The organism is Curtobacterium sp. MCBD17_032 (assembly GCF_003234855.1).
Taxonomy (GTDB): domain Bacteria; phylum Actinomycetota; class Actinomycetes; order Actinomycetales; family Microbacteriaceae; genus Curtobacterium.
In genome coordinates, this window is the sequence record NZ_QKTO01000008.1 from 57,672 (window position 1) to 110,364 (window position 52,693).

Annotated in this window: 54 protein-coding genes, 2 tRNA genes, 1 pseudogene and 1 riboswitch (1 of these 58 running past the window's edge); of the genes and pseudogenes, 27 read left to right on the forward strand and 30 right to left on the reverse strand. The window is 72.0% G+C overall.

The features are described 5' to 3' along the window. On the forward strand, positions 1-486 hold the 3' portion of the coding sequence (locus DEI91_RS11535) for a spermidine/putrescine ABC transporter substrate-binding protein (RefSeq protein ID WP_111052433.1). 168 nt of this gene lie to the left of the window's left edge; the window shows 486 of its 654 coding nt (coding positions 169-654); the start codon falls outside the window, past its left edge; it ends in the stop codon at positions 484-486. Between the two features lie 2 nt (positions 487-488). Here DEI91_RS11535 and DEI91_RS11540 read toward each other — a convergent pair whose 3' ends face one another. Next, entirely contained in the window at positions 489-911 is a 423-nt protein-coding gene (locus DEI91_RS11540) for a DUF3054 domain-containing protein (RefSeq protein WP_111052434.1), read from the reverse strand. A gap of 93 nt (positions 912-1,004) precedes the next feature. Here DEI91_RS11540 and DEI91_RS11545 point away from each other — a divergent pair, with 93 nt between their 5' ends. The 4 genes from DEI91_RS11545 to DEI91_RS11560 all read left to right on the forward strand — a co-directional run bounded on the left by DEI91_RS11545 (position 1,005) and on the right by DEI91_RS11560 (position 5,453). Further along, the gene (locus DEI91_RS11545; protein ID WP_181439584.1) at positions 1,005-2,579 is read left to right on the forward strand and encodes an inositol monophosphatase family protein; all 1,575 of its coding nucleotides are present in this window, start codon (positions 1,005-1,007) and stop codon (positions 2,577-2,579) included. Between the two features lie 99 nt (positions 2,580-2,678). Continuing rightward, entirely contained in the window at positions 2,679-3,422 is a 744-nt protein-coding gene (locus DEI91_RS11550) for a hypothetical protein (RefSeq protein WP_111052487.1), read from the forward strand. Between the two features lie 55 nt (positions 3,423-3,477). Then, complete coding sequence (locus DEI91_RS11555) at positions 3,478-4,602, forward strand: ATP-binding cassette domain-containing protein (RefSeq protein WP_111052436.1); 1,125 nt, start codon at positions 3,478-3,480, stop codon at positions 4,600-4,602. Further along, on the forward strand, positions 4,599-5,453 hold the full coding sequence (locus DEI91_RS11560) for an ABC transporter permease (protein WP_375537684.1): 855 nt from the start codon (positions 4,599-4,601) through the stop codon (positions 5,451-5,453). Before DEI91_RS11555 ends, DEI91_RS11560 begins: the two co-directional genes overlap by 4 nt. Before the next feature lie 42 nt (positions 5,454-5,495). Here the strand turns inward: DEI91_RS11560 and DEI91_RS11565 are convergent, their stop codons facing one another. Then, on the reverse strand, positions 5,496-7,226 hold the full coding sequence (locus DEI91_RS11565; RefSeq protein WP_111052437.1) for a long-chain-fatty-acid--CoA ligase: 1,731 nt from the start codon (positions 7,224-7,226) through the stop codon (positions 5,496-5,498). Between the two features lie 54 nt (positions 7,227-7,280). Between DEI91_RS11565 and DEI91_RS11570 the strand changes: the two genes are divergently transcribed. Then, on the forward strand, positions 7,281-8,219 hold the full coding sequence (locus DEI91_RS11570) for an oxygenase MpaB family protein (protein WP_111052438.1): 939 nt from the start codon (positions 7,281-7,283) through the stop codon (positions 8,217-8,219). Between the two features lie 247 nt (positions 8,220-8,466). Here DEI91_RS11570 and DEI91_RS11575 read toward each other — a convergent pair whose 3' ends face one another. The 3 genes from DEI91_RS11575 to DEI91_RS11585 all read right to left on the reverse strand — a co-directional run bounded on the left by DEI91_RS11575 (position 8,467) and on the right by DEI91_RS11585 (position 10,759). After that, the gene (locus tag DEI91_RS11575) at positions 8,467-9,468 is read right to left on the reverse strand and encodes an aldo/keto reductase (protein WP_111052439.1); all 1,002 of its coding nucleotides are present in this window, start codon (positions 9,466-9,468) and stop codon (positions 8,467-8,469) included. A gap of 44 nt (positions 9,469-9,512) precedes the next feature. Continuing rightward, the gene (locus DEI91_RS11580) at positions 9,513-10,079 is read right to left on the reverse strand and encodes a TIGR03086 family metal-binding protein (RefSeq protein WP_111052440.1); all 567 of its coding nucleotides are present in this window, start codon (positions 10,077-10,079) and stop codon (positions 9,513-9,515) included. A gap of 119 nt (positions 10,080-10,198) precedes the next feature. Further along, on the reverse strand, positions 10,199-10,759 hold the full coding sequence (locus DEI91_RS11585) for a YceI family protein (protein WP_111052441.1): 561 nt from the start codon (positions 10,757-10,759) through the stop codon (positions 10,199-10,201). A 199-nt stretch (positions 10,760-10,958) separates the two neighbouring features. Between DEI91_RS11585 and DEI91_RS11590 the strand changes: the two genes are divergently transcribed. Then, positions 10,959-11,963: an aldo/keto reductase family protein gene (locus DEI91_RS11590; protein WP_111052442.1), complete on the forward strand. Its 1,005-nt coding sequence runs from the start codon at positions 10,959-10,961 to the stop codon at positions 11,961-11,963. Between the two features lie 94 nt (positions 11,964-12,057). Here DEI91_RS11590 and treZ read toward each other — a convergent pair whose 3' ends face one another. Genes treZ through glgX form a run of 3 tightly spaced genes read right to left on the reverse strand, consistent with a single transcriptional unit; the run spans position 12,058 to position 18,661 of the window. Then, entirely contained in the window at positions 12,058-13,812 is a 1,755-nt protein-coding gene (gene treZ / locus DEI91_RS11595) for a malto-oligosyltrehalose trehalohydrolase (protein ID WP_111052443.1), read from the reverse strand. Beyond that, on the reverse strand, positions 13,809-16,292 hold the full coding sequence (treY, locus tag DEI91_RS11600) for a malto-oligosyltrehalose synthase (RefSeq protein ID WP_111052444.1): 2,484 nt from the start codon (positions 16,290-16,292) through the stop codon (positions 13,809-13,811). The genes treZ and treY overlap by 4 nt, the downstream gene beginning before the upstream one ends. Then, positions 16,289-18,661: a glycogen debranching protein GlgX gene (glgX, locus tag DEI91_RS11605; protein ID WP_111052445.1), complete on the reverse strand. Its 2,373-nt coding sequence runs from the start codon at positions 18,659-18,661 to the stop codon at positions 16,289-16,291. Before glgX ends, treY begins: the two co-directional genes overlap by 4 nt. 84 nt (positions 18,662-18,745) lie before the next feature. On the opposite strand from glgX, the gene DEI91_RS11610 reads away from it, so the two are divergent. From DEI91_RS11610 to DEI91_RS11625, 4 genes are all read left to right on the forward strand, one after another. Beyond that, positions 18,746-19,075, forward strand: a complete 330-nt coding sequence (locus DEI91_RS11610) for a hypothetical protein (protein ID WP_110824005.1) — start codon at positions 18,746-18,748, stop codon at positions 19,073-19,075. Positions 19,076-19,175: 100 nt separating this feature from the next. Then, a riboswitch (TPP riboswitch) is annotated at positions 19,176-19,287 on the forward strand. Continuing rightward, on the forward strand, positions 19,282-19,923 hold the full coding sequence (locus tag DEI91_RS11615; RefSeq protein ID WP_258374403.1) for an ECF transporter S component: 642 nt from the start codon (positions 19,282-19,284) through the stop codon (positions 19,921-19,923). It overlaps the preceding riboswitch by 6 nt. Further along, entirely contained in the window at positions 19,920-22,472 is a 2,553-nt protein-coding gene (locus tag DEI91_RS11620) for an ATP-binding cassette domain-containing protein (protein ID WP_181439585.1), read from the forward strand. Before DEI91_RS11615 ends, DEI91_RS11620 begins: the two co-directional genes overlap by 4 nt. Beyond that, on the forward strand, positions 22,465-23,076 hold the full coding sequence (locus tag DEI91_RS11625; RefSeq protein WP_258374404.1) for an ATP-binding protein: 612 nt from the start codon (positions 22,465-22,467) through the stop codon (positions 23,074-23,076). The genes DEI91_RS11620 and DEI91_RS11625 overlap by 8 nt, the downstream gene beginning before the upstream one ends. 22 nt (positions 23,077-23,098) lie before the next feature. On the opposite strand, the gene DEI91_RS11630 is transcribed toward DEI91_RS11625, so the two are convergent. The 5 genes from DEI91_RS11630 to DEI91_RS11650 all read right to left on the reverse strand — a co-directional run bounded on the left by DEI91_RS11630 (position 23,099) and on the right by DEI91_RS11650 (position 26,065). Next, the gene (locus DEI91_RS11630; protein ID WP_111052447.1) at positions 23,099-23,443 is read right to left on the reverse strand and encodes a metallopeptidase family protein; all 345 of its coding nucleotides are present in this window, start codon (positions 23,441-23,443) and stop codon (positions 23,099-23,101) included. A 114-nt stretch (positions 23,444-23,557) separates the two neighbouring features. Further along, a tRNA-His gene (locus DEI91_RS11635) sits at positions 23,558-23,633 on the reverse strand. 73 nt (positions 23,634-23,706) lie between these two features. Then, positions 23,707-24,357, reverse strand: a complete 651-nt coding sequence (orn, locus tag DEI91_RS11640) for an oligoribonuclease (protein ID WP_111052448.1) — start codon at positions 24,355-24,357, stop codon at positions 23,707-23,709. Positions 24,358-24,392: 35 nt separating this feature from the next. After that, positions 24,393-25,634: an MFS transporter gene (locus DEI91_RS11645; RefSeq protein WP_111052449.1), complete on the reverse strand. Its 1,242-nt coding sequence runs from the start codon at positions 25,632-25,634 to the stop codon at positions 24,393-24,395. Further along, complete coding sequence (locus tag DEI91_RS11650; RefSeq protein WP_181439586.1) at positions 25,631-26,065, reverse strand: MarR family winged helix-turn-helix transcriptional regulator; 435 nt, start codon at positions 26,063-26,065, stop codon at positions 25,631-25,633. Before DEI91_RS11650 ends, DEI91_RS11645 begins: the two co-directional genes overlap by 4 nt. An 89-nt stretch (positions 26,066-26,154) precedes the next feature. Here DEI91_RS11650 and DEI91_RS11655 point away from each other — a divergent pair, with 89 nt between their 5' ends. After that, the gene (locus DEI91_RS11655; protein ID WP_111052451.1) at positions 26,155-26,445 is read left to right on the forward strand and encodes a hypothetical protein; all 291 of its coding nucleotides are present in this window, start codon (positions 26,155-26,157) and stop codon (positions 26,443-26,445) included. A gap of 144 nt (positions 26,446-26,589) precedes the next feature. Next, entirely contained in the window at positions 26,590-26,853 is a 264-nt protein-coding gene (locus tag DEI91_RS11660; RefSeq protein WP_110824008.1) for a thioredoxin family protein, read from the forward strand. Here DEI91_RS11660 and DEI91_RS11665 read toward each other — a convergent pair. From DEI91_RS11665 to DEI91_RS16475, 4 genes and pseudogenes are all read right to left on the reverse strand, one after another. Continuing rightward, entirely contained in the window at positions 26,794-28,206 is a 1,413-nt protein-coding gene (locus tag DEI91_RS11665; RefSeq protein WP_111052452.1) for a DUF6716 putative glycosyltransferase, read from the reverse strand. The two genes, DEI91_RS11660 and DEI91_RS11665, sit on opposite strands and share 60 nt — an antisense overlap. After that, a pseudogene (locus tag DEI91_RS11670) lies at positions 28,203-29,081 on the reverse strand (N-acetylneuraminate synthase family protein). The gene DEI91_RS11665 and the pseudogene DEI91_RS11670 overlap by 4 nt, the downstream one beginning before the upstream one ends. Then, positions 29,078-29,449, reverse strand: coding sequence for a hypothetical protein (locus tag DEI91_RS16470; RefSeq protein ID WP_220038082.1), 372 nt, complete (start codon positions 29,447-29,449; stop codon positions 29,078-29,080). The pseudogene DEI91_RS11670 and the gene DEI91_RS16470 overlap by 4 nt, the downstream one beginning before the upstream one ends. Before the next feature lie 30 nt (positions 29,450-29,479). Further along, a complete protein-coding gene (locus tag DEI91_RS16475; RefSeq protein ID WP_220038083.1) occupies positions 29,480-29,905 on the reverse strand; it encodes a cytidylyltransferase domain-containing protein in 426 nt (141 codons plus the stop codon). Positions 29,906-30,049: 144 nt separating this feature from the next. On the opposite strand from DEI91_RS16475, the gene DEI91_RS11680 reads away from it, so the two are divergent. Both DEI91_RS11680 and DEI91_RS11685 read left to right on the forward strand, forming a co-directional pair. Next, entirely contained in the window at positions 30,050-30,634 is a 585-nt protein-coding gene (locus tag DEI91_RS11680) for an AAA family ATPase (protein WP_111052453.1), read from the forward strand. Further along, positions 30,625-30,697, forward strand: a tRNA-Arg gene (locus DEI91_RS11685). The genes DEI91_RS11680 and DEI91_RS11685 overlap by 10 nt, the downstream gene beginning before the upstream one ends. A 74-nt stretch (positions 30,698-30,771) precedes the next feature. Here the strand turns inward: DEI91_RS11685 and DEI91_RS11690 are convergent. Then, positions 30,772-31,836 carry a hypothetical protein gene (locus DEI91_RS11690; protein WP_111052454.1) on the reverse strand — a complete coding sequence of 355 codons (1,065 nt, stop codon included), beginning with the start codon at positions 31,834-31,836 and terminating at the stop codon, positions 30,772-30,774. A 135-nt stretch (positions 31,837-31,971) separates the two neighbouring features. Continuing rightward, on the reverse strand, positions 31,972-32,238 hold the full coding sequence (locus DEI91_RS11695) for a hypothetical protein (RefSeq protein WP_111052455.1): 267 nt from the start codon (positions 32,236-32,238) through the stop codon (positions 31,972-31,974). A gap of 154 nt (positions 32,239-32,392) precedes the next feature. Between DEI91_RS11695 and msrA the strand changes: the two genes are divergently transcribed. The 3 genes from msrA to DEI91_RS11710 all read left to right on the forward strand — a co-directional run bounded on the left by msrA (position 32,393) and on the right by DEI91_RS11710 (position 34,034). Then, a complete protein-coding gene (msrA, locus tag DEI91_RS11700) occupies positions 32,393-32,920 on the forward strand; it encodes a peptide-methionine (S)-S-oxide reductase MsrA (protein ID WP_111052456.1) in 528 nt (175 codons plus the stop codon). Between the two features lie 37 nt (positions 32,921-32,957). After that, positions 32,958-33,179, forward strand: coding sequence for a methyltransferase (locus DEI91_RS11705; protein ID WP_258374405.1), 222 nt, complete (start codon positions 32,958-32,960; stop codon positions 33,177-33,179). Positions 33,180-33,317: 138 nt separating this feature from the next. Beyond that, positions 33,318-34,034, forward strand: a complete 717-nt coding sequence (locus tag DEI91_RS11710; protein ID WP_111052457.1) for a single-stranded DNA-binding protein — start codon at positions 33,318-33,320, stop codon at positions 34,032-34,034. 224 nt (positions 34,035-34,258) lie between these two features. Here the strand turns inward: DEI91_RS11710 and DEI91_RS11720 are convergent, their stop codons facing one another. Continuing rightward, positions 34,259-34,975 (reverse strand): hypothetical protein, encoded by a 717-nt coding sequence (locus DEI91_RS11720; protein WP_111052459.1) that lies wholly within the window; start codon positions 34,973-34,975, stop codon positions 34,259-34,261. Positions 34,976-35,161: 186 nt separating this feature from the next. On the opposite strand from DEI91_RS11720, the gene ettA reads away from it, so the two are divergent. After that, the gene (gene ettA / locus DEI91_RS11725) at positions 35,162-36,847 is read left to right on the forward strand and encodes an energy-dependent translational throttle protein EttA (RefSeq protein ID WP_111052460.1); all 1,686 of its coding nucleotides are present in this window, start codon (positions 35,162-35,164) and stop codon (positions 36,845-36,847) included. A 5-nt stretch (positions 36,848-36,852) separates the two neighbouring features. Then, positions 36,853-37,335, forward strand: coding sequence for a thioesterase family protein (locus DEI91_RS11730; RefSeq protein WP_111052461.1), 483 nt, complete (start codon positions 36,853-36,855; stop codon positions 37,333-37,335). Between the two features lie 73 nt (positions 37,336-37,408). Here DEI91_RS11730 and DEI91_RS11735 read toward each other — a convergent pair whose 3' ends face one another. Genes DEI91_RS11735 through DEI91_RS11745 form a run of 3 tightly spaced genes read right to left on the reverse strand, consistent with a single transcriptional unit; the run spans position 37,409 to position 39,205 of the window. After that, positions 37,409-38,266: an acyl-CoA thioesterase gene (locus DEI91_RS11735; RefSeq protein ID WP_375537686.1), complete on the reverse strand. Its 858-nt coding sequence runs from the start codon at positions 38,264-38,266 to the stop codon at positions 37,409-37,411. Next, the gene (locus DEI91_RS11740) at positions 38,266-38,709 is read right to left on the reverse strand and encodes a hypothetical protein (RefSeq protein WP_146244282.1); all 444 of its coding nucleotides are present in this window, start codon (positions 38,707-38,709) and stop codon (positions 38,266-38,268) included. The genes DEI91_RS11735 and DEI91_RS11740 overlap by 1 nt, the downstream gene beginning before the upstream one ends. A 28-nt stretch (positions 38,710-38,737) precedes the next feature. Continuing rightward, the gene (locus tag DEI91_RS11745; protein ID WP_111052464.1) at positions 38,738-39,205 is read right to left on the reverse strand and encodes an Hsp20/alpha crystallin family protein; all 468 of its coding nucleotides are present in this window, start codon (positions 39,203-39,205) and stop codon (positions 38,738-38,740) included. A gap of 161 nt (positions 39,206-39,366) precedes the next feature. Between DEI91_RS11745 and DEI91_RS11750 the strand changes: the two genes are divergently transcribed. Next, the gene (locus DEI91_RS11750) at positions 39,367-40,068 is read left to right on the forward strand and encodes a hypothetical protein (protein WP_111052465.1); all 702 of its coding nucleotides are present in this window, start codon (positions 39,367-39,369) and stop codon (positions 40,066-40,068) included. A gap of 63 nt (positions 40,069-40,131) precedes the next feature. Here DEI91_RS11750 and DEI91_RS11755 read toward each other — a convergent pair whose 3' ends face one another. The 3 genes from DEI91_RS11755 to pepN all read right to left on the reverse strand — a co-directional run bounded on the left by DEI91_RS11755 (position 40,132) and on the right by pepN (position 44,334). Then, on the reverse strand, positions 40,132-40,611 hold the full coding sequence (locus tag DEI91_RS11755) for a globin (protein ID WP_111052466.1): 480 nt from the start codon (positions 40,609-40,611) through the stop codon (positions 40,132-40,134). Then, positions 40,608-41,678: a mechanosensitive ion channel family protein gene (locus DEI91_RS11760; protein ID WP_111052467.1), complete on the reverse strand. Its 1,071-nt coding sequence runs from the start codon at positions 41,676-41,678 to the stop codon at positions 40,608-40,610. The genes DEI91_RS11755 and DEI91_RS11760 overlap by 4 nt, the downstream gene beginning before the upstream one ends. 76 nt (positions 41,679-41,754) lie before the next feature. After that, positions 41,755-44,334: an aminopeptidase N gene (pepN, locus tag DEI91_RS11765; RefSeq protein ID WP_111052492.1), complete on the reverse strand. Its 2,580-nt coding sequence runs from the start codon at positions 44,332-44,334 to the stop codon at positions 41,755-41,757. A gap of 123 nt (positions 44,335-44,457) precedes the next feature. Here pepN and DEI91_RS11770 point away from each other — a divergent pair, with 123 nt between their 5' ends. Continuing rightward, positions 44,458-45,108: a DsbA family protein gene (locus DEI91_RS11770; protein WP_258374406.1), complete on the forward strand. Its 651-nt coding sequence runs from the start codon at positions 44,458-44,460 to the stop codon at positions 45,106-45,108. A gap of 38 nt (positions 45,109-45,146) precedes the next feature. On the opposite strand, the gene DEI91_RS11775 is transcribed toward DEI91_RS11770, so the two are convergent. After that, the gene (locus DEI91_RS11775; protein WP_111052469.1) at positions 45,147-45,665 is read right to left on the reverse strand and encodes a GNAT family N-acetyltransferase; all 519 of its coding nucleotides are present in this window, start codon (positions 45,663-45,665) and stop codon (positions 45,147-45,149) included. On the opposite strand from DEI91_RS11775, the gene DEI91_RS11780 reads away from it, so the two are divergent. From DEI91_RS11780 to DEI91_RS11790, 3 genes are all read left to right on the forward strand, one after another. Continuing rightward, positions 45,664-46,305 (forward strand): XRE family transcriptional regulator, encoded by a 642-nt coding sequence (locus DEI91_RS11780; protein ID WP_111052470.1) that lies wholly within the window; start codon positions 45,664-45,666, stop codon positions 46,303-46,305. The genes DEI91_RS11775 and DEI91_RS11780 overlap by 2 nt on opposite strands. A gap of 68 nt (positions 46,306-46,373) precedes the next feature. Then, positions 46,374-46,862 (forward strand): ribose-5-phosphate isomerase, encoded by a 489-nt coding sequence (locus DEI91_RS11785; RefSeq protein WP_111052471.1) that lies wholly within the window; start codon positions 46,374-46,376, stop codon positions 46,860-46,862. Between the two features lie 19 nt (positions 46,863-46,881). After that, the gene (locus DEI91_RS11790; RefSeq protein ID WP_111052472.1) at positions 46,882-47,898 is read left to right on the forward strand and encodes an Fpg/Nei family DNA glycosylase; all 1,017 of its coding nucleotides are present in this window, start codon (positions 46,882-46,884) and stop codon (positions 47,896-47,898) included. A gap of 9 nt (positions 47,899-47,907) precedes the next feature. On the opposite strand, the gene DEI91_RS11795 is transcribed toward DEI91_RS11790, so the two are convergent. After that, a complete protein-coding gene (locus tag DEI91_RS11795) occupies positions 47,908-49,407 on the reverse strand; it encodes an amidohydrolase (protein WP_111052473.1) in 1,500 nt (499 codons plus the stop codon). Continuing rightward, complete coding sequence (locus DEI91_RS11800; RefSeq protein WP_111052474.1) at positions 49,407-50,054, reverse strand: FMN-binding negative transcriptional regulator; 648 nt, start codon at positions 50,052-50,054, stop codon at positions 49,407-49,409. Before DEI91_RS11800 ends, DEI91_RS11795 begins: the two co-directional genes overlap by 1 nt. Positions 50,055-50,087: 33 nt before the next feature. On the opposite strand from DEI91_RS11800, the gene DEI91_RS11805 reads away from it, so the two are divergent. After that, positions 50,088-51,494, forward strand: coding sequence for a serine hydrolase (locus DEI91_RS11805; RefSeq protein WP_111052475.1), 1,407 nt, complete (start codon positions 50,088-50,090; stop codon positions 51,492-51,494). A 183-nt stretch (positions 51,495-51,677) separates the two neighbouring features. Here the strand turns inward: DEI91_RS11805 and DEI91_RS11810 are convergent, their stop codons facing one another. Then, entirely contained in the window at positions 51,678-52,274 is a 597-nt protein-coding gene (locus DEI91_RS11810; protein ID WP_111052476.1) for a hypothetical protein, read from the reverse strand. Positions 52,275-52,426: 152 nt separating this feature from the next. On the opposite strand from DEI91_RS11810, the gene DEI91_RS11815 reads away from it, so the two are divergent. Further along, on the forward strand, positions 52,427-52,693 hold a 267-nt coding region (locus DEI91_RS11815; protein ID WP_146244283.1), incomplete at its 3' end, for a hypothetical protein.

Here is a 52,693-nt window from a genome sequence, read left to right on the forward strand (position 1 = left end):
CAGCACGCGCTGATCGGCCGGATGTCCGCCATCGTCGAGGACGCGGTCGACGAGTACACCGCACGGAACCTGCCGCTCCTGCAGCGGGAACTCGAACGCGCCGCCGCCCGGAAGCGTCGGGCCGGGTACCAGCCGGCGGAGGGACTCGAACCCGAGTTCCAGGGGCTGGACGTCGACCCGCAGCCGCAGCCCGGGGAGCCGTTCCTGTTCACGCTCGGCGAGCTGACCGGCACCGGGGCGAGCGAGCAGGAACCGCGCGAGCCGCTGTCGGACGAGGCGAAGGCCGCGCTCCGGCACGAGATCGAGCTGTCCGACGAGTGTGCGCGGTCGACCGGCACCGCCGTCTGCCTGGCACTGACGGACCACCGGGAGCGCATCGCCGAGGCCGTCGACCGGCTGGTCGAACCGCAGATCGCCGCGCTCGTCTCGGACATGTTCCGCGGACTGGACGGTCCCGACGAGCGCCCGCGCGGCGGACTCTTCTAGCCCTACGGCGTCGGTGCGGCTGCGCGGGCGTCCGTCCGACGCGTCCGGGCGCGCAGCACCAGTCGGGCGAGCAGCCGCCAGCCGACCAGGAACACCCCGAGGACGATCGTCGTGACGACCACGAACGAGACCGGCAGCGGGTTGCCGTCCACCACACCCTGCCCGGTGGCGACGCGGATCGCCAGGCCGACGAACACCGTCAGGACCCAGACCACGACCGCGGTCGGCCAGGTGACGAGCGGCCGCGCCCACGCCCCGGAGGTCACGTACGCGATCGCCCACCCCGCCAGGAACGGGTACACGGTCGTCCACAGCCCGAGCGGCGCGAACGGTTCGCCGTGGGACCCGCGGCCGATGACCGCGAACGTCACGATGAGCACGACGTCGACGACCGCCGCGAGCCAACCCCAGGTACGAGTGTCCACCGCCCCATCCTCGCAGGCGCCGGGATGCGGCGGGCACCCAGGAGTTCACCGTCCCGACACGTGCCGTTGGGACGGCCCGCCGACGATGGAGCGGTGACGACGCTCGAGGGCACGGCCCCCGCACCGACCGGGAGGCCCGGCCTCCGTCCGCCGCGGATCGTCGCCTCCCGGGGGGCCCCGCGTGTCCGTCGGGAGAACACGCTGCCCGCCGTCGCGGTCGCCGAGGCGCTCGGCGCGGACGTCGTCGCGGTCGACGTCCGACGCACCGCCGACGACGTCGCGGTGCTGCTGCACGACGAGACCCTCGGCCGGATGTGGGGCGACGGCCGCCGGGTGTCCGACGTGTCCTGGTGCGACGTCGCCCGGCTCGGCAACGGGCTCGACCGCATCCCGCGGCTCGACGCCGTGCTCGAGCGGCTGGAGGGCTGCTCGGCGTCCCTGCTGGTCTCGCTCGCCGACCCTGCCGACGCCGCGGTCGCGGTCCGCACCGTGCAGGGCGCGGCGGGCACGGTGCCCGTCGCCTGGCGGGGGACCGCCGACGCGATGACGGCCGTGCGGGCGCTGCTGCCCGCCGCCGACGTGTGGCTGCCGTGGGACACGCTCGCGCCCCCGACGGCTGCGCACCTCGAGGCGGTGCGGCCATCGACGCTCGATCTCGACGTCGCCTTCCTCACCCCGGCGACGGTGCGGGCCGCCCACGCCCTGGGCCTCGGCGTCGCGGTGTGGACCGTCGACGAGCCCGAGCCGACGCGGTGGGCGACCCGGCTCGGAGCGGACGTGCTGGTCACCGAGGACGTGGCCACGGTGCAGGCCGCGCTCGCCGCCGCGGAGCGGGACGGCTGGACGGTCCCGCGCCGGAAGCCGACCGAGCCCGAGGTCGCCGGACGAGCGCAGGCCCTGGCACACCGCATCGCGCACGAGGTGATCGCGTTCACGCGGGAGCACCGGATCAGCACGGACGCCGGCGACGCCGCCGCCCGGGTCGTCGACGTGGACCGGGCCATCGAGCAGCACGTCCGCGGCCGGGTGCGGGCGGTGTTCCCGGAGCACGGCTTCACGGGCGAGGAGTACGGGGCAGCACCCGGCGACGAGCACCGCTGGTACCTGGACCCCGTGGACGGCAGCACGAACCTGGCGAACGGCGTGCCGTGGACGAGCACCTCGCTGTGCCTGACGCGTTCCGGGCGGCCCGTCGTCGGCGTGGTCGCGGACCCGTGGCGCGGCGAGGTCCTCGAGGCACGCCGAGGCCGCGGTGCCACCGAGCGGGACCGGGTCCTGCGCCTCGACGACAGCCCGCGCGCCCTCGCGGGGGCGGTGGTCGGCACCGAGCTCGACGGACACCGCCCGTGGCCCGGGTTCGCCGCGTTCGTCGCGGCGCTCGCCGCACGGTCGTGCTCGGTGCGGGTGACCGGTTCCGGCACGCTGACCATCGCGCAGGTCGCGGCGGGGCGGGGGATCGGTGCCTGCACGCCGGCGTTCGACCCGGTCGACCACGGTGCCGCGGTCCTGCTCGTGCACGAGGCCGGCGGGGTCGTCCTGACCCTGGACGGCCCGGTGTCCGAGTTCCCGCCGCTCGGGGCTCCGTTCCTCGTGGTGCACCCGGGGGCCGCGGACGAACTGTCGACGGTCTGGTCCGCCGCACTGCTCGGTGCGAAGGAGGAGCGGTGACGCTCTGCGGCTGCTTCTGAGCGCACACCCAGTCAGTCCAAGCCGACGGTGCCTACCGTGGGCGCCAGTGGACACGGTGTCCGCACGAAGGAGCACGTCATGGGATTCCTCGACCGTCTGCTCGGCCGCGAGGAGCGTCCGGCACAGCCTCGCCCAGGCGGTGGACAGCAGCAGGGGTACCAGTACGGCCAGCAGTCCTACCAGCAGCCGTACGGAGCGCCGCAGCAGCCGTACGGCGCTCCGCAGCAGGGCGGCGAGGACGAGCGCGCCGTCGCGCGCTACCGCTACCTGCTCCGCACCGCTCCGCCCGAGCGCATCGAGGAGGTGCACGCGGAGGCCTTCGCGCAGCTCACCCCCGAGCAGCGCCGTATGGTCTACGAGGAGTTCACGCGCACCGCACCGGCCGGTGAGGCCCCGCGCGGCGACGACCCCCGCTCCCTGGCCCAGTCGGCGACCCGCTCCGAGCTCCGCCAGCCCGGGTACATGGAGCGCTCGCTCGGCGGCATCGGCGGCGGGTTCGGCGGACGGCAGGGATCCGGCTTCGGCAGCATGCTCGGCGCCTCCCTGCTCGGCACGGTCGGCGGCTACGTGATCGGGTCCGCCCTGATGAGCGCCTTCCTGCCGGACCCCGGGTCGTTCGACGGTGGAACCGATGCAGGGGCTGCGGACGACGGCGGTCAGGGGGACACTGGTGACGGATCCGGTGACGGCGGTGCGTCCGACGGCGGCGGGTACGAGAACGCCTCCTGGGGCGATGGCGGATCCGACTTCGGCGGTTCGAACGACGGCGGCGGGTTCGACCAGGACTTCGGCGGCGACTTCGGTGGTGGCTTCGACGTCTGAGTGACGCCAGCGCTCCCACCGGCCCCTCCTGTCCAGCCGGTCACGAAGGAGCGACATGGCGATCATCGAGGCCACCGGCCTCACCAAGACGTACACGTCGAAGTCGGGGCCCGTCCACGCGTTGGCGGGCCTCGACCTCTCGGTGCCGGAGGGCACCGTCACCGCACTGCTCGGCCCGAACGGCGCCGGGAAGACCACGACCGTGAAGGTCCTCACGACCCTGGTGGTCCCGGACTCCGGCACCGCGACGGTCGCCGGGACGGACGTCGTCGCCGACCCGCAGGCCGCCCGCCGGGCGATCGGCGTCTCCGGACAGTACGCCGCCGTCGACGAGAACCTCACCGGGGCCGAGAACCTCGAGATGGTCGGTCGGCTGTACCACCTGGGCCGCCGGGCAGCCCGGGCCCGAGCCCGGGAGCTCATCGACGTGTTCGGGCTCGCCGAAGCAGGGGACCGACCCGTCAAGGGCTTCTCGGGCGGCATGCGCCGACGGATCGACCTGGCCGGGGCGCTCGTGATGAACCCACGCGTGTTGTTCCTCGACGAACCGACGACCGGTCTCGACCCGCGCAGCCGTCTCGCGCTCTGGGGGATCATCGAGGACCTCGTCGCCGACGGCGCGACGGTGCTCCTCACGACGCAGTACCTGGAGGAGGCCGACCAGCTCGCCGACGACATCGCGGTGATCGACGACGGGCGGGTGATCGCCGAGGGCACCTCCGACGAACTCAAGGCGCAGGTGGGCGGGCACCGGGTCGCGGTGACCCTGGTGGACGCCGCCGACGGCGACACCGCGACCGCCGTCCTCCGCCGACGCGGCACCGGGGAGGTCGAGACGAGCGGTGACGGCCGGTCCCTCGCGGTCGCGGTCGACGCCGGGCCGGCGGCACTGCAACGGGTCCTGGCCGACCTCGGTGCGGCCGGCGTCGCCTTGCACGACGCGGGCATGCGCCGGCCGACCCTGGACGACGTGTTCCTCCGGTTGACCGGACACGCGGCGACGGCCGACGAGGCGGAGGCGGGCGACGGGTCGGGCGCGGACCGGGCCTCCCGGCGGGGCAGCGGAGCACCACCGCCGGACGACGGCACCGCCGGGGCCGGGGCAGCATCGCCCGGTGCCCCGGACGCCGGCGCCGACCCACACCTGGCGGCGGGTGCCGGACGGGAGCGGAGCCGGTGACCGCGACGCCCACCGGGTCGGCCCTCGGCCGGCAGCTGCCCGTCGTCGTGACGTCCCCGCTCGCGGTGTGGATCGAGGACGGATGGGTCGTCACGAAGCGGAACCTCACGAAGCTCAAGCGCTCGCCGGACATGCTCGTGTTCGCCGTGCTCCAGCCGATCATGTTCGTGCTGCTGTTCAGCCAGGTCTACGGCGGGGCGATCAGCGTGCAGGGGACCGACTACACGCAGTTCCTGATGGCGGGGATCTTCGCGCAGACCGTCGTGTTCGGGGCCACCTTCTCCGGGTCCGCGATGGCACAGGACCTGAAGGAAGGGCTCATCGACCGGTTCCGCACGTTGCCGATGTCGGCGTCCGCGGTGCTCGTCGGCCGGACGGCGTCGGACCTCGTGCTCAACGCCATCTCGATGGTCATCATGATGGCGACCGGCCTCGCCGTGGGGTGGCGGGTCACCTCGTCGCCGCTCGAGTTCCTGGCCGGCGTCGGGCTCCTGTTGCTGTTCAGCTACGCGTTCAGCTGGGTGATGGCGCTGCTCGGGATGAGCGTGGGGACGCCGGAGGTCATCAACAACGCGTCGTTCATGATCCTGTTCCCGCTGACGTTCATCTCGAACGCGTTCGTCCCGAGCGAGACCATGCCGCTCGTGCTCCGGGTCTTCGCGGAGTGGAACCCGGTGTCGTCGCTCGTGCAGGCCGCCCGCCAGCTGTTCGGCAATGCGGGGTCCGCGCCGGTGCCGGACATCTGGACGATGCAGCACCCGATCGCCACCGTGCTCATCGGGATCGTTGTGATGCTCGCGGTGTTCGTGCCGTGGGCGGTGCGCAAGTACACCCGGATCAGCAGCACCTGACGCAGGGCTCCGGGCGGCCGTGGTGGGCCGCCCGGAGTGCTGCTAGTCGCGGTCGGTGATCGCGTCGCGCACCTTGCGGCGCAGGACCTTGCCGATCATCGAGCGGGGGAGGTCCTCGACGACGACCACGCGCCGCGGCACCTTGTACGCGGCGAGCTGGTCGCGGCACCAGGCGCGCAGGGCGTCCGCGTCGAACGAGGACGGGTCGGCGGGCACCACCGCGGCGACGACCTGTTCGTTGCCGGCCTGCGTGATGCCGACGACCGCGACCTCCTTGACGCTCGGGTGCTTCATCAGGGTGTCCTCGACCTCGGACGGCGAGACGTTGAAGCCGCCCGTGATGATGAGCTCCTTGAGCCGGTCGACGATCCGCACGAAGCCGTCGGCGTCGATCGCCACGATGTCGCCGGTCCGGAACCAGCCGTCGGGGGTGAACACCTCGTCGGTGGCGTCCGCCTTGCCCCAGTAGCCGCTGAAGACCTGCGGGCCGCGGACCTGCAGTTCGCCGGCCTCACCGGTGCCGAGGACCTTCGTCTCGTCGTCGGGGTCCACCACGCGGCACTCGGTCGAGGGCAGCGGGAGGCCGATCGCGCCGAGTCGACGGGCGTCGGACACCGGGTTGGCCATGAGCACCGGAGAGCACTCGGACAGGCCGTAGCCCTCGACCAGGAAGCCGCCGGTGCGGGCCTCCCACGGTTCGATGACGTCCTGGGAGAGCGGCATCGCGCCGGAGATGCCGATGTCGATGCCCTGCAGCGACACCCCGGCCGAGTCGGCGGCGTGCTGCAGCCGCGCGTAGATCGGCGGCACGGCCGGCAGGAACGTCGGCGGGCGCTTCTTGATCGCCGCCAGCACGAGGGCCGGGTCGAACGCCGGGAAGAGCACGAGGCGCCCGGCGATGCTCATCGCGAAGGTCAGGCAGAGCGTCAGGCCGTAGGCGTGGAACATCGGCAGCACGGCGTGCACGACGCTGCCGTCGCCGGCGCTGATCTGGGGGATCCAGGCGCGGGCCTGTGCGGCGTTGGCGAGCAGGTTGCGGTGGGTCAGGACGGCGCCCTTCGGGGTGCCGGTCGTGCCCGAGGTGTACTGGATGAGCGCGACGTCGTCGGTCTCCGGGCGCGGGTGCCGCTTCGACAGCTTCCGGCTCGACACCAGGTCGTCCCAACGGGTCGTGCCGGTGACCGGTGCGGTGAGCTTCGCGCGCGACTCGCGGGCCTTCGCGACCGGCAGCGAGAGCGCCAGGCGGGTGCGGCGCGGCATGGCGCGCGTGAGGTCGACCGAGACGATCGCGTCGAGGGCGAGGTCCGAGGGGAAGTCCTGCAGCGTGGCGACCGACTTGTCCCAGGCGATCGCGACCTTCGCGCCGTGGTCCTCGAACTGGTGCCGGAGCTCGCGCGGTGTGTAGAGCGGGTTGTGCTCGACCACGATCGCGCCGAGCCGCAGCACCGCGTAGAACGCGACGACGTGCTGCGGGCAGTTCGGCAGCACCAGCGCCACGCGGTCGCCCTTGGTGACGCCGAGCTTGCGCAGGCCGTTCGCCGCGCGGGCGATCTGCTCCTCGAGCTCGGCGTACGTCGTCGTCCGCCGGAAGAACTCGAGTGCCACCGCCTTCGGCCAGCGCGCCGCCGACTGCTCGACCAGGTCCAGGAGCGACCCGGTCATCGGCTCGATGTCGTGCGGCACCCCTGACGCGTAGGAGGCAAGCCAGGGACGAGGCGTGTCGATGCTCACGCGGACCAACCTAGCGGGCGGACCCGAGTCCTTGTCAGGCATGCTCCCCGGACCCTCGGAGGGCGCATTGTCAGGGGCGCGACGGACCATTGCGTCATGTCGTTCGTCTCCGATGCCTTCCGCACCCGCCTGCAGGCCACGTTCACGGGCAGCACCTCCGGCAGTCCCGAGTGGGTGGACGCCCTCGAGCAGGGCACCGACGCGGGCTTCTTCGGTCCGGGTTCGGCCACGTGGTCGGTGCACGGCGGCAACCAGACCATCGTCGCCGGTGTGCGGGCGTTGCTCGTCCAGGCGCTGCACCCGGGAGCGCTCGCCGGCGTCGCGGACCACTCCCGGTACAAGGAGGACCCGTTCGGTCGGCTCGCCGGCACGATCCGGTGGATCTACACCGTCACGCACGGCGACACCGCGACCGCCCGGGCGGGGAGCGAGTGGGTGCTGCGGCTGCACGAGCGGGTCCGCGGCGTGTACGTCGACGGGCACGGGGTCGGGCGCCCGTACACCGCGAACGACCCCGACCTGGCGCGCTGGGTGCACCTGGCGTTCACGGACGCGTTCCTCCGCACGGCACAGCGCTGGGGGCAGCCGATCCCCGGCGGGGCCGACGCCTACGTCAGGGAGTGGGCGATCGCCGGGCGGCTCATGCGGGTCGCGGACGCCCCCGAGTCCGAGGCCGAACTCCGGGCGCAGATGGACGGGTACCTCGACCGCGGGGAGCTCGCGGTGACGCCCAGGACCCGGGAGGTCCTGCGCTTCATCAAGAACCCGCCGCTGGCCCAGCTGCTGCGACCCGGCTACCGGGCGGTGTACCAGGGCGCGGTCTCGACCCTCGACCCCCGGCACCGGTCGCTGCTCGGCATCCGGACACCCGCGATCGGCCCGATCGAGCTGCCCGTGGACCGGGCGACCGGGGTCGTCCTCGACGGCATCGGCAGCGTGCTGGGCACCCAGTCCGGCACCGAGCGTGCGGCGCTCGCCCGCATCGCCCGCCTCGAGCGCGAGGCAACGACGGAGCGGGGCCTGGACGGCGCCTGACGGCCTGGTCGAGGTCGCACGATCGGCCGTTCGGACACGTCCCGGGCCTCCGCGCGACTCCGGCGTCGCGGAGGGCGTGTCGTGCGACCCCGTGGGCGCGTCCGCCGGGCGCGTGCTGACGGCGCTGGCGCGGACGAGGGGCGGCACGGACGAGGAGCGGTACGGGCGAGGGGCGGTACGGACGAGGGGCGGCACGGACGGGAGGCGCGGCACCAGCTGGTGCCGCGCCTCCCGTCCGCCGGTCGGCTCAGAAGCCGGACGGCACCCGCGGGGTGTACGCCTGCTCGAGTCGCGCGACCTCGTCCTCGGTGAGCGTGATCCCGGTCGCCGCGACCGCGTCGTCGATGTGGTGCTCCTTCGTCGCGCCGATGATCGGCGCCGAGACGGCCGGCTTGCCGGCGACCCAGGCGAGGGCGACCTGCGCCATGCTCGCGCCGCGCTCCTCGGCGACCTGCCCGACCGCGTCGACGATCGCGCGGTTCGCGTCCTCGTCCTGGCGGTACAGCGTCTTGCCGAACTCGTCGGTGTCGGCTCGCGAGCCGGAGCCCTGCGCGTCCCAGGGGCGGGTGACCTTGCCGCGGGCGAGCGGGCTCCACGGGATGACGCCGACGCCGGTGTGCTCGCAGAAGGGGTGCATCTCGCGCTCCTCCTCGCGCTCGAGCAGGTTGTACTGGTCCTGCATCGCGACGAACTTCGTCCAGCCGTGCAGCTCGGCGACGTGCTGCATCTCGGCGAACTGCCACGCCCACATGCTCGAGGCGCCGATGTAGCGGGCCTTGCCGGACTTGACGACGTCGTGCAGCGCCTCCATCGTCTCCTCGACCGGGGTGTGCGGGTCGAACCGGTGGATCTGGTACAGGTCGACGTAGTCGGTGCCGAGGCGGGTCAGGGAGGCGTCGATCTCGTGCATGACCGCAGCGCGCGACAGCCCGGCTCCGTTCCGACCGGGGCGCATGCGGTTGTAGACCTTCGTGAAGACCTGGACGTCCTCGCGCGGGGCGAGTTCGGCGAGGAGCTTCCCGGTGATCTCCTCGCTGCTGCCCGCGGAGTAGACGTTCGCGGTGTCGAACGTGGTGATGCCGGCCTCGAAGGCACGACGGACGAAGGGCCGGGCGTCGTCGAGCCCGACGCTCCACGCGTGCGAGCCGGCGGCCGGGTCGCCGTAGGACATCATCCCGAGGACGATGCTCGATATCTCGAGGCCGGTGCTGCCGAGCCGGGTGGTGGGGACGGTCGTGGTGTCGGACATGCGGGTCCTTCCGGGACGTGACGGGGCAGGCACCGACCGGTCGGTCAGGCGGCCGTGCGGGCGTCGCGCCCGGTGACCGCGAGGAGCTTCACCTGCAGCGGAGCATCGTCGTCCACCTGCACTGGAGCCGCGTACAGGCCGGTCCCGGCGAGGGACTGGATCTGCGGTTCGAAGTGCGTCCACACCGCCTCGACGAGTTCGTCCGGCAGCTGCTCGTCGCTGCCGGTGGCCCGCGCGAGGTCCCACGTGTGGATCGCGATGTCGCTCGTCTGCTCCGCCAGGTACTCGCCGGCGCTCACCACGTCGGTGGCCAGGTGCACCGGGGTGTCCTGCGGCGCGCGCTGCCACGCCTCGATCGCCGCGCTCGAGTGGCGCTCCCACTCCGCGACGAGGTCGTCGCCGATCGGTTCGAGGTCGGCCGCGGCCTGCTCGTGGTCGCAGCCCGTGAGCAGCTTCGGGATCCACCGCTGTTCGTCGACCACGTGGGCGACGAGGTCCCGGGTCGTCCACTCCGAGTCGGGCGTGGGTGCGTCCCAGTCGGCGACCGCGGCGACGCGGCGGCCGAACTCCGCGGCCGCGAGGGTCTGCAGGGCGATCCAGTCGGTGGGCATCGGGGTGACTCCTGTTCGTCGACGGTGCTGCTCACGCTACCGCTCGGTACGTCGTCCGTCGGGATGCGGGACGAGCCCCGACGCCGATGGCGCCGGGGCTCGTCGTGGTGGGACCGAGGTCAGGCCGCCTGGAGGACGAACTGCACGTCGAGGTTGATGGTGACGTCGTTGCCGAGCGTGAAGCCACCGGCCTCGAGCGCGGCGTTCCAGTTCACGCCGAACTCGGTGCGGTCGATCTTGGTCGTCGCCTCGGCGCCGAGCTTGGTCTGGCCGTAGCCGTCGGTGGTGACACCGCCGAACTCGGTCTTCAGGGTGACGTTCTTGGTGACGCCGCGGAGCGAGAGCTCGCCGTCGATGAGCATGTCGTCGCCGTCCTCGCGGATGCCCGTCGAGCGGAACGTCATCTGCGGGTGCTCCTCGGTGAGGAAGAAGTCGCCGGTGGCGAGGTGCTGGTCGCGCTGCGCCTGGTTGGTGTTGATGCTGGCGACGTCGATCGAGGCCTCGAGGGTGGTGTCGAGGGGGTTCTCGGCGGTGACGAGCGTCGCGTCGAACTGCTCGAACTTCCCCTTGACCTTGCTGATCGCGAGGTGGCGGACCGAGAAGCTGACCTCCGAGTGGGTCGGGTCGAGCTTCCAGGTGCCGGTGACGTAGCCGGGGATGGCGGAGGCGGTGAGAGCCATGGTGTGTCCTTCTTCGAGCGAGGTGTCTTCGAGCGGTGAGTCGGGGGGCCGGCGCGGTGGTGCATGCGCCTGCATCGACCTTGATGCTACCCCATCCTGCACCCGTTTGGTTGAAGCGTCAACCATTGTTCACCGAGGAGCCGTCCCGGGTACTGCGGAGACCCCTCACGGGAGCGCTCACTCCAGTAGCGTCGGCACCATGGAATTCAGGTACCTGGGCAACTCCGGACTCAAGATCTCCGAGATCACCTACGGCAACTGGTTGACGCACGGCTCGCAGGTCGAGAACGACGTCGCCACCCAGTGCGTGCGCGCCGCGCTCGACGCCGGCATCACCACGTTCGACACGGCGGACACGTACGCCAACACCGCGGCCGAGACCGTCCTCGGCGAAGCGCTCAAGGGCGAGCGTCGGCAGTCCCTCGAGGTCTTCACGAAGGTGTACTGGCCGACCGGGCCCAAGGGCCACAACGACGTCGGCCTCAGCCGCAAGCACATCATGGAGTCGATCGACGGCTCGTTGCAGCGGCTGCAGACCGACTACGTCGACCTGTACCAGGCGCACCGCTACGACTACGAGACGCCGCTCGAGGAGACCATGCAGGCCTTCGCGGACGTCGTCCGCCAGGGCAAGGCGCTCTACATCGGCGTCAGCGAGTGGACCGCCGAGCAGATCCGCGCCGGCGCCGCGCTGGCGAAGGAGCTCGGCTTCCAGCTCATCTCGAACCAGCCGCAGTACTCGATGCTGTGGCGCGTCATCGAGGGCGAGGTCGTCCCGGCCTCGAAGCAGCTCGGTCTGTCCCAGATCGTCTGGTCGCCGATCGCGCAGGGCGTGCTCACCGGCAAGTACAAGCCGGGTCAGCCGCTGCCCGAGGGCTCGCGCGCCACGGACGAGAAGGGCGGCGCCGACATGATCAAGCGGTTCATGCGCGACGAGGTCCTCGAGGCCGTCCAGCGCCTGCAGCCGGTCGCCGACCAGGCCGGGCTGACGCTCGCGCAGCTCGCCATCGCGTGGACGCTGCAGAACGAGAACGTCGCCTCGGCGATCGTCGGTGCCTCCCGACCGGAGCAGGTCACGGACAACGTCAAGGCCGCGGGCGTCACCCTCGACGCCGACGCGCTCGCCGCGATCGACGACGCCCTCGGTGACATCCCCGAGCGTGACGCGTCGAAGAACGTGTCGCCCGCACAGCGCCCCGCCTGATCGGCGCGGGTCGCGGTCGCGACCACCTGACGGACGGGAGGCCCGGTACCAGCTGGTACCGGGCCTCCTGTCCGTCACGCGGTGGCGTGTGCGGTCAGCGCACCACGACCAGGCCGCGACCGCCGAAGCGGACGCCGTCGGTGTCGAAGTCGGCGTCACCGAAGCTGAACAGCACCTCGCCGGTGGCGCCGACGAGCGGGACCTCCGCCGCGGCGTCCGACAGGTTCACGACGACGTGCACCGGGGCGGCCGTCGGTCCGAGGAGCCCGCGGGTGAGCACGAGCCAGCGCTCGTCCTCGCTGAACCGCACCGCGTTCGCCTCGTACCGGTGGTCGACGAACGCCTCGTCGGTCCGGCGGAGGGCGACGAGCACCCGGTAGGCGTTGAGGATCCGCGCACCGCGCTCCGACTCCGCGTCGGCCCAGACGAGCTTCGAGTTCGTGAACGTCGTCGGGTCCTGCGGGTCCGGCACCGTCGACTCGTCCCAGCCGTGCTCCGCGAACTCCTTGATGCGGCCCTCGGCCGTCACCTTGCCGAGCTCCGGCTCCGGGTGCGACGTGAAGAACTGCCACGGGGTCGTCGCGGCGAACTCCTCGCCCATGAACAGCATCGGCGTGAACGGACCGAGCAGGGTCAGGGCCGCCGCGATGACGAGCCCCTCGTCCGACACGGTCGCGGCCAGGCGGTCGCCGGCGGCCCGGTTGCCGATCTGGTCGTGGTTCTGGTTCGCGACGACGAGCGCCGTGGTGGGGGAGGTCCCGCGGTCGATCGGCCGGCCGTGGCGCTTGCCGCGGAACGAGGACCACGTGCCGTCGTGGAAGAAGCCCTGGTCGAGCACCTTCGCGAGCGCCGTCAGCGGGGCGAAGTCGGCGTAGTAGCCGTTCGTCTCCCCGGTGACCGCGACGTGCACGGCGTGGTGGAAGTCGTCGGACCACTGCCCGGCGAGCCCGTAGTCGCCGGCCTCGCGCGGGCGGAACATCACCGGGTCGTTGAGGTCGGACTCGGCGATGAGCGAGAGCGGCCTGCCCGTGAACGACGAGTAGGCGTCGGTCTCGCTCGCCATCTCGGCCAGGACGTGCGGGCGGGTCGTGTCGCGGATGGCGTGCACGGCGTCGAGGCGCAGGCCGTCGACGTGGTGGTCGCGGAACCACATGCGGACGTTGTCGAGCACGTACCGGCGGACCTCGGGGTGCTCGACGTTGACCGAGTCGCCCCACGTGTTCGCCAGACCCTGGACGAGGTACGGGCCGTACAGCGGCAGGTAGTTGCCGCTCGGGCCGAGGTGGTTGTAGACGACGTCCTGGATGACCCCGAGGCCGAGCGCGTGCGCCCGGTCGACGAAGCGGTCGTAGGCGTCGGGACCGCCGTAGGGCGCGTGCACCGCGTACCACGCGACGCCGTCGTACCCCCAGTTCCACTCGCCGTTCACGCCGTTCACCGGCAGGAGCTCGACGAACTCCACGCCGAGCTCGACGAGGTGCTCGAGCTTCGCGGCGGCGGCGTCGAGCGTACCCTCCGGGGTGTACGTGCCGACGTGCATCTCGTAGATGACGCCGCCCCGTGCCGGGCGACCCGTCCAGGCGTCGTCGGTCCACGCGAAGCGGGACGGGTCGACGACCTCGGACGGGCCGTGCACGCCCTCGGGCTGGAACCGGCTGCGCGGGTCCGGGCGGACCGCGTCGTCACCGTCGATGCGGAAGCCGTAGCGGGCACCGACGACGGGCAGGACCTCGTCGGTGGTCCACCAGTCGTCGTCGCCATGTGTCAGCGGGTACTCGGTCCCGTCGACGACGAGGCGGACGTCCTCGGGCTCGGGGGCCCAGACGCCGTAACGGTCAGGACTGGTCATGCGTGACCCTCCAGGATCTCGACCTCGGCCTGCGCGTCGGTCTCGGTGTCGTCGGTGGTGGTGGTGGTGTCCGTGCCGGTCGTCCCGGCGGCGTCGTGCCCGGCGCCGTCGACGACGTCGGCCGGCACGAGCAGGGCGACCGGGAAGTCGGTCAGGAGCTCGCCGAGCAGCAGGTCGCGGTCGGCCGGGAAGCGTCGGCCGGTCAGCAGGTCGACGCGCTCGACGGGGACGACGTGCAGCAGCGTGTCCGCCCAACCGCCCACGGCCTCCAGGCCGAGCGGCAGCCGGGTGGCGATCGTGACGGCGCCGCCACGGTCGAAGGCGACCACGTGGTCGGCGGCCGGACCGGTCGCGTCGAGCGGGACGTACCGGCTGAAGAGCTCCGGGTGGTCCCGACGGACGCGGAGGGCACGACTCGTGACGAGCGTCTTGGCAGCGGCGTCCAGGTCGATCGTCGGGAGCGAGTCGGGGCCGTCGTCGTCCGCCCCGTCGAGCGTCGCGAGGACCCGGCGACGCTCGGCGTAGTCGACCGGTCGACGGTTGTCGGGGTCGACGAGCGACCGGTCCCAGGCCTCGGTGCCCTGGTAGACGTCGGGGACGCCGGGCGCGGTGAGGTGCACGATCTTCGCGCCGAGGCCGTTCGACCAGCCCGCGGCGGTGATCCGCTCGTCGAGGGCGTCCAGCTCGGCGACGACGGCCGGGTCGTCGAAGGACGCGTCGACGAGTGCGTGCATCTGCTGCTCGAACGCCTCGTCCGGTTCGGTCCACGTCGTGCTGTCGCCGGCCTCGCGCGAGGCCTTCTCGGCGTAGGCGTGGAGCCGCTCGCGGGAGGCCGGTCGGGCACCGACGATCGCCTGCCAGAGCAGGTTCGCGAACACGCCGTCCTCGAGCGGGGCGAGGGCGTTCAGCCGGTCGAACGTCGCCGTCCACTCCTCGCCGAGTTCCGCCAGGACCGCGATGCGGGCGCGGGTGTCCTCGCTCCGCTTCGTGTCGTGCGTGGTGAGCGTGGTCATGGCGAGCGGCCAGCTGGCGAGGCGCTCGCGCTGTGCTGCGTGGAACGCGTCGAGGGTCACCGAGAAGATGCTCGGGTCACCGCCGACCTCGCTCAGCGACGACAGACGGGAGGTCCGGTAGAACGCGGTGTCCTCGACGCCCTTCGCCATCACCATGCCGCTGGTCTGCTGCAGGCGGATCGCCGCGGCGTCGTTCCCGTCGCACAGCGCGGGCGCGATGCGGTCGATGACGTCGGCGAGGTCCGGACGGGACTCCGCCGCGACCTCGAGCGCCTCGATCAGGTGGTGGATGCCCTCGGGCAGGTAGGTGCGGTAGACCTCGAAGGACGCGACGACCTCGGCGACGGCGTCGACGATGCGCTCCTCGTCCAGTGGTGCACCGTCGGCCTGCACGACCGGGTCGGCGACGAGCAGGCGGGCGAGACGACGCACCTCGCTGTTGAGGATGCCGTCGGCGATGCTTCGACGGGTGCCACGGGTCAGGTCCTGCCAGGCGACGTGCTCGCCGCGCAGGCGGTCCTCGAGCGCGGTGAGGGGTGCCTCGCCCGCGGGGTCGACGAACACGCGGTCGATGACGCCCAGCGCGTCGTAGCCGGTCGTGCCGTCGACCGGCCACGACGACGGCAGGAGTTCGCCGGGCTCGAGGATCTTCTCGACGAGTGTGTACGCGCCGCCGGTCAGGTCGGCGAGGTCGTCCAGGTAGCCGGCCGGGTCGGTCAGGCCGTCCGGGTGGTCGATGCGCAGCCCGTCGACGAGGCCGTCGCGGAACCAGGAGCCGATGACGGCGTGCGAGGCGGCGAACACCTCGGGCTCCTCGACGCGGATGGCAGCGAGGGTGTTCACCGCGAAGAACCGGCGGTAGTTGAGTTCCGAGTCGGCGCGCTTCCAGTGCACGAACTCGTAGTGCTGGCGCGCGTGCACGGTCGCCACGTCGTCGCCGTCGTGCACGGTGCCGGGAGCGGTCGGGTACGCCGTCTCGCCGACGAGCAGGCGGGGCGCGGAGCCGTCGGCGCTGCCGGTGTCGAGCGTGACACCGTCGAGGAGTCGGTCGTCGAGCACCGGGATGCGGATGCGTCCGTCGCCGGCGGCCCAGTCGACGTCGAACGCCTCCGCCAGCGGGGACTCCTGGCCGTGCTCGAGGAGCGACCACCACCACGGGTTGACGGCCGGCGTGGCGACACCGACGTGGTTCGGCACGACGTCGACGAGGACGCCGAGCCCGGCCGCGTGCGCGGCCTCGGCAAGTGCCCGGAGGGCGTCGTCGCCGCCGCGGTCGGTGTCGACGTGGGTGTGGTCGACGACGTCGTACCCGTGGCCGGAGCCGGGCTCCGCCTGCAGCACGGGGGAGAGGTACAGCCAGTCGGCGCCGAGGTCACGGACGTAGTCCACGACGTCGCGGGCGGCGTCGAGGTCGAAGTCGGCGGTGACCTGGAGGCGGTAGGTGGAGGTCGGGTTGCGGCGGGTCATGCGGCACTTCCAGGGGTGTCGGGTCCGGCGGAGCCGGGTGCGTCGTGCTCGGTCGGAGCGTCGTCGGAGGGTGATGGAGCAGGGGCCTCGGGGGTCGTCGGTGTCTCGGGACCCGTGTCGGAGGCTGGTGCCGGGACGCCCGCGGCGCCCGCCGTGCCGGCCGCGCTCGGGGTGGCGGACGCGGCCGGGTTCGCGGGGGTGGCGGTCGGGTGCTCCGGCTCGCTCTGCTCCGCGGTGTCGACGGGCGTGCGCTGGATCTCGTGCTCCGGCTCGGCGCGCAGCACGATCATCGAGCGAGCGGGCACGTCGAGCGCGTCGCCGGCCTCGAGGACCTCGTCGCGCGCACCCGGCTCGGCGGTGTCGATGCGGACGGTCCACCCGGGGGAGTACTCCTCCGGCGGGAGCGTGAACGTGACGACGCCGTCGTGGGCGTTGAAGTACGTCAGGAAGGCGACGTCGGTGACGCGCTCACCGCGGGCGTCGCGACCGCGGATGCCCTCGCCGTTCAGGTACATGCCGACGCTCTTGCCGAACCCGGAGTCCCACTCCTCGGGCTGCATGGCGTCGCCGGCCGGGGTCAGCCACACCACGTCGGGCAGCGGCTCGCCCTCGCCCCGACGCACCGGACGGCCGTTGAAGTACCGGGTGCGGCGGAAGGTCGGGTGGTCGTGCCGGAGCTTCACGACGTCGGCGGTGAACTGGATGAGTTCGTCGTCGGCCGTGGACCAGTCGATCCAGCTCAGCGCGGAGTCCTGCGCGTACACGTTGTTGTTGCCCTGCTGGGTGCGGCCGAGTTCGTCGCCGTGCGCGATCATCGGCACGCCCTGGCTCAGCAGGAGCGTCGCGATGAAGTTCCGCTGGCGCTGGAGGCGGAGCGCGTTCACCTCGGCGTCGTCGGTCGGGCCCTCCACGCCGGAGTTCCACGACCGGTTGTGGCTCTCACCGTCGTTGTTGTCCTCGCCGTTCGCCTCGTTGTGCTTCTCGTTGTACGCGACGAGGTCGTACAGCGTGAAGCCGTCGTGCGCGGTGATGAAGTTGATGCTCGCCTTGGGCGTGCGGCCGTCGTGCTCGTACAGGTCGGCCGAGCCGGAGATGCGGGACGCGAACTCACCGAGGGTCGACGGCTCACCGCGCCAGAAGTCGCGGACGGTGTCGCGGTACTTGCCGTTCCACTCCGACCACTGCGGCGGGAAGTTGCCCACCTGGTAGCCGCCGGGGCCGACGTCCCACGGCTCGGCGATGAGCTTCACCTGCGACACGACCGGGTCCTGCTGCACCAGTTCGAAGAACGCCGCGAGCCGGTCGACCTCGTAGAACTCGCGGGCCAGGGCGGCGGCGAGGTCGAAGCGGAAGCCGTCGACGTGCATCTCGGTGACCCAGTACCGCAGCGAGTCCATGATCAGCTGCAGCGAGTGCGGGTGGCCGACGTTGAGCGAGTTGCCCGTGCCCGTGACGTCCATGTAGTACCGCTTGTCGTCGTCGACGAGGCGGTAGTACGCCGCGTTGTCGATGCCGCGGAACGACAGGGTCGGTCCGAGGTGGTTGCCCTCGGCGGTGTGGTTGTACACGACGTCGAGGACGACCTCGATGCCGGCGCGGTGCAGCTCGCGGACCATCGTCTTGAACTCCTGCACCTGCTGGCCACCGTCGCCCGAGGACGAGTAGTGCGCGTGCGGCGCGAAGAACCCGATGGTGTTGTAGCCCCAGTAGTTCGACAGCCCCTTGTCCTGCAGGGTCGAGTCGTTGACGAACTGGTGCACGGGCATGAGCTCGAGCGTCGTCACGCCGAGCCGCTTGAGGTGCTCGATGACCGCCGGGTGCGAGACGCCCGCGTAGGTGCCGCGCTGCTCCTCGGGCACGTCGGGGTGCGTCTCGGTGAGGCCCTTCACGTGCGCCTCGTAGATGACCGTCTCGCCGTACGGGATGCGCGGCGGTCGGTCGCCCTGCCAGTCGAAGAACGGGTTGATGACCACGCCCTTCACCATGTGCGACGCGGAGTCCTCGTCGTTCGTCGAGTCCGGGTCGCCGAACGTGTACGAGAAGAGCGACTGGTCCCAGTCGATGTCACCGCTGGTGGCCTTGGCGTACGGGTCGAGGAGGAGCTTCGCGGGGTTCGACCGCAGCCCGTTCGCCGGGTCGTACGGTGCGTGGACCCGGAAGCCGTACTCCTGGCCCGGGCCGACGGTGGGCAGGTACGCGTGCCAGACGTGGGCGTCCACCTCGACGAGACGGACGCGCTCCTCGGTGCCGTCGGCGTCGAACAGGCAGAGCTCGACCCCTTCGGCGACCTCGCTGAACACGGCGAAGTTCGTGCCGCTGCCGTCGTAGGTCGCGCCGAGGGGGTAGGGGTTGCCGGGCCAGGTGTGCAAACGTGCCTCCAGAAGGGGTGAACCCCGCCAACGTATCGGCGGACCCCTGTGATGTCCGCGGCCCTGCCGAGTAGCGTCACCGCCATGACCAACATCGTCACGCAGATCGCAGACAAGGTGCGGCCCGTCGGCGTCGCCTCGAACTACGGCGACCCGGTGGACGTCGGGGACAGCACGCTGATCCCCGTCTCCGTCAACTGGTACGGCTTCGGCGGCGGGTCCGACGCCGACGAGGACGGCGCCGGTGGCGGTGGCGGCGGTGCCGTCTCGCTCCCCGTCGGTGCGTACGTCCGTCGTCCCGGCCAGGACCTCGCCTTCGAGCCGAACCTCATCTCGCTCCTCACCGTCAGCATCCCGGTGATCTGGGTCACGGGCAAGGTGCTCGCGAAGCTCATCCGCGCGCTCAAGAAGTGACGGCCTGACCGGACGACGGACGGGAGGCACGGTGCGGGTCCGCACCGTGCCTCCCGTCCGTCCGTGGTCGCGTCCCGCGACCGCGACCCCACTACACTGGCGGGACACACACGGGAGTCCGGGTCCACCGGGCTGAGAGGGAGCGAACGGCGCTCCGACCGTCGAACCTGATCCGGATCATGCCGGCGCAGGGAGGAGTCCAGGTCATGCCTGCTGTCATGCAGTCTGCTGTCCCGTCCACCAAGGCCACCCGCTCGCTGCGGTGGCGGGTCGTGGACATCGTCGTCGCGAGCGTCCTCGCCGTCGCGATCGGCGTCGTCTTCAAGCTGTGGGAGTTCGGCTACGAGCCGATCAGCGCCGCCAGCGCGCTCGTGCTCCCCGGCTCGCAGTCGCTCTTCGGCGGCGTCTGGCTGCTCGCCGGACCGATCGTCGCGATCGTCGTGCGGAAGCCCGGTGCGGCCCTGTACGCCGAGATGGTCGCGGCGTCCGTCGAGGCCCTGCTCGGCACCCAGTGGGGGTGGCTCACGCTCGAGGCCGGGCTCGTGCAGGGGCTCGGGGCCGAACTCGTCCTCGCGCTCTTCCTGTACCGCGTGTACCGGCTGCCGGTCGTCGTCCTCGCCGGTGCCGCCGCGGGACTCGCACTCGGCATCAACGACTCGCTGCTCTGGTACGCGGGCCTCGACGCCGGGTTCAAGGCCGTCTACGTGGTCTGTGCCGTCATCTCCGGTGCGGTCATCGCCGGACTGGGTTCGTGGCTCGTCGTCCGGGCCCTCGCCGCCACCGGCGTGCTCTCGTCGTTCGCCGCGGGCCGCGAGCACACCAAGCGTGCGGCTCGCGCCTCGGCGTGACCTCCGCACCGGCCGCCGCGGGACCCGTGTCCGGCACCGCGGTGCCGGCCGCACGGATCACCTTCCGCGACTGGGGCTGGCGGTACGCGTCCCGTGAACGGTGGGCCGTCCGCGGAGTGGACCTGACCGTCGAGCCCGGCGAACGCGTCGCGGTCGTCGGCCCGTCCGGCGCCGGCAAGTCGACGCTGCTCCGGGCCGTCGCGGCCGTGCTGCCCGACGAACCCGACCCCGACGACGACACCGCCGCCGCGGTCCAGGGCGAGGTGCTCGTCGACGGTGTGACGCCCGGGAGCGCCCGCGGCCGGGTCGGCCTGGTCATGCAGGACCCCGAGGCGCACACCGTGATGTCCCGGGTCGGGGACGACGTGGCCTTCGGATGCGAGAACACCGGGGTGCCGCCGGAGGAGATCTGGCCGCGGGTCCGCGCCGCGCTCGACGTCGTCGGGCTCGACCTCCCGCTCGACCGGTCCACCGCGGCGATGTCCGGCGGGCAGCGGCAGCGGCTGGCGCTCGCCGGGGTGCTCGCGATGCGCCCGGGGGCCCTCGTGCTCGACGAGCCGTGCGCGAACCTCGACCCGGACGGGGTCGCGCAGGTGCACGACGCCGTCCGCGCCGTCCTCGACGAGACCGGCGCCACGCTCCTGGTCGTTGAACACCGCATCGGCACCTGGCTCGACCTGGTCGACCGCCTCGTGCTGCTCGAACCCGCCGGCGGCGTCGTGGCGGACGGGCCCCCGGCCGAGGTGCTCGCCGCCCACGGACCGGCGCTCACCGGGGCCGGCGTCTGGGTACCGGGCAGCGAGCCCGCACCCGGCTCCGCACGACGCGGTGCGACCGAGGACCGCACCGCGGACCGGCCGGGAGGCCCGGATCGCCTCGTCGCGTCGGCCCTCGGCACGGCGCGGGGCCGGGGACCGCGCATCGGCAGCGGGATCGACCTCAGCGTGCGTGCCGGGCGGGTCGTCGCCATCACCGGACCGAACGGCGTCGGCAAGTCGACGCTCGGACTCACCCTGGGCGGGCTCCTCCGACCCGCCGCCGGCTCGGTGCACGCGACCGCGGAACTGCGGGGCGACGCGGCCGAGGACCCGTCGGCATGGTCCAGCCGCGAGCTCGCCGCCCGGATCGGCACCGTCTTCCAGGACCCGGAGCACCAGTTCATCGCCACGACCGTCCGCGAGGAGCTCGCCGCCGGTCCGCGTGCCGTCGGCCTGTCGGACGTCGACGCCCGGGTCGACCGGGTGCTCGCCGATTTCGACCTGGCACGTCTCGCCGACCAGCACCCGTTCTCCCTGTCCGGAGGGGAACAGCGCCGCCTCGCGATCGGGGCCGTGATCGCCGCCGAGCCGCCCGTGCTCGTGCTCGACGAACCGACCTCGGGGCAGGACCGGGCGACGTGGCAGGCCGTGGTCGACCGGCTCGGTGAACTGGCCGACGGTGGGACCGCGGTCGTCGCCGTGACCCACGACCGTGACCTCGTCCGGGCGCTCGACGCGGACGAGGTCGTCCTCGGGCCCGACGGCGTGCACGCTGCGGTGGCGGACGAGCGCGACCGACCGCGCCACGTGGCGCCGACCGTGCCGGCCGCGCCGGCCGGTTCGGCCGCGACCGGTTCGACCGTGACGGGTTCGGCCGCGACCGGTTCGACGGTGACGGGTTCGGCCGCCCGGACTGACGCGGCCGCGTCGGCCGCGTCGACGCGCTCGATGGATGCGCGCAGCAGCACGAGCCACGAGCGCCCCATTGCGACGACCGCCGGGGCCGCGGCCGGTACGCCGGGGTGGGCCGAGCCTCCCGTCCGGCCCTGCGGCATCCGCGGTGTGCAGCCGGTTGCGTCGCTGCTCGGCGTCCTGGCGCTCGGCCTGTGCCTCGTGCTCAGCCTGGACGTCGTCTCGGCCGCGGTCGCCCTCACCCTCGAGGTGCTGCTGCTCCCACTCCTGCGGATCCCGCCGCGGACGCTGCTGCTGCGCACGGCGCCGCTGCTCGCGGCCGTGCCGCTGACGGCCGTGAGCATCGCCCTGTACGGCCGGCCGTCCGGCCGCGAGTGGTTCGACCTCGGCTTCGCGCACGTGACCGACGGATCGCTGACCCTCGCCCTGGCGACCGCGCTGCGCGTGCTCGCGGTGGGGCTGCCGGCGATCGCGCTGTTCGTGCGGGTGGACCCGACCGACCTGGCCGACGGGCTCGCGCAGCTGCTCCGGTTGCCCGCGCGGTTCGTGCTCGGCGCCCTCGCGGCGATCCGGATGACGACCCTGCTCGGCGACGACTGGCGGCAGCTCGGCAACGCACGGCGAGCCCGGGGCGTGGCCGACACCGGTCGGCTCCGGCGGGGCGCGTCGATGGCGTTCGCGCTCCTCGTGCTGGCGCTCCGGCGGGCGACGACGCTCGCGGTCGCGATGGAGTCGCGGGGCTTCGGCGCTCCCGGACGACGGACGTGGGCGCGGAGCGTCCGGTTCGCGGGACCGGAGTGGGCGATGGTCGCGGTGCTCGTCGGCATCGGCGCGGTCGCGGTCGCCGTGGCCGTGGCGGCGGGGACGTGGCGTGGCTGAGGAACGGGCCGGGAGCGGGGCCGACGTCGAGAGCGGAGCCGGCGTCGGGAGCGGGGCCGGCGTCGGGAACGTCGGGGGCGTCGTGGACGAGGTCGTGGCGCGCGTCCGCGCTGCCGGCGAGTCCGGTGTCGGTGTGCAGGGGAGGGTCGTGGTGCTCGTCGACGGGCGGTCCGGGACGGGCAAGACCACGCTCGGGAACGCCCTCGCGGCCGCGCTCGGCGCGCAGGTGGTGCACCTCGACGACGTCTACCCCGGGTGGGACGGCCTCCGCGCCGCCGCTGACGTCGTCGTGTCGGACGTGCTCGGTGCGGCATCCGGGTACCGCTCGTGGGACTGGGAGGCGGACCGGCCGGCCGCGTGGCGGTCGGTCGACCCCGATGCAGCACTCGTCATCGAGGGGTGCGGGGCGCTCTCGCGTGCCTCGGCTCGGTCGGCCACCGTGCGGGTGTGGCTCGAGGCCGACGACGCCGTGCGGTGGGACCGGGCGATCGGCCGCGACGGACCGACCTTCGAACGGGAGTGGGCACGGTGGGCCGCCCAGGAGGACGCGTTCATCCGCGCCGAGCAGCCGGCAGGGCTCGCGGACGTCGTGGTGCGGACCTGACGAGGGACCGCGCCACCCCGGTCTAGGCCCAGCCGAGTTCGTGCAGCCGCTCGTCGTCGATGCCGTGGAAGTGGCCGATCTCGTGCACGAGCGTGGTGTGCACCTCGTCCTTGAGCTCGTCGAGGTTGTCGCACTCCGCCAGGTGCTGCTTCCGGAAGACCACGATCCGGTCGGGCAGCTCACCGAAACCGTACTGCCCGCGCTCGGTCGCGGCGACACCGTCGTACACGCCGAACAGGTCCGAGCCGTCCTCGGGCTCGTCCTCGACGACGAACACGACGTTGTCCAGGCCGTCGACCATCTCGTCCGGGAGCTGGTCGAGTTCGTCGGTCACGAGCTGCTCGAAGTCCTCGAGCGACATCTCCATCACGGGGGCGATCGTGGCACACGTGTCCGGGGGAGAGCTGGTCACATACCGAAGGCCCCCGTCCGGGAGACGGGGGCCTTCGTGTCGCCGGTGCTCAGGGAGCACGGGCGGAGCTGGGGTGAGTAACGGGGCTTGAACCCGCGACCTCCTGGACCACAACCAGGCGCTCTACCAGCTGAGCTATACCCACCATGTGTCGGTCCGGCGAGCCGGAGCAACCACTCGATTGTAGTACATCCGAGCGCCTGCCCGGACCACGATCGCTACTCGGCGGGTGCCGGGGTCGGCTGCGGGGTCAGGCGCGGCTCCCACTTCGCCACGACCTCGGCCGCGATGGCCTTCACGTCGTCGCTCGCCGGCCCGGGCTCCGGCGTGAAGCCAGCGCGGCGGTAGTACTCGAGCTCGCGGATCGACTCGAGGATGTCGGCGAGGGCGCGGTGCCCGCCGTGCTTCGCCGGCGAGTTGAAGTACACGCGCGGGAACCAGCGACGGCAGAGCTCCTTGATGCTCGACACGTCCACGCTCCGGTAGTGCAGGTGGCCGTCGACGCGGGGCATGTACTTCGCCAGGAACGCCCGGTCGGTGCCGATCGTGTTCCCGGCCAGGGGCGCGGTGCCCTCGGCGGGGACGTGGGCGAGGATGTACTCGAGCACCTGGTACTCGGCGTCCGCCAGGGACACCCCGTCCGGGATCTCCTCGATCAGGCCCGACGTGGTGTGCATGTTCGTCACGAACTCGTTCATGTTGTCGAGGGCCGACTGGTCCGGCTTGATGACGATGTCGAACCCGGGGTGCACCGGGTTGAGGTCGAAGTCGGTGACGACGACCGCGACCTCGACGAGCTCGTCGACCGCGACGTCGAGTCCCGTCATCTCACAGTCGATCCAGACGAGACGGTCATTCCCTGCAGACATGCCCCGATCCTACTTCCGCGCTCCGACGCCCATCGCTACGCCATCTCGCCGGCCGAGACCGCCTCGGCCTCGACGAGCTCGGGTTCGGCCCCGTCGTCCACGCGGCGCAGCACCGTCGTGGTGAGCACGACGACCAGGAACGCGATCGCGACGGACACGCCCGCGAAGACGTACGCGGCACTCGGCGAGTAGGCGTCGGCGAGCAGCGTCGCGACGGGCGGAGCGATCGCGCCGCCGATGAAGCGGACCGCGGAGTAGGCGCTGGACGCGACGGAGCGGGGCAGGTCGGTCGCCTCCATGACGCACTCGGTCAGCACGGTGTTGAGGACACCGAGGACGAGCCCGCCGATCACGACGCAGACGATGAGCCCGGCCTGCGAGCGCACGACGACGGCCGCGGCGAACAGGTCGAGGGCGAGCAGCGGCAGCGCGAGCTTGAGGACGCTCGTGCGGCGCATCCGGGCGGTGAGCATCGGGGCGACCCAGACCGAGGTGATCGCGAGACCGACACCCCAGCCGAAGAACGTGAACCCGATGCCGAGCGCCCCGAACCCGAGGGGGAACGGCGTGTAGGCGAGCAGCACGAAGAAGCCGATGTTGTAGAACAGCGCGGTCGCGGCGAGGGCTGCGAGGGCGGGACGGCCGAGGGCACGGAACGGGGCGGAGAGCTTCGTGGGGGTCGGCTTCTCGAGCATGCCGGGCTTCAGCAGCACGAGGATGGCGATGAACGCGACCGCCATGAGCGTGGTCACGCCGAAGAACGGCCCACGCCAGCTGACCGACCCGAGCAGTCCGCCGACGAGCGGGCCGACCGCGATGCCGAGCCCGAGTGCGGCCTCGTACAGGATGATCGCGGAGGCTGTCCCGCCGGCAGCGGCGCCGACGATCGTCGCGAGCGCGGTGGAGATGAACAGCGCGTTGCCGAGGCCCCATCCGGCGCGGAACCCGATGATCGTCCAGACGTCGTTCGACACGGCGGCGAGCACCGAGAAGAGTACGATGAGCGCGAGCCCGGTCATCAGGGTCTTCTTCGCCCCGATCCGGCTCGACACCCAGCTGGTGAAGAACATGGCGACGCCGGTGACGGCGAGGTAGCTCGTGAAGAGCAGCTCGGTCTGCGCGGGGGTGGCGCGCAGGGACTCGGCGATCGCGGGGAGGATCGGGTCGACGAGACCGATGCCCATGAACGCGACCACGCACGCGAAGGCGATGGCCCACACGGCCGAGGACTGCTTGAGGATGGAGCCGGACTGCCCGGCGGGTGCGTGGGCGTTCACGCGGTGGTCTCCGTTCTGGCCCTCGCTGCGATGAGGGCCGATGCGTCGTGCAGGGTGTGCCAGTCGTCGTCGCTCAGGTCCTCGAAGAGGGGGCCGACGGTGCTGGTGAGGGCGGCTCGCCAGGCGACCAGTCGCTCGCGACCGGCGTCGGTGATCGCGATGAGCTGGCTGCGGGAGTCGTCGGGGTCGACGGTCCGTGCGACCAGACCGTCGGCGGTCATGCCGGCGACCAGGCGGGTCATGGTCGGTTGGGACACCCGCGACGCCGTGGCGAGTTCGCCGAGCCGGAGGGACTCCTCGGTCTCGAGGATGCCGAGGGTCCGCCAGACGGCGGCGGAGGTGGTGTGCCCCGTGGCCTGGAGTGCGGACCGGATGAGCCGGTTGACCGAGACGAGGAGCGTCTCGATCGTCTGCTCCCGATTTGGTTCCACTCCGGAACTGTATAGCAGAGCTATGGAAACGGCAAGGACGCCCGTGCTGCGCTGGACCGCGCGACGTCCGGCCCTGGTAGAAGGGAGGCATGAGCGACATCACGATCCACGAGGGCGACGAGTTCACCGCCATCTTCCACGGGGGCCCGTTCGACGGGACCACGGACACCCGCACGGCCACGAGCGACGCGCTGGACGACGAGGTGACGGTGTTCGCGGACGTCGAGGGCCTCCAGACCGCCTTCACCTACAAGTCCACCGGCTCGCGCCAGGTGCTCGACCAGGTCTCGGTCGACTACACCTTCGCGCCCGACGAGTCCGACCCGGTCGACGACCTGCAGGACCGCGGCGACCGCAGCGGCGAGTTCGACCGCGAGTAGCACGCACGTCCGGCCCCGGTCGTCCCTGACGACCGGGGCCGCGTGCTGCCCGGGCCGATGCCGAGCCGATGTCGGGCCGACGTCGGGTCGCCGCTCGGTCACCGATCGGGAGTACACCGCCGCCGGCGTGCGTTGGAGGAAGACATGCAGGTCGATCTCTGGACGTCCGCGTTCTGTGCGCCGTGTGCCGCCGCGCGCCGCGTCGTCGGTGACGCGGCCCGACTCGTGCCGGGACTCGCCGTCACCGAACGGGACGCCGCCGCCGAACCCGACGTCGTCGAGGAGCTCGGCATCCGCTCGACGCCCACCGTGGTCGTCCGACGGGACGACGGCACCGAGGTCTTCCGGTCAGCGGGCGTCCCGACCCGCGACCAGTTCCTCGTCGCGGTCGCGAAGGCGCTGGACTGACACCGACCGAGCGGCGGTGCCGACCGGCTCCGGCGGGTGCCGCAGCGCCCGCAGCACTCGGCGTCGGAGTCGCTTGACCGCACGGATCGGTGTCCCGATCGACGCCGCCACGAGGCCGAGGACGGTCCGGTCGTGGTCGCCCAGTGCGTTCCGCCGCTCCCATGCCCGACGCAGTACCCCACCGCGACTGCGCCGTGCGGCGGGACGGTCGACCAGGGCTCCGGCGTCCCGCAGCGCCATCAACGCCTCGGTGCGGGCAGCCCAGTCGTCGTCCTGCGGCGCGTGGAAGTAGTTGTCCGTCATCCACTCGGGCCGCACCCTGCCGAAGCGCCCGTGGAGGAGGTCGTCCGCGTTCCCCTCGAGTCCGCTGTCCACGAAGACCTCGTTGATGAGCGCGCGCGACGTGCCGAAGTCCGTCAGGGTCAGCGCGGGCACGCCCCGGGCCGCCGCCTCGAGCACGGCGGTGGAACTGATCGTCACGAGTGCCACGGCCCGGTCGAGGTGGGCCGACATCGGACCGGCCTGCACGACGAGGTTCGGCGGGGCGTCCCCGGGCACGAGGTCCGCGTACGGGAACGCCTCGCGGTGGGTCTGGTGCTCGCCCGCCGCTGCCCGGGTCTTCACGACGACGCGCCACTCCGGATGCGCGCGGGCGGTCGCGACGAGCCAGCCCACGACCCGTCGACGCTCGTGTTCCTCCTCCGGCACGCTCGGTTGTGCGGCGAACACGACCGAGTCCCGGACGACGTCCGTCCGCGCCGTGCTCGACGGCCGGGCGAACGGCAGCGTCGCGAGGGCGAACGACGGCTCGACACCGCCCGCGGCCGACATCGCGGTGTACTCGCGGACCTCGCGGTGACTGTGCAGCACGAACAGGTCCGCGCGGGCGCGGAGGAACACGCCCTTCCACTTGGCGGGGAACGAGATGCCCGGCAGGCCGCTCACCAGCACCGGACGGTGGGCGATCGTCCGGATCACCTGCTCGACGAGCAGCTCCGCCACCGGCCCGATGCAGGACACGAGCACCGCGTCCGGCGGCTCGGCCAGGAGGCGCGCCACCACCTCGTCCACGCTCAGTGGCTCGGGAGGGGCGAGGTCGATCGGGCCGAGCCGTGCGTCGACGTCGCGGAAGGCCGCCCGCAGTTGCGCAGGGCTCGCCGACCGCGGCGTCGCCACGGTCAGCAGCTCGAGCGACCAGTGCGGCGGGGCGACCGAGAGCAGGTGTGCGCCCCACTTCGCGAACGAGTCCGTGTCGACCAAGCCGACCACGCGCCGCTGGCGCGGCCACGGGACGGACGGGAGGCGCGCCTCCCGTCCGTCCCCGGCGTCGCCGTGGTTCCCCGCAGCGCTCACGCACCCACCCGGCGGAGCTTGGCGAGGGGTGCCTCCTCGCCGGGGAAGATGCGCTTGACCCCGTCGCCCATCGCGGTCTCGATGATCCGGATGTCGCGGACCAGCGTGCGGAGGCCGTGCGGCTCGAGCGAGGCCGCGTGGTCGGAGCCCCACATCGTCCGGTCGAGTGTGATGTGCCGTTCGACCGCGGTGGCCCCGAGCGCGACGGCCGCCAGGGAGATCTGCAGACCCGGCTCGTGCCCGGAGTAGCCGACCGGCACGCCCGCGTAGGCGTAGCGCGTCGCGAGGGTGTCGATCATGCGGAGGTTCGCCTCCTCCGGCGGGAGCGGGTACGTCGAGGTGGCGTGCATGAGCACGAGCCGCTCCGTCCCGAGGGTCGACACCGCGCGGTCGATCTGGTCGAGCGTCGACATGCCCGTCGACAGGATCACCGGCTTGCCGGTCGCGGCGACGGCGTTGAGCATCCCGAGGTCGGTGACCGTCGCCGAGGCGATCTTTTACGCCACGACGTTGAGGTCCTCGAGGAACGCGACCGACGGCTCGTCCCACGGCGAGGCGAACCAGTCCAGCCCGCGGAGGGTCGCGTGGTCGCCGATCTCGATGTACTGGTCGCGGTCGAACTCGACGCGGTACCGGTAGTCCAGGTAGGTCATCTCGCCCCACGGCGTGCTGCGCGGCATCGTCTTCATGTGCTCGGGCGTGGAGATCTCCGGCGTGCGCTTCTGGAACTTCACCGCCTGCATCCCGGCGTCGGCCGCGACGTCGATGAGCTGCTTGGCGATCTCGACGTCGCCGTTGTGGTTGAGGCCGATCTCGCCGATGAGGTAGGCGGGGTTCCCGGCGCCGATGGTGGACATGCCGATGCGGACGCTCATGGTGCCCCGTTCTCCGCGGCGGGAGCGCCAGCGGGATGGGGGTCGGTGGGGTCGTGCTCTGTGGGCGCGTGCTCTGCGAGGGCGTGCTCTGCGGGAACGGAGTGCGGCGCAACGGTCGTGGGCTCGGTGGCGTCCTGTCCGGCGGCGGGCTCCACCAGCGGCGCGAGTGCTGCGGCGAGATCCAGGTCGTGGACGTCGTCGATGTCGATCGCGGTCCGCGCCGGGACGACCGCCAGTTCGACCCGACCGAAGAACCGGTGCCGCGCCGCCCGGAAGCCGTCGACGCGCATCGCGTAGAAGGCGCCCGTCTCCCGGTACTCGGGGTCCCGGTCCTGCCGGCGCGGGCGCGTCGCGGCGTCGTGGTTCACGGCGACTGCCGATCCGTCCGCCGCGGTGCGTCAGAGGAACGCGTGTGACGGTGCCGCGGCGAGCACCGCGTCGGCGGCGCCGGTGAGGACCCGCTCGACCGCGCGGTCGATGTCGACGGGGTCGGTGAAGGGGGAGGTGGCCTGCAGGAAGACGAGCACCTCCGGTGTGCCGGTGTCGGGTTCGGTGGTGAACGCGTCGAGGGCGTGCAGGAGCGCGGACTCGGAGGAGGCCTCGTCGCCGGCGAGGTCGACCGGTCGGCGGACCACCCGGGCACCCGCCGCGACCGCCTCGCCCGCGATGGCGTCGCCGTCCGTGCTGACGATGACCGCATCGACCGTCCGGGCGGCCCGGGCGACTGCGACCGACCGCGCGACGAGCGAGCGTCCGGCGACCTCGCGGAGGTTCTTGCCGGGGATGCCCTTCGATCCCGCCCGTGCCGGGATCACCGCGAGCACGCGGAGGGAGGGCTCATGCTGGGAAACGTAGGGAGCGGTGGTGACGCCGAGGGGAACGACAGGGGGACGGGCGACGAACCGTTCCGGAAGCGGGTCGGGCCGCCACGTCCGATCGCCCCGGCGACGCTCGTCTATGGTCGGGGGATGCTCGGAGCCGACGACGTCCTCGACCCGCCGCCCCGACGTGTCCTGGTGGCGGGTACCGCGGGCGTCGGCAAGACCACCGTCGCCGGACGCATCGCGCGGGCCATCGGTGCTCCGCACACCGAGATCGACGGGCTCTACCACGGTCCTGGATGGACGGTCCGGCCGACCTTCGTACAGGAGGTCGACGCGTTCACGTCTGCACCGGCGTGGGTGACCGAGTGGCAGTACCGGTCGGTGCGGGCGCTCCTCGTCGACCGCGCGGACACCCTGGTGTGGCTGGACCTGCCGAAGCCGGTGGCGTTCTGGCGGCTGCTGCGGAGGACGGTCCGACGCCGACTCCAGCGGACGGAGCTGTGGAACGGCAACGTCGAGCCCCCGCTGTGGACCTTCGTCACCCGTCGCGAGCACATCCTGCGGTGGGGGATCGCGACGCGGAACGAGACGCGCAGGCGGGTGCCGGCGCTCGCCGACTCGGCGCCGCACCTCCGCATCGTCCGTTTGCGGTCGCAGCGGGAGGCCGAGCGCTTCGTCGACCGCCTGCAGGCCGGCACCGAATACAATCGTCGGCGTCCGCCTCCGTAGCTCAGTGGATAGAGCAGGTGGTTTCTACCCACCGTGCCGCGGGTTCGATTCCTGCCGGGGGCACCGACGACGAAGGCCGCCACCCAGTCCGGGTGGCGGCCTTCGTCGTGACGTCGGCGCTCAGCTCGTCCGTCGGGTCACTCGTCGTCGTCCGCGCGTCGACGCAGTTCACTGGCGCTGACCGGGTTCGCGTACGAGGCGGCCGACGGCGCAGCGACGTCGTCCCCCTGGTCGTCGCGGACCTGGTCGCCGTCGAGCGAGCGGCCGTCGCGGGGAGCGGGGAGGTCGTTCCGTGCGGGCTGCTCGTTCCGCTGGGCGGGGGAGCGGTCCGCGGAGCCCGAACGGCTCGGGGTGTCGATCCGGACGTCGTCGACCGCGTCGTCGTTGTCCGTGTCGCGGGAAGCCGACCACCCGGGCGCCGTGGCGGCGGGCGTCGGAGCGGGGGCCCGGAACGCGGGGGATCCGAGCGTCGGGCGGATCGGTGTCGTCTCGCCCTCTGAGTACGGGCGGGTGGCGTTGTCCGAGATCGGCACGGTCGCGTCCTGGCCGCTCTGGGAGGGGCTCGGGCTGGCCGGGACCACGCTGGGCTGCGCCGGACGGAGAGAGGTGGTCGTCGGCGTGGGAGCCGGTTCGGGCGACCGGGACGCGTCGACCTTGTCGGCGTTCCACTCCTGCTGCCGCTTGATGAGGTCGGCGTCCGGGTCGGGTGCGTCGAACTTCCACCGTTCCAGGTCGCTCTTGAAGAGCTTGCGTGCCCGGTTCGGCCGCGCCTGCCACTCGAGCATCCGGTCACGGAACTCGGCGAGCGAGGTGTCCGCCTGGGAGGTGAAGGTGGAGGAGTTCTTCTTGATGTCCGCGATCTCGTGCTGGGCCCAGTCCGCGGCGATCGGTGCGCCGGCGATCGGGAGCAGGCGCAGGCGGATGTCGGCGTCCTCCGCCAGGTGGTCGGCGTAGGCGCGCTCGTCATGTCCGAGCGATCCCCAGTCGGAGGCCTTGCGCGCCGCGGACACGAGCGCGGCGACGGCGGCGTTCCGCGACTCCCGCTCCTGGTGGGCCACGACGCGCTTGGCGGCACCGCGGCCGATCAGCGCGGCGATGATGCCCGCCACGATGATCGCGACGAAGGGGATGACCGCCCCCGACAGCACGCGCCAGCCCGTGTCGGACGAGGTCCAGTCGATCAGGTCGTTCCACCACTGCATGCGCGTACCGTACTTCCGGATCGGGCGGGTCCCGGGGAGGACAGGCGGACGGGACGCACATCCGCGTCCGACCCCGCCGGCACCAGCGCGACGTCACCGACGCGTGGTCACCGACGCGTGGTCACCAGCGCGGTGTCACCAGCGGAGGGTGTCGACCGCGTCCTCGGCGTTCCACACGTTCGGGAGTTCGACGAACCGCCGCTCGGCAGCGACGTAGCGACGAGCCCGGTACGCGGTACCCCCGGCCACGTCGACCCGGTCGACGTAGCCCACGATCTCCCCGTTCGCCCGGGTGACGCGGCTGAGGTCGTCGCGGACGTCGAGGATCCGCAGGTCGCCCCGCGACCGCGCCGTCGGGCGGGGCGGGTGGATGCTGAGCCGGGCGTCCGTCGTGGACTGCATGTGGGCCTCCTGGTCGGGCGATCTGGGACGACCGTACGGCCGACCACCGACACGCCGGAGGGGTGGGGACCCCGGTGGGGAACACCGATCGGTAGCCCGCGTGTTGTGGACGGGAGTCAAGCAGGCGCTCTCCGGAGCCAGGAAGGGAGTCCTCATGACCACGTTCGTCCTCGCCGGTGGCTGTTTCTGGTGTCTCGACGCCGTCTACCGCACGCTCCAGGGCGTGCAGGACGTCGTGTCCGGGTACATCGGCGGCCACGACCCGCACCCCACCTACGAGCAGGTGTGCACCGGGACGACCGGTCACGCCGAGGCGGTGGCGGTCACCTTCGACGAGGCGGTCCTCCCGGCGGACGTCGTGCTCGACGTCTTCTTCACCCTCCACGACCCGCGGCAGCTCGACCGCCAGGGCGCGGACGTCGGGACGCAGTACCGCTCCGCGGTGTTCCCGGCTGACGACGACCAGCGTGCCCTGTTCGAGCGGGCGATCGAGCGTGCCTCGGACATCTGGGACGGTGGCGTCGTCACGACGATCGAGCCGCTCGGTGCCTTCCACCGCGCCGAGGAGCACCACCAGGACTTCTTCGCGAAGAACCCGGGTCAGGGCTACTGCCTCGCCGTCGCGCTGCCCAAGGTCAACAAGGTGCGCAAGGCGTACGGTCAGTACATCCTGGCGTCCTGACGGAGGGGCGCCGGGGCCACGAGGAGGTGGTCGGAGGATGACGAACGACACGATGTCGGACACGACGACGGGGACCTGGGTCGCCGTCGGTCCGGCCGGAGCGGTGGGCACGATCCACCGCGCGGCCGACGGGTTCCGGGTGGAGCTCTACGGACGGCGCGGTCCAGGCGGGACGTACCCGACACTCCAGTCGGCGAAGGGTGCGGTCCACAAGGCGATGGGTCCGCTCGCGGATCGGCCGGAGTTCCACCAGCACTGACCGAGCGGACCGCTGACGCGGAGCTCGACCGGGAGGCCCGGATCACCTTCCCTGCACAGGGACCGTGGTCCGGGCCTCCTGTCCACAGATCGCTCCTACGCCGCCGACGCGGGCGGGTCGGCGACCGACGATCGGTGCATGAACGACACGATCACGGTCTGCGGCATCGTCGCCACCGAACCCCGCCACCTCGGCACCGAGACGGGCATCGCCATCACGAGCATGCGCCTCGCCTCGCCGTCGCGCCGCTGGGACCGCGGCACGTCCAGCTGGGCCAACGGCCCCACGAACTGGTACACCGTCACGGCGTTCCGGTCGCTCGCCGCCAACGTCCACAAGTCCGTCAAGAAGGGCGACCGCATCGTCGTGACCGGACGCGTCCGGATCCGGAACTGGGAGCGCGACGGGCGTGGCGGCACCTCCGTCGAGGTCGACGCCGAAGCGATCGGTCACGACCTGGCGTGGGGCATCAGCAACTGGATCCGCGTGCCGCGCCACGTGAACGACTCGCCGACCGGACACGGTCCAGGAGCGCCGGGGCCGACCGTCGACCCGCAGACCGGTGAGGTCGCCGAGCACCTCCGGACGGACGCGGAGCGGGCGCAGGTGGTGCCCGACGAGCACGAGGTCGGCCACGGTCACGACCTGGAACCCGACGCACACCCGGACGCCCTCACGCCGGGTCCGGGCCTCCACGCTCCGGACGAGCCGTCCCCCGCGGCGTCCGGTGCGCCCCGGTTCGTCCCGACGGGCGATGCCTTCGAGTCCGCCGCGTTCGAGGACGGGGACCCGGACGACCCGGACGATCCCGACGATCCCGACGGCATCGGCGCAGACCCGCGTGCCGCAGCGTGAGCGCGGCGCGGTACAGGAGCGTGGGCGGTCCGGTCGAGGCGCCTGGACGACGTGCCTGAGACGTTCGGCTCGGACGCCGGACGCCGGACGCCGGACGCCGGACGCCGGACGCCGGACGCCGGACGCCGGACGCCCGACGCCCGACGCCGGACGCGACGGCGCCCGGCCCCGACGGCGACGGATGCGTCGACACGGGACCGGGCGGCGTGGTCAGCGAGGAGCGGTCACCACCGCTGCGCGATCATCGCGATGCCGGCCACCTCGGTCGTGTCCCAGTTGCCGTTGCGCGGCAGCCCGGTGACCCGTCCGTCGATGACGAAGTTCGCGCCCTGGATCTTCGGGCTGTTCGTCTGCCGTGCCTTGAGGCCGTGGAACGAGAAGTTCGTGTTCCACTTGCCGACGAGTCCGGTGTTCTTGGGGGTGTCACCCACCGTGATGGCGATGTCGTTGACCTGGGAGTGCACGACGTCACCGTTGAGTCGGGCGTTGGCCTCTGCGTTGAAGAAGAACCGACCCTGGAGCTTCATGTCGATCGTCCCCACGGTCTTGCCCTTGAGCATGATCGCGGCGACGTTGTTCTTGTACCAGCGGAGCCCGACGGCCTGCTTCGCGTGCGACGCGGCGCTCATGTAGCCGTACGTGAACTTGCCGTTCTGCACGCGCTCCCAGATGAACCGCGGCTGACCCTTGCTCTCGGGGGAGCCCGTGTCGGACTGGATGCCCACGGACAGGGCGTTGTTGTGCGCGTCGTGCACGTTGATGTACGACGAGTAGCCCGTCCCGGACCCCTTCTCGACGAGGAACGCGGTGTAGATGAGGTACGGCTTGCCGTGTGCGGCCGGTCCGGCCATCGCGGGAGCCGCGGGCGCCACGAGGGCGACGGCGAGGGCGGTCGCGCCGACGAGCGGCAGTGCGAGTCGGCGGAGGCGTTCCTTGAGCATGTCCTGATCCTCTCGAGTGGTCGTGCGACCGTGCCCGCGGTTGACGGGCGCAGTCACGGTACGTCCGAGTTCGCGGATGCAACACCCCCCGTGCGGGTCGCGGCGCACCGCGGACGGATCCACCCGGCGGCGAGGCGGACCTCGGGGGGCGCGGGCGTGACGCCGCATCGGTAGACTCGGAGCGATATGGCTGAGTACATCTACCAGATGGTCCGCGCCCGCAAGGCGGTCGGCGACAAGCTGATCCTCGACGACGTCACGATGTCGTTCCTCCCCGGCGCCAAGATCGGTGTCGTCGGACCGAACGGTGCGGGCAAGTCGACGATCCTGAAGATCATGGCCGGGCTCGACCAGCCGTCCAACGGTGAGGCGAAGCTGACCCCGGGCTTCACCGTCGGCATCCTCATGCAGGAGCCCGAGCTCGACGAGACCAAGACCGTGCTCGAGAACGTGCAGGAGGGCGTCGGGGAGATCCACGGCAAGCTCACGCGCTTCAACGAGATCTCGGCCGCGATGGCCGAGCCGGACGCGGACTTCGACGCGCTCCTCGCAGAGATGGGGACACTGCAGGAGGAGATCGACGCGGCCGACGCGTGGGACCTCGACTCGCAGCTCGAGCAGGCGATGGCCGCGCTCCAGTGCCCCCCGGGGGACGAGCTCGTCACGCACCTGTCCGGCGGTGAGAAGCGCCGCGTCGCGCTCTGCAAGCTCCTGCTCCAGAAGCCCGACCTGCTCCTGCTCGACGAGCCCACCAACCACCTCGACGCCGAGAGCGTGCAGTGGCTCGAGCAGCACCTGCAGCAGTACCACGGTGCCGTGCTCGCCGTGACCCACGACCGGTACTTCCTCGACCACGTCGCGCAGTGGATCGCCGAGGTCGACCGCGGTCGTCTCTACCCGTACGAGGGCAACTACTCGACCTACCTCGAGAAGAAGCGCGCCCGCCTCGAGGTCCAGGGCAAGAAGGACGCCAAGCTCGCCAAGCGGCTGTCGTCCGAGCTCGACTGGGTCCGCAGCAACGCGAAGGGCCGCCAGGCGAAGTCGAAGGCCCGCCTGGCCCGCTACGAGGAGATGGTCAACGAGGCCGAGCGCACGCGCAAGCTCGACTTCGAGGAGATCGTGATCCCCGTCGGACCGCGTCTCGGTTCCCAGGTCGTCGACGCCGAGCACCTCCACAAGCAGTTCGGTGAACGCGTCATCATCGGCGACCTGTCCTTCACGCTGCCACGCAACGGCATCGTCGGGGTCATCGGCCCGAACGGTGTCGGCAAGACGACGCTGTTCAAGACGATCGTCGGCCTCGAGCCCCTCGACGGTGGCCAGCTGAAGATCGGCGAGACCGTCGACATCTCCTACGTCGACCAGAGCCGTGGCGGCATCGACCCGAACAAGAACCTGTGGGAGGTCGTGTCCGACGGACTCGACTACATCCAGGTGGGCAAGACCGAGATCCCGTCGCGCGCCTACGTGTCGCAGTTCGGGTTCAAGGGCCCGGACCAGCAGAAGCGCGCCGGGATCCTGTCCGGCGGTGAGCGCAACCGTCTCAACCTCGCGCTGACGCTCAAGCAGGGTGGCAACCTGCTGCTCCTCGACGAGCCCACCAACGACCTGGACGTCGAGACGCTCGGCAGCCTCGAGAACGCCCTGCTCGAGTACCCCGGTTGCGCCGTGGTCATCACGCACGACCGGTGGTTCCTCGACCGGATCGCGACGCACATCCTCGCGTGGGAGGGCCTGAACGAGGACGGTACGCCCAACTGGTACTGGTTCGAGGGCAACTTCGAGGCGTACGAGGAGAACAAGGTCGAGCGCCTCGGGGTCGACGCCGCCAAGCCCGGTCGCGCGACGTACCGCAAGCTCACGCGGGACTAGTCCGCGTGGCGAGACTGCACGCACCGGTCCGCATCCGCTGGAGCGACATCGACGCCTACGGGCACGTGAACAACTCCGCGATGCTCCGGCTGCTCGAAGAAGCACGCGTGCTGGCGTTCTGGGCGCCGGACCCCGACGAGGTCGACGAGTCGGGGTCCGCGCCGGAGCCGGTGATCGACGGGCGTCCGGGTTCCGGGACGATGACGGTCATCGCGGCGCAGCGGCTCGAGTACCTGGCGTCGACGCCGTACTTCCGCCGACCGCTCGACATCCAGCTGTGGATCGGGCGGATCGGTGGGGCGAGCCTCGACATCTCGTACGAGGTCTGGTCGCCCGTGGGACACGAGCCGGCGGAGCTGTACACGCGTGCCACGACGGCGCTCGTCCTCGTGGACGCGACGACCAACCGGCCACGTCGACTCACCGAAGCCGAGCGAGCGGCATGCCAGCCGTACATCGAGCCGCCCGTGCAGTTCTCCCGGCCGTGACCCCGGTCGGGTGCTGACCAGCTCCGCTGGGCCAGGCGCCGCTGCAGGCCCCGCTCCTCGAGCGGGGCCTGCTTCACGTGGTGGGCAGGCGCATCATGCCCTCCTGCGCGACGGTCGCCAGCAGTCGTCCGTCGCGGGAGAACATGCGGCCGAGCGCCAGGCCCCGGCCGCCCTGGGCGCTCGGTGACTCCTGCGCGTAGAGCACCCAGTCGTCGGCCCGACCGTCGCGGTGCCACCACATCGCGTGGTCGAGGCTCGCCAGTTTCACGCCCGGGGTGCCCCACGCGACGCCGTGTCGACGCATGATCGGTTCGAGGAGGGACAGGTCGCTCGCGTAGGCCAGGACGGCGCGGTGCAGTGCCGGATCGTCCGGCAGGGCGCCCTCGACCCGGAACCACACCGCCTGGTGCGCGACGCGTGCGCCCTGCACGTCCACGTAGACGGGCCCGTCGACGTGTCGCAGGTCGATCGAGCGCTCTGCCCAGGCCTGTGCCGTCGGGTGGTCGACGGCCGCCAGCACCGAGGCCGCCGACGGGAGTTCCTCCGGGTCGGTGACGTCCACGGGGAACGGGTCCTGGTGTTCCGCGCCGGTGTCCGGGACCTGGAACGACGCGATCATCGAGAAGATCGGGAGACCGTTCTGGTACGCCTGCGCTCGTCGCGTCGCGAACGAACGACCGTCGTGGATCCGCTCGACACCGAACGTGATCGGGACGTCGATCGCACCCGGGCGGAGGAAGTAGCCGTGCACCGAGTGGATGTCCCGGCCCTCGATGGTGGACTGCGCCGCGACGATGCACTGCGCGAGCACCTGGCCGCCGAACACCCGACCCCCGGGTGACCAGTGGCTGGCGCCGGTCAGGATCGTCTCCCGGGTGCTCGCACCGGTGTCCTCGAGTCGCAGGGTGGTGAGGAAGTCGGGTTCGCGGATCACGCCGTCAGTCTACGAACCCGTCCCGGTGTGACCGAGGAGGCCGGCGGCCGCTGCAGACCTGCTCCGGGATCGAGGTCGAGGACCTCGGTCGCGACCGGGTCCCCCTGCCCGGTGAGGGGATCCCCGTCATCGCGGACGACCACGTCCGGATCGACGAGGCTCGCCGCCGTCGGGGACGTCCGGAGGAGGCTCCAGGCGGCGACCGTGAGGAGTGCCCCGCCCACGCTGGCCGCCCACGGCGTGAGCGCGTGGGACCAGACGCGGGGCGCGACGAGCCAGACGAGGTGGTTGGCGACGACCGAGCCCGTCACGCCGAGGAGGAGGGCGAGGCGGGGACGGAGGCTCGGGCCGGCGAGGACACCGGTGACGACGAGGACCGAGAGCAGTGCGTTGATCAGGTGCGGCATGAGCTGGTTCGTGGAGACGAGGCGAGGTGGCACGGGCGAGGGTGACGGGAGCGGCCCCGACTCAGCTGCCGGAACCGCCCTGTCCGACCGCGAGCGGCTGCGCCCCGGCAGCGGAACCGGATTCCCCGCCGTTCGTGCTCACGGTGATCTTCCGCGGCTTGGACGACTCCTGGACGGGGATCGTGACGCTCAGCACGCCGTTGTCGTAGTGCGCTGCGATGCGCTCGACGTCGAGGCCGTCACCGAGGGTGAGCTGCCGGACGAACGAGCCGGGCTGGCGTTCCCGCGTGAGCCACTGGGCTCCGTCGGGAGCCCCGAGGGTCCGCTCGGCCCGGATGGTCAGCACCGAGCCGTCGACGTCGATGTCGACCGACCCCGGGTCGACTCCGGGGAGGTCGACGTCCATCACGTAGTGGTCGCCGGCGCGGTAGAGGTCCATCGGCATCGAGCGGGGCCCGGCTGCTGCTCCGTTGAGGAGGGAGCCGGCGAGACGGTCCAGCTCACGGAACGGATCGAAGGTCATGGCCATCGGGATCAACTCCTTCACTGATTGCTTCGCGGTTGAGTCGCCCTGACTCAACTGCCATCCGTTCTAGCACTCGAACCCGGAGAGTGCCAAGAGCGGGCTCAGAGCTCGCTGAGGACCGGACCAGCGAGCGTCAGGACGGGCGCGGCTAGGATCGAGGTGACATGAGCAGCTCGTTCACCCTTCCCGACGCCGCATCGCTCGGTGACCTCCGCACCTACCTCGGACGAGCCGCCCGGATCGAGGACGGGTCCGTCCGACTCATCGCCGACTCCGGTGTCCTGGCCGTCTACACGGCGATCCTCTACCCGCTCGGGCTGCTCGACGAACTCCCCACCGTGCTCGGGCTGCGCACGTTCGCCCTCACCCAGCCGGAGCACATCGACGTCGTGGTGCCGCTGCGGTCGTTCCGCGAGCGCCTGCGGCTGCTGGCCGAAGCGAACGACGTCGAGCACGCCGACGCCGCCGACCCGACCCGGGCCACCCCGATCGAGGTCGAGCTCCCGCTCGAGGTCAACACCGTGACCTGGGCCGCGATCTCCCCACCGCGAGGCGGGTGGGTGTCGCTGCCCGACGTGTCGGCGGAACTGCTCCACCGTGCCGCCCGGCAGGGGATCGACGAGGTCGCCACCTCCGTGCCGACGAGTTCGGGGGAGTCCATCGTCCGCCGCGTCCGCTCGGAGGTGTGGGGCCGGCCCATCCCCGGCGTCGAGCACCTTCCCGCGGGCGCGGGCTTCGCCGCCGAGAGCCTCGGGTTCCTCGGCACCGAACCGGTGCGGCTGTTCGAGACGGGTCCCTGGAGTCGCCTGACGACCTCCAGGGGGCACGTGCTCGTGAAGCGACGGGCCTGGACGCTCAGTTCCTGACGACGGACGGGAGGCCCGTGGCGAGCGCGCCACGGGCCTCCCGTCCGTCGTCCGGTCCTGCCGTCAGTCGAAGGCGTTCGTCATCGCGTGCGCAGCACGGTCGAGGTACGCCCACAGCTCGGCCTCGTCGAGGGGTGCGAGGTCGAGTGACTCGACCGCGTCCTGCATGTGCTGGAGCCAGTGCTCGCGGGCCTCGGGCGTGATGCGGAACGGGTGGTGCCGCATCCGGAGCCGCGGGTGGCCGCGCTGCTCGCTGTACGTCGACGGGCCGCCCCAGTACTGCTGCAGGAACTGCGAGAGCCGCCAGACCGCGCCGTCGAGGTCGTCTGCCGGGTACATCGGCCAGATGACCTCGTCCTGCTGCACGCCCTCGTAGAAGCGGCGCACCAGGCGGTCGAAGGTGGGGGCACCGCCGATCCGGTCGAACAGGGAACCGCCCGCCGCGCCCCCCGCGGGTCCGACACGGAGGGTGACGGGCTGCGCGGGGACACCCGATGCCGACTCACCCGTGGGGGGACCGAGGGGGATGGCGGGTCCGGTCATGGGGTGTCCTCAGGGTCCTTGTCGTCGCCGGTCCGGATCGCCCGGCCCAGGATGTTCATCCGGCCGCGGCGGGCCCGTGGCGCGGGTGTGGGCACCGGCGCGGTGCGGACGGGACGGAGGCCGTTCACCGACGTGGCGTTCTCCCACCCCTCCGGCATGATCATCGCCATCGCGGGCAGGGTGACCCCGAGGTCGTCGACGCTGCGCTTGAGGCGGACGCGGAGTTCCCGCCCGACGACGTCGAGCTCCGACGCGTGGGTCTTCACGACCAGGCGGAAGACCATGCCGGTGTCGGTGACGGACTGCAGGCCCCAGATCTCCGGCTTCTCGACGATCCGCTGTCGCCATCGGGCCTCCTGCGACATGGTGACCGCGGCGTGCAGGAGGGCGTCCTGCACGGCGTCGATGTCGGTGTCGTACGGCACGGTGACGTCGACGAGGACGCGCGACCAGCCCTGCGACAGGTTGCCGACGCGGAGGATCTGCCCGTTCGGCACGAACCAGAGGATGCCGTTCACGTCGCGGATCTGCATGACCCGGAGACCGACGGACTCGACGACCCCGGTCGCCTGTCCGGTGTCGACGACGTCACCGACGCCGGCCTGGTCCTCGAGGATCATGAAGATGCCGGACAGGATGTCGCGGACGATGCTCTGCGCGCCCACCGCGAGGCCGGCGGCGACCACGGAGGCGCCACCGACGATCCCGACCGCCGCGGTCGGGAACACCGTCGAGATGATGATCGCGAACGCGATCACCGCGACCACCACGGTCGCGAGGTTCTCGAGCACGCTGCCGAGCGTCCGGGTGCGTTGGACGACGCGGGCGGTCTGCAGTGGGGAGGCCACCAGGGCCTGGGTGTCCGCAGCGCCCTGCCGCTTCTTGACGCCGTTGACGATGCGGTCGACGACCTGCTTGATGGTCCGGCGGAGCACGAGGCGGATGATGACCGCCGCGAGCAGGACGATCAGGATCGTGATCGGGACGTGCCAGGTGTCGACGAACTGGGTGAACGTGTTGGACGCCCACTTCGAGACGTCGTCGGTGGTGTCTGCTGCCGAGGTCATGTCCGGACGATGCTAAACGGCGAGGCTCCGACGCCCCTGGAGGAACGCCGGAGCCTCGCCGCTGCTCGCATCGGGATCAGGCGTCGGCCGCCTGGACGCGGAGCGCACGCTCGGTGCCCGCGAGGTTCTCGCTGACGATCCGACGCAGTGCCGGGGTCTCCGGGTGCGCGTCGAGCCAGGCCCGGGCAGCGTCACGCAGTTCCGTCGACGCCAGCGGTGCCGGGTACAGGCCCGTCACGATTGTGTCGGCGATGTGGTAGCTGCGCTCGTCCCAGATCCGCGTGATGACCTCGAAGTACCGCTGCACGAGGCCCTCGAGCACGACCGGGGCGTTCACGTGCTGGAAGCCGATCGTGGTCTGTCGGACGATCGCGTTCGGCGCGTCGTCGCTGTCGACGAGCGACGAGAACGCCGCGAGCTTGCCCTCGGCGGTCGGGATCGTCGCCCGGGCACGAGCGGCTGCCTGCTCACCGGAGGCCGTGCGGTCGGCGGCGAGTTCGGTGTCGATCTCGTCGTTGCCCGCAGCGCCCGCGAGCACGAGGCCCTCGAGCAGCTCCCAGCGGAGGTCGGTGTCGACCTCGAGCCCCTGCAGCGTCACCGAGCCGTCGCGCAGGCCCTGCAGCGTCGCCACGTGCTCGGGCGTCGACGGGATCTGCGCGAAGAACTTCACGAACTGGAACTGCGCATCCGAACCGGACTCGGCCGACGAGGCCAGCTGCCACAGCGTGTCACCGACGGTGCGCACGGTGGCGTCCGACTTCGACGGGGCGACGTAGTTCCGCGCCGCCAGGAGCAGCTGCGACAGCGTGGTGCGGATCGTCGTCGACTCGGTCTCGGTGGCGATGTTGCCGAGCACCAGGGTGACGTAGTCGCTGGCGGGGGACTCGGCGTCACGCGTGGCGTCCCAGACGGCACCCCAGACGATCGACCGGGCGAGCGGGTCCGCGATCGCTGCGAGGTGCTCGATCGCGGTGCGACGCGACTGCTCGTCGAGACGGATCTTGGCGTACGCCAGGTCGTCGTCGTTGAGCAGCACGAGGTCGCCGCGGTGCACGCCGACCAGCTCGGGGACCTCGGTGCGGGCACCGTCGACGTCGATCTCGACGCGGTGGACGCGGTCGAGCTTGCCCCCGGACGAGGCCGTGTCCGCACCGAAGGGTGCAGACGGGTCGTTCGTGAAGGCGTACACGCCGATGGCCAGACGGTGCGGGCGCAGCGTCGGGTGGTCCGACGGGGCCTCCTGCAGGACGGCGAACGAGGTGATGACCCCGTCGGCATCGGTCTCGATCTCCGGGCGCAGGGTGTTCACGCCGGCGGTCTCGAGCCAGAGCTTCGACCACTCGGACAGGTCGCGGCCGCTGGTGGCCTCGAGCTCGACGAGCAGGTCCTTGAGTTCGGTGTTCGAGTGGTGGTGCTTCCGGAAGTACGCCGCGACGCCCGCGAAGAACGCGTCGATGCCGACCCACGCGACGAGCTGCTTGAGGACCGAGCCGCCCTTCGCGTACGTGATGCCGTCGAAGTTGACCTGGACGTCCTCGAGGTCGTTGATCGTCGCGACGATCGGGTGCGTCGAGGGGAGCTGGTCCTGGCGGTAGGCCCAGGACTTCTCCATCGCCTGGAACGTCGTCCATGCGCCGGTCCACTCGGTGGCCTCGGCGGTCGCGATGGTGGAGGCCCACTCGGCGAACGACTCGTTCAGCCAAAGGTCGTTCCACCACTTCATGGTGACGAGGTCGCCGAACCACATGTGCGCGAGCTCGTGCAGGATCGTGACGACCCGGCGCTCCTTGATGGCGTCGGTGACCTTCGAGCGGAAGACGTAGGTCTCGGTGAAGGTGACCGCGCCCGCGTTCTCCATCGCACCGGCGTTGAACTCCGGCACGAAGAGCTGGTCGTACTTCTCGAACGGGTAGGCGAAGTCGAACTTCTCCTCGAAGTACGCGAAGCCCTTCCGGGTGGTCTCGAACACGTAGTCGGGGTCGAGGTACTCGGCCAGCGACCTGCGCGCGAAGACGCCGAGCGGGATGGTCCGACCGTCGCGGCTGGTGAGCTCGCTGCGGACGACCTCGTACGGGCCGGCGATGAGCGCGGTGATGTAGCTCGAGATGCGCGCGGTGGGCGGGAAGGTCCACGTGGCGTGGTCGCCGTCGACGTGCGGCTCCGGCGTCGGGGCGTTCGACACGACCTGCCAGCGCGCCGGCGCGGTCACCGTGAAGGAGAACTCGGCCTTGAGGTCGGGCTGCTCGAACACGGCGAACATCCGGCGGCTGTCCGGCACCTCGAACTGCGAGTACAGGTACACCTCGTCGTCGACCGGGTCGACGAAGCGGTGCAGGCCTTCGCCGGTGTTCGTGTACAGCGCGTCGGCGACGACGACGAGTTCGTTCTGCTCCTGCAGGTCGGCGAGCTGGATGCGGACGCCGTCGTTCACCGCGTCGACGTCGAGCGCCGTGCCGTTCAGGGTGACCGAGTGCACGGTCTTCGTGATGGCGTCGATGAACGTGCTGGCGCCGGGCGTGGCGGTGAAGCGCACACGGGTGGTGCTGCCGAAGGTCTCGGCTCCGCGGGTCAGGTCGAGCTCGACGTCGTACGTCTGCACGCTGACGATGCCGGCGCGTTCCTGGGCTTCGATTCGGGTGAGGTTCTCTCCGGGCACGGACGCTCCATCTTCGCTGCGGACGCGGACGATCGATGTCCGCGTGTCGGGGTCCCACCCGGCGTCGTGCACCGGTGGGACGGCTCGGGGACCAGCCTAGCGAGCGGGCGTACGCTGCGATCCGTGACCGACACGACTGTGGAGACGACCCCTGCGACCCGGACTGCTGTGGAGTTCTGGTTCGACCCGACCTGCCCCTGGGCATGGATGACGAGCCGCTGGGTGGGCGAGGTCGAGCAGCACCGCGACCTCGACGTGACCTGGAACGTGATGAGCCTGTTCGTCCTCAACGAGCACAACGAGGACCTGCCCGCCGAGTACCGCGCGGCGATGGAGCGGAACCAGGTGTACTCGCGCCTCGTCACCGCCGCGAAGGCCCGCCACGGCCAGGAGGTCGTGAAGCGCCTCTACGACGCGCTCGGCGAGCAGATCCACCACCGCCAGCAGCAGGACCCCGCGCAGGTCGTACCGGCCGTCCTCGAGCAGCTGGGCCTCGAAGCCGACCTCGCCGACGCTGCCTGGACCGACGAGACCGACGCCGCGATGCGGGCGAGCCACCGAGACGGCATCGAACGCGTCGGCCAGGACGTCGGCACGCCCGTCATCGCGGTCGACGGTGTCGCGTTCTTCGGGCCGGTCATCTCCCCGGCGCCGAAGGGCCAGCAGGCGCTGGACCTCTGGGACGGCGTCGTCGCTGCGGCCCGCTACCCGGGCTTCTTCGAGCTCAAGCGCTCCCGCACCACCGGCCCGGTCTTCGACACCGTCGAGGACTGACCCCGTACCGCGCCCCGCGCACCGCGCGCCGGCAGCGCTCAGACCAGCGGCAACCGCATGAGGGTCAGGTCGAGCCAGCGGTCGAACTTCCGGCCGACCTCGGGCACGACGGTCACGGTCTCGAACCCGAGCCGCTCGTGCAGCGCGATCGACCCCGCGTTCGTGCTGCAGATCCCGGCGATCATGACGTGCCGGCCCTCCGCGGTCGCGCGGGCCACCAGCGCGCGCATGAGCGTCGACGCGACGCCCCGTCCGCGGAAGCCCTCGACGACGTAGACGCTGTGCTCGACGGTGTGTCGGTAGCCCTGGTGCGGGCGCCACTGCGAGTACGAGGCGTACCCGGCCACGACGCCGTCGACCTCTGCGACGACGACCGGCCACCCGTCGCCCTGCCGCTCCGCGAGCCAGGTGTCGAACCACGCCCGGGGATGCGGTTCCTCCTGCCAGATCGCGGTGGAGTGGAGGACGGCGTCGACGTGGAGAGCGTGCACGACGTCGAGGTCGGCGGGGGTGCAGTCGCGGATCGTCACCGCGTCCGTCGCATATGCTGTCGCCATGTCTCACATCGTAGACGTGCAGGAGGACGTGGACGCAACCGCGCCCGAAAACCCCGACGACGCCGACCAGCGCCGCCTCGGGGAACGCCTACAGCGCCTCCGCACCGAACGCCGCTGGAGCCTCACCGAACTCGCCGAGGAGTCCGGCGTCTCCCGCGCGATGATCAACCGCGTCGAGCGGGGCGTGTCCAGCCCGACCGCGACCATCCTCGGTCGTCTGTCCGGGGCGTTCGGCCTCACCGTCTCGCAGCTCCTCGACGAGGCCCTCGAGCACGAGGTCCCGCGCACCAGCGACCCGGACGAGGCGCGCGGCGTCCAACGCGCCGCGTCCGCCGACTCGTGGACCGACCCGGAGACCGGCTACCGCCGCCGGCCGCTGTCGAGCGCCGACTTCCCGGCCGACGTGACCGAGGTGCGCCTGCCGGCCGGCCGCGAGGTCGCGTACCCCGCCAGCGCCTACGCCTTCCTCCGGCACTGCATCTGGGTCGTCGACGGGACGCTCGACCTCCAGGTCGGCGACACGACGACCCGCCTCGGCGCGGGGGACCGCATCGAGCTCGGCGAACCCGCCGACGTCGTCTACCGCAACACGGGCGACGACCCGTGCCGGTACGTCGTGGTCGTGGTGCGGCACCGCTGACGGGAGGCCCGTCCGCCGTCACCTGGACAGGTCCGGTCCGGCGCGCAACACCGGAATAGGATCGGTCCATGCGCATCCACCTCGGTACGGACCACGCCGGCCTCGAGTTCACCAAGACCCTCAGCGTCCACCTGACCGAAGCCGGCCACGAGGTCGTGGACCACGGACCGACCGAGTACGAGCCGCTCGACGACTACCCCTCGTTCTGCATCAACGCCGCGCACGCGGTCGTGCAGGACCAGCGCGCGGGCGTCCAGGCCCTCGGCGTCGTCTTCGGCGGCTCGGGCAACGGCGAGCAGATCGCCGCCAACAAGGTCGAGGGCATCCGTGCGGCCCTGGTGTGGAACGAGTCGACCGCACTGCTCGCCCGGCAGCACAACGACGCGAACGTCATCTCGATCGGCGCGCGCCAGCACACCGAGGAGGAGGCGATCCGGTTCGTCGACCTCTTCGTCGCGGAGCCGTTCTCCGGCGAGGAGCGTCACGCCCGCCGCATCGCGCAGCTCGCCGAGTACGAGACCACGGGCCTGATCGCCGGCAAGCAGATCGACCAGTAGGGCCGAGTAGACAAGAACGATGCCCGAGGGTCACTCCGTCCACCGCATCGCCCGCCAGTTCGAGCTGCACTTCGTCGGTCAGGTCTGCGAGGTCTCGAGCCCGCAGGGGCGCTTCGCCGCCGGGGCCGCCCAGCTCGACGGGCGGAAGATGATCGCCGCACGCGCGGTGGCGAAGCAGATGTTCCTCGAGTTCGAGGGCGACCTGTTCCTCCGGGTGCACCTCGGGCTGTACGGCGCGTGGGACTTCGCGGGCGACATCTCGACCGACGCGACGATGCGCAGCGCCAAGGGGCGGATCGGCCAGACGAACCAGCGCGGCACGGTCACGGAGGACGGCGACGCGGACGGCGACGACGCCGAGCACGTGCCGGACGACGACGGCGAGGACTCCCTCCGCTCCATCGGTGCCCCGCGGCGCTCCCGCTACCGGATGGCCGAGCAGGAGAAGGTCGAGGACCCGATCGAGGCCTTCCCACCGGACCCGGTCGGTCAGGTGCGCGTGCGGATCCTCACCGAGACCGCCGTGGCCGACCTCCGGGGACCGACCGCCTGCGTCGTGGAGGACCCGGCCGGCGTGCAGCGTGCACTCGACAAGCTCGGCCCGGACCCGATGAACGACGACGGACCCGAGGCCGAGAAGGTCTTCGTGGACAACGTCCGGAAGCGCAACGTCGCGATCGGCCAACTGCTCATGGACCAGTCCGTGGTGAGCGGCATCGGGAACGTCTACCGTGCGGAGCTGTTGTTCCGGCAGCGCATCGACCCGTACAAGCCGGGGAAGAAGATCACCGTCAAGCAGGCGAAGGCGCTGTGGCAGGACTGGTCGAAGCTCCTGCACGACGGGGTCCGCATCGGACAGATGATGACGATGGACGGCCTGACCGACGCCGAGTACCGGAAGGCGATGCGCTCCCGGGCCGACCGCCACTGGGTCTACCACCGCGCGGGGGAGCCGTGTCGAGTGTGCGGCACCGAGATCCGCGTCGCCGACATGGCGGGACGCAAGCTCTACTGGTGCCCGAAGGACCAGAAGTAGCCCCGCCGATCAGCGGTCGCGGTGGGTCCAGCGGCCGGCGACGGCCGTGCCGAGCACCGGCATGTCGCGCAGCTCGGCTGACGAGGCGACGAGCGGGTCGGTCGGCACGAGCACGAGGTCCGCGACGTCGCCGACCGTGACCGACACCCGTCCGTCCGTCGAGCCCCGCCAGGCGGCGAGCGCCGACATCCGCTGCTCCGGGTGCCACGGCTCGCGGCCGTCGCGGTCCCGCCCGACCGCGGCGGCCATCGACACCCACGGGTCGAGCGGGGCGACCGGGGCGTCCGAGCCGAGCACCATCGCGGCGCCCGCACGTTCGAGCGCGGCGAACGGGAAGGCCCGGTCCGTGCGGCCCGCCCAGTAGTGGTCGGCGATGTCCCGGTCGTCCATGGCGTGCTCGGGCTGCACGGACGCGACGACGCCGAGCCGGGCGAAGCGCGCCACGTCGGGCGCGGCGAGGAGCTGCGCGTGTTCGATCGACCCGCGGCTGCCGACGGTCTCGAGGGCGTCGAGCGCGAGCGTGACGGCGCGGTCGCCGATCGCGTGCACGGCGGGGACGAGTCCGGCGTCGACGGCCCGACGGAGCAGCGGGACGAGGTCCTCCGGCGCCCAGCTGAGGACGCCCTCGCCGTCGGCGGTCGCGGCGGTCCGGGTGCCGAGTGACCCGTCGGTGATCACCTTGAACGGTCCGACGGTGAGCAGGCCGCGGGTCCCGTCGACGACGTCGCCCGTCCGCAGCCCGCGCCGGACCGCCTCGTCCAACCGTGCCGGGTACACCCCGGAGGCGATGCGCAGCCCGTCCGTGCCGGCGTGGATCCGGCGTACCCACCGGTCGATGTCGGCGTCCATCTCGAGGTCGACGACCCCGGTGACGCCCCGGGCTGCGGCCGCCTCGACCGCGTCGGCCACGTACGCGTCGAGCTGGTCGTCCGGCACCCGGGACAGCGCGCCGGTGACGTCGAACGCGTCCTGCTCACGGAGCACACCGTCGGCGCCTGCGGGGAGCGCCCGGCCGAGCACGGCCCCGACGTGCGCCAGGGCGAGCTCGTTGCACCAGACCGCGTGCAGGTCGGCGCTCACGACGACGACCGGGAGGCCCGGCGCGGCCCGGTCGAGCAGCTCCCGTCGCGCGGGCCCCGGCCAGAGCCCGTCCCGGTACCCGTGCCCGACGAGCACGCGGTCCGGGACACCGCTCCGGACGGCGGCGGCGAGCCGGTCCGCGGTCTCCTCCGCGGAGGTGCAGTCCGTCACGTCGATGCGGCGGCGCACGAGTGCCCACTGGTCGAGGTGCACGTGGTGGTCGCGGAGACCGGGCCCGAGCCACGCACCGTCGGCCTCGACGACCTCGGTGTCGGCTCCGGTGGCCGTGCCGGTCGTGGTGGCGCTGTCGAGCGGGTCGAGCGTGCCGGCCGGCGCGACCGCGGTGACCCGCCCGTCGACGACCATGACGTCGGCGGGGGCGCCGGAGGTGCCCACCCGTCGGACGGTGCGGAGCAGGGTCGACGGCATCACGCCTCCCGGCCGGTCGTCGTGGCGGTCCCGTGGACGCGCGCCATCTCGTCGGCGAGCGCGGGGGAGGCGTACGGGCCGTCGGAGCGGAGGCCGGCGATGATCCGCTCGACCACCTCCGGTGCCTTGTTCTGGCTGAGCTTCGCCCGGGCGTCGAAGCGGGTGACGCGGATGCGGATGCCGACGGTGCCGCGGGCGATGTGGCGGGCGGCGTCCGCGTCGACGTCGAGCGACACCGGCGACGGCATCGCGGCCTCGAAGTGGTCCACGAGGTCGCCGAGGACACGGAAGGCCTCCTCGTCCGACAGGATCTCCGGCGTGCCCCACAGGTGCGCGGTGGTGTGGTTCCAGGTCGGGATGAACTGTTCCGGCGGGTACCAGGCGGGGGAGACGTACCCGTGCGGTCCCTGCACGACGACCAGGACCTCGTGCTGCCCGAGCTCGTGCGCCACCTCGTCCGGGCGGCCGACGTGCGACACGAGGACGAGGTCGTCGCTGCCGTCGGGCTGCTCCTCGAGGAGGAACGGGTAGTGCGACGCGACGAGTCCCGCTGCCGTGTGGGACACGATCGTCGCCCAGGGGTTGCCGCGGACGAGCCGTCGGACCTCGTCGACCTCGGTCATCAGGAAGGAGGGTGTGTGCCGCATGCGACGAGCGTGGCACATGCCAGGCTGGTCGGCATGGAGAAGCGCGCAGCCTACGAGTCCGTCCTGCCCTACGTCCGCGAGTGGGTCGCCTACAAGGTGTGGCAGCTGCGCCTCCCCGGCGTGCAGGTCGCGATCGGGTTCGAGGACGAGGAACTGTTCGCCGACGCCTGGGGGTACGCCGACGTGGCAGCCGGGCGGCGACTGACGACCACGGACCTGTTCCGGATCGCCTCGCACTCGAAGACCTTCACCGCCACCGCGCTGCTCCAGCTGGCCGACCAGGGTGCCCTGCGGCTCGACGACACGGTCGGCTCGTTCGTCCCCGCGCTCGTCGAGGCGGGTTCCCCGATCGCCGACGCCACCGTCCGCGAGCTCATGGAGATGGGCGCCGGGGTCGTCCGTGACGGCGCCGACGGTGACCACTGGGCGCTCGCGCACCCGTTCCCGGACGCGCAGCAGCTCGTCGACCTCGTCGTCGCGGGCGGCGCGAAGGTCCCGGTCGGGTCGGCGTTCAACTACTCGAACCTCGGCTACGGGCTGCTCGGGCTCGTCATCGAGGCCGTGACGGGCACCTCGTACGCCGAGCACATGCGGACCGCGATCACCGAGCCGCTCGGGCTCCGCGGCACCGGTGCCGAGTTCGACCCCGCCCGCGAGGACGAGTTCGTCGTCGGCTACACCGGCCTCCACACGGCCCGCACCCGGCAGCCGGTCCCGCACGTGACGACCGGGGCGCTCGCCGCGGCGACGGGATTCCACGGCACGGCCTCGGACCTGGTCCGCTACTTCTCGGCGCACGTGCCGGGTCGCGGGACGCTGCTCTCCGACCACGCCAAGCGCCTCGCGCAGCGGAAGGCGTGGAGTGCGCTCGACTCCGACCCGGCCGCCCGCGGGTACGGCGCCGGGTTCATCGTGGACCGGATCAACGGCCGGGAGGTCCGGGGCCACTCCGGCGGGTTCCCCGGACAGATCACGCAGTCGGTCTTCGACCCTGCGTCCTCGTTCGTCGTGTCCGTCCTGACGAGCAGCGCCACCGGTCCGGCGACGATGTTGGCGTACGGCATCGTGCACCTGCTCGACGCGGCGGCCGACGAGCACGCGGCCGGTCCGGCGATCCCCGCCGACGTCGACCCCGCGCGGTACACGGGCCGGTTCGCGACGTTCGAGGGGATCACCGACATCGCTCGGGTGGGTGACCGTCTGCTCGCGATCGACCCCACGCAGCCGGTGCCGACCGAGTCGCCGGTCCGGCTCGAGGTCGTCGACGCCGACACGCTCCGGATGGTGTCGGGCAACCGGTTCGGGTCGGTGGACGAGGACATCGTCTACACCCGCGACGACGCCGGCCGGGTCGTGTCGGTCCGCGGGGACAGCGGCATGACGCAGCGGCCCTGGTCGGTGCCGGACGAGACGCCGGAGGTCGCCGCCGCCCTCGTGTGACGCCCTGCTGGCCGACCCGGTGGTGCTGGCCGGGCTCGGTGGTGCTGGCCGGGCTCGGTGGTGCTGGCGGGCCCGGTGGTGCTGGCCGGCACGATCGCGCGCAGCCGGTTCCGGTGCCGCGCGTCCCCGTCCGCACCGGGCGGGGTCAGCGCACGTCGGCGCGGTCAGCACACATCGGCGGGGTCAGCGCACGTCGGCGGTGTCCCAGAGGCGGCGTACGCCCGCACCGACCGGTCGGACGAGCGGCGGGACGAACACCAGGGCAGCTGCGGCGAACGCCACGAACTGGCCGACCTGCGGCACGGTGAAGAGCGGCAGGAGCGCTTCCTGCGGCGGGATCCAGACGCGGAAGAGCACGTTCATCGCGGTCTCGGACAGCAGCCACACCCCGGCCCCGACCGTGACGAACCAGCCCGCTGCGCGACGCGATCCGGACGACCGCATCACGAGCACGACGCCGAACACCACGAGCAACACGCGCGCGACGAGCAGCAGCACGGTCGCGACGGGGTGCAGCGCGGTGGGCAGCAGGACCCCGAGCGGGAGGGCGACGGCCGTGATCCCGAAGCCGAGCGTTGCACGGTCGCCCCGCCGGGCGGCGAGGACGGCCGTCACGGCTCCCGCCACCAGGCCGACGACGCCGAGCACCCGCATGCCGACGACGGCACTCGTGGCGAGCGCCATCGGGTCCACCCACGCAGCGACGACGGCGGCGGCCGGCATGAGTGCGGCCAGGACGGCGGCCGACGCGGACAGTCGTTCGACCTGGGTCTGGTTCACGGATCCCCCTCGTGCCTCGATGCAGTAGCGGCATCCTACACATCACCGGCCGACGCTCGCGAGCGTCGTCGGGTCGGGGTGGGGACAACCCCACCCCCGGTCCGGGAGACGGCAGGATGGGACCGAGCCCTCGTCTCCGCGAGGCTCGATGCATGACCGACACCGACCGGCTCGACCTGGCCCGCACCGTCCCCCTGGACGAGGCGGTGGCCTCGCCCGACCACGCCGAGACCGTTCCGCTCCACGACGTGACGACGACGGCTGACCACGCCGAGACCGTCCCGCTGCACGACGTGGCGACCGACGGGGACACCACACCCGGCCGGGACACCACCGCCGACCGGGACACGACGCCCGACCGCGACAGCACCTCCGACCGCCCGAGACCGGAAGCCACCACACCGATGCCCTCCCAGCCC

What these genes read in the sequence shown, in the direction of transcription:
- DEI91_RS11610 (WP_110824005.1), top strand. Translation starts at nt 18,746, where the DNA reads ATGACCAACATCGTCACGCAGATCGCAGACAAGGTGCGGCCCGTCGGC.
- DEI91_RS11710 (WP_111052457.1), top strand. Translation starts at nt 33,318, where the DNA reads ATGAACGACACGATCACGGTCTGCGGCATCGTCGCCACCGAACCCCGC.
- DEI91_RS11590 (WP_111052442.1), top strand. Translation starts at nt 10,959, where the DNA reads ATGGAATTCAGGTACCTGGGCAACTCCGGACTCAAGATCTCCGAGATC.
- ettA (WP_111052460.1), top strand. Translation starts at nt 35,162, where the DNA reads ATGGCTGAGTACATCTACCAGATGGTCCGCGCCCGCAAGGCGGTCGGC.
- orn (WP_111052448.1), bottom strand. Translation starts at nt 24,357, where the DNA reads ATGTCTGCAGGGAATGACCGTCTCGTCTGGATCGACTGTGAGATGACG.
- DEI91_RS11720 (WP_111052459.1), bottom strand. Translation starts at nt 34,975, where the DNA reads ATGCTCAAGGAACGCCTCCGCCGACTCGCACTGCCGCTCGTCGGCGCG.
- treZ (WP_111052443.1), bottom strand. Translation starts at nt 13,812, where the DNA reads ATGACCAGTCCTGACCGTTACGGCGTCTGGGCCCCCGAGCCCGAGGAC.
- DEI91_RS11705 (WP_258374405.1), top strand. Translation starts at nt 32,958, where the DNA reads ATGACGAACGACACGATGTCGGACACGACGACGGGGACCTGGGTCGCC.
- DEI91_RS11755 (WP_111052466.1), bottom strand. Translation starts at nt 40,611, where the DNA reads ATGACCGGACCCGCCATCCCCCTCGGTCCCCCCACGGGTGAGTCGGCA.
- DEI91_RS11630 (WP_111052447.1), bottom strand. Translation starts at nt 23,443, where the DNA reads ATGGAGATGTCGCTCGAGGACTTCGAGCAGCTCGTGACCGACGAACTC.
- DEI91_RS11570 (WP_111052438.1), top strand. Translation starts at nt 7,281, where the DNA reads ATGTCGTTCGTCTCCGATGCCTTCCGCACCCGCCTGCAGGCCACGTTC.
- treY (WP_111052444.1), bottom strand. Translation starts at nt 16,292, where the DNA reads ATGACCCGCCGCAACCCGACCTCCACCTACCGCCTCCAGGTCACCGCC.
- DEI91_RS11805 (WP_111052475.1), top strand. Translation starts at nt 50,088, where the DNA reads ATGGAGAAGCGCGCAGCCTACGAGTCCGTCCTGCCCTACGTCCGCGAG.
- DEI91_RS11575 (WP_111052439.1), bottom strand. Translation starts at nt 9,468, where the DNA reads ATGTCCGACACCACGACCGTCCCCACCACCCGGCTCGGCAGCACCGGC.
- DEI91_RS11800 (WP_111052474.1), bottom strand. Translation starts at nt 50,054, where the DNA reads ATGCGGCACACACCCTCCTTCCTGATGACCGAGGTCGACGAGGTCCGA.
- DEI91_RS11795 (WP_111052473.1), bottom strand. Translation starts at nt 49,407, where the DNA reads ATGCCGTCGACCCTGCTCCGCACCGTCCGACGGGTGGGCACCTCCGGC.
- DEI91_RS11750 (WP_111052465.1), top strand. Translation starts at nt 39,367, where the DNA reads ATGAGCAGCTCGTTCACCCTTCCCGACGCCGCATCGCTCGGTGACCTC.
- DEI91_RS11760 (WP_111052467.1), bottom strand. Translation starts at nt 41,678, where the DNA reads ATGACCTCGGCAGCAGACACCACCGACGACGTCTCGAAGTGGGCGTCC.
- DEI91_RS11660 (WP_110824008.1), top strand. Translation starts at nt 26,590, where the DNA reads ATGCAGGTCGATCTCTGGACGTCCGCGTTCTGTGCGCCGTGTGCCGCC.
- DEI91_RS11790 (WP_111052472.1), top strand. Translation starts at nt 46,882, where the DNA reads ATGCCCGAGGGTCACTCCGTCCACCGCATCGCCCGCCAGTTCGAGCTG.
- DEI91_RS11580 (WP_111052440.1), bottom strand. Translation starts at nt 10,079, where the DNA reads ATGCCCACCGACTGGATCGCCCTGCAGACCCTCGCGGCCGCGGAGTTC.
- DEI91_RS11555 (WP_111052436.1), top strand. Translation starts at nt 3,478, where the DNA reads ATGGCGATCATCGAGGCCACCGGCCTCACCAAGACGTACACGTCGAAG.
- DEI91_RS11775 (WP_111052469.1), bottom strand. Translation starts at nt 45,665, where the DNA reads ATGGCGACAGCATATGCGACGGACGCGGTGACGATCCGCGACTGCACC.
- DEI91_RS11785 (WP_111052471.1), top strand. Translation starts at nt 46,374, where the DNA reads ATGCGCATCCACCTCGGTACGGACCACGCCGGCCTCGAGTTCACCAAG.
- DEI91_RS11780 (WP_111052470.1), top strand. Translation starts at nt 45,664, where the DNA reads ATGTCTCACATCGTAGACGTGCAGGAGGACGTGGACGCAACCGCGCCC.
- DEI91_RS11680 (WP_111052453.1), top strand. Translation starts at nt 30,050, where the DNA reads ATGCTCGGAGCCGACGACGTCCTCGACCCGCCGCCCCGACGTGTCCTG.
- DEI91_RS11690 (WP_111052454.1), bottom strand. Translation starts at nt 31,836, where the DNA reads ATGCAGTGGTGGAACGACCTGATCGACTGGACCTCGTCCGACACGGGC.
- DEI91_RS11695 (WP_111052455.1), bottom strand. Translation starts at nt 32,238, where the DNA reads ATGCAGTCCACGACGGACGCCCGGCTCAGCATCCACCCGCCCCGCCCG.
- DEI91_RS11615 (WP_258374403.1), top strand. Translation starts at nt 19,282, where the DNA reads ATGCCTGCTGTCATGCAGTCTGCTGTCCCGTCCACCAAGGCCACCCGC.
- DEI91_RS11655 (WP_111052451.1), top strand. Translation starts at nt 26,155, where the DNA reads ATGAGCGACATCACGATCCACGAGGGCGACGAGTTCACCGCCATCTTC.
- DEI91_RS11745 (WP_111052464.1), bottom strand. Translation starts at nt 39,205, where the DNA reads ATGGCCATGACCTTCGATCCGTTCCGTGAGCTGGACCGTCTCGCCGGC.
- DEI91_RS11550 (WP_111052487.1), top strand. Translation starts at nt 2,679, where the DNA reads ATGGGATTCCTCGACCGTCTGCTCGGCCGCGAGGAGCGTCCGGCACAG.
- msrA (WP_111052456.1), top strand. Translation starts at nt 32,393, where the DNA reads ATGACCACGTTCGTCCTCGCCGGTGGCTGTTTCTGGTGTCTCGACGCC.
- DEI91_RS11565 (WP_111052437.1), bottom strand. Translation starts at nt 7,226, where the DNA reads ATGCCTGACAAGGACTCGGGTCCGCCCGCTAGGTTGGTCCGCGTGAGC.
- DEI91_RS11585 (WP_111052441.1), bottom strand. Translation starts at nt 10,759, where the DNA reads ATGGCTCTCACCGCCTCCGCCATCCCCGGCTACGTCACCGGCACCTGG.